Source organism: Paenibacillus campi (genome assembly GCF_034659835.1).
Classification (GTDB): Bacteria; Bacillota; Bacilli; order Paenibacillales; family Paenibacillaceae; genus Saccharibacillus; species Saccharibacillus campi.
The window spans coordinates 1-57,671 of record NZ_JAXSQZ010000015.1 but is presented as its reverse complement, the minus strand read 5'-3'; the positions used below and the strand labels follow the sequence as shown (position 1 = coordinate 57,671).

The following is a 57,671-nucleotide window of genomic DNA, read 5'->3' as shown; positions in this document are numbered from 1 at the left end:
CTGTCATGTGAATAATTTTCAAAAATTTCAAAAATTCGCTTTCGGGGCTTCCCGCATGAATGTTAGCCGGTCGTTCGAAAGCAGCGAAGATTCATACAAGATCGCAAAAAAGGTAATTGTACCGGGAAATCTCCCAGAAGCTATATCAAATCTAACCATTAGGGCATGTACTCAAACACATTAGCCAATTTAAGCTTTAATTTCGGCTTAAATTTGAATTGTTACGAAAACGATCAGCTCGGTTTCCGTAATCTGGCGGCTAATTGCGTCTTTTGCATACAAACCGTTGCTCAGGCAAATTTATACTGCAAAAGTATATGGGAATGATTATGAAATGTCAATAAAAAGGACCCCGCCTGGCGCTACTGCACCAAATGGGGTCTTGACGAAGCGAATAACCGCTACCAAACAACGTGTTTGCCCATCATACCTACCGACACTGTATCCAGCAACTATCGGCAGTAGAATTGCATATTTTGACTGACTATACCGATGCTGGCGCAGTAGTCGCACATTGTACTTGGACAAACGGTACTGCTTCATGGTCGGCAGCAGAGCCGATATGATCCGGTAAGTCTGCGAGGAACTTGTGCAAAATTCGTACCATTTCGTCACGTTTCGTTTCTTCCATAATAGAATCCTTGATGCTGGCGGAGCCTTTGACACCTTTTAAATACCAAGACAGATGTTTACGCATCTCGCGTACAGCGACAATTTCACCTTTTAATGCAATTAGACGATCCATATGCAAAATAGCAATGCGAATCTTCTCCTCAGCCGTCGGGTCTGGCGCCAGCTCACCGGTGTTCAAATATTGTACGGTGCGATACAGCATCCACGGATTGCCAAGTGCACCGCGTCCGATCATAACGCCGTCGCAGCCTGTCGTTTCCAGCATCCGTTTGGCATCTTCCGGTGTGACCACATCACCGTTGCCGATGATCGGAATAGAAACGGACTCTTTTGCCTGTTTAATATACGACCAATCCGCTTGACCGGTATAAAGTTGCTGACGTGTGCGTCCGTGCACACTGATCGCTTTGCCGCCAGCAGCTTCGACCGCTTGCGCATTATCGACGATATAAATATGATCATGATCCCAGCCGATGCGCATTTTGACCGTGACTGGCTTGCTCACATTGGCGACAACGGCAGCGACCATTTCGTTAATTTTGTTCGGATCAAGCAGCCAGCGTGCGCCTGCATCGATTTTGTTAATTTTCGGTGCAGGACAGCCCATATTAATATCGATAATATCGGCATTGGTATCCTGATCGACAACTTTCGCCGCTTCTACCAATGAATGACGATCTCCGCCAAAAATTTGCAAGCTTAGCGGTTTCTCGCGCTCATCCACAAACAACATCTCATAGGTACGTTTGTTGCCGCTCAAAATCGCTTTGTCACTAACCATTTCGGCACAGACTAAGCCGGTTCCAAACTCTTTGGCGATCAGGCGAAAGGCGGGATTGCATACGCCAGCCATCGGGGCGAGCACGACGCGGTTTTTCAGTTTAATATCACCGATTGTTAGCATCGGATGATTCACTCCTTTGGCTTCTGCTTCCGTCATACGATGATGCCCGCCATTATGCGGTTATCGTAGATAGCAGTTTGTTGCATAGCTTACTAATAAGATATACATTTGCATTTACCATTATCGTCAGTTTATAAAAATAGAGCTGTATCTGTTACATGTCTATTGCTCAGATGGCGGTACATCCATCCCAATGATGAAAAGGTGCACGCAAAATTAGATTACAGAGATCGATATCCAAATGATGCACGATACGCGCCGATTCAAACAAGCGACTGGTTCTATTGTTCATAACGTCGTTACAACGATGTTGTGTTGGTAGCAGTAACTACTATAACAAACGGCATAACATGCCGATTAATTCCATTTGGCAGGCAGTGATAATGAACAGGCATGTACATAATGAATAGGTTGATCTTGTACATGCTGAATGGCATCATTTACAAGCGTGTATAGCTCTGGTACTTCTGTTTGCCGGATCAGCTCATGTAGCGGCACGAGCACAAAGGCGCGCTCACACATACGCGGATGTGGCAACTGCAAGCGCTCCGTCTCTATATGCCTATGATCCATCCATAACAAATCCAGATCGACTGTACGCGGACCCCAACGAATAGTACGCACACGTCCAAGCTGACTTTCAATCTCAAGCATAATGTCCAACAGCTCTAACGGCTGTAGTGTTGTCGATATCCTAATCACCATATTGTAAAAAGCAGGCTGATCGGTATAACCAACCGGTGCGGTATCATACACACCGGAACAGCGTTGTACCGCAATCTGCGGATGGCTGTGCAACAGTTCAATTGCATCATATAATGTTTGCTCGCGATCGCCCAAATTGGCACCTAAAGCAATATAAGCCTCTGACGATCCAGAGGAATGAGAATAGTTTATCATGTGCATACGCTCACTTTCGTGTACGCCGCAACTCTACAGTTACCCCCTGAAAGTGAATATCAAACGGCGGATGCGGCTTAGTCACTCGAACGGTCAATCCATTTATCCCGGTATAAGCTTCCAACAAAACCGAGGCAATGCATTCCGCTAGCGCTTCGATCAATTGAAATGATTTTGTTTCAACGACCGTTTTTACTTTTTCATGAATCTCGGCATAGTTAATCGTCGCGTCCAACTGATCGGTGCGTCCAGCTTCAGACAGATCAAGCTCTAGCTCCAAATCAATATAGAAACGCTGACCGAGCTTACGCTCCTCCTCAAATACGCCATGATAGCCGTAATACTCCATCCGAGTTAGTATCATTTTATCCATAACGCTCATTCCCTTCATCATAGCTGACAGCAGGCGCTATCCGCCCTTATGCAGCATCGCATCACACATCATTGCCAGCTTTTTGTTTGCACGCACATCGTGCACACGGATCATGCCGCAGCCTTGTGCGATACCGAATGCTGTCGTTGCCAGCGTCCCTTCCACCACATCATCGGCATCCGCATCCAGTACGCCGCGAATAAATCGTTTGCGGGACGTGCCTAGCAGCAGCGGGTAACCGAGCGAATGCAGCTCATCAAGACGGCGCATTAACTGTAGATTGTGCGCCCCTGTTTTGGCAAAACCGATGCCTGGGTCCAAAATGATCTGCCCTGGATCAATACCTGTAGCAATTGCCTGCTCGATCCGCTGCTCCAGATCGCTGCGCACATTAACAGCGAGATCATCATAGTCCATATTGTGGCGATTATGCATTAAAATATACGGGCAGCCTAGCTGTGCTACCACTTCAAACATCCGTTCATCCGCCATCCCGCCCCATACATCGTTAACGATATGGGCACCGGCTTGAATCGACTGGCGGGCGACTTCGGCTTTATACGTATCGATCGAAAGCGGAAGTTGTGGCAACTGCTTATGCAGTGCTGCAATGACTGGCAGTACACGGCTTAATTCCTCCGCCTCCGATACGGGCGCATGGCCCGGACGCGTCGACTCACCGCCGATATCGATTACATCTGCCCCTTCTGCGACCATTTGCAGCGCATGTGCAACCGCACGCTCTACCGATGTATAATTACCACCATCGGAAAAAGAGTCCGGTGTAATATTTAAAATGCCCATAATTTTGGTCGTCCGATCCAGTGTGAGGCTGGCGGTACCAAATTGATATTCACGGACAGGATATAGTGGCTGTTTCACGTTCGGTAAGCCTCTCTTTCATAAGCGGTGCAAAGCATAGCGGTATACATACCTATCGCTCCGTTGCCGATCTGATGCTCACGCTCATCTTCAAGCAGACGGACGATTGGCACGATTTCCTGCACCGAATTGGTGACAAATATTTCGTCTGCATCGATCAGCTGCTCCCAAGTGTACAGCCCCTTTTCCAGGGGCAAGCCGATCCGTTGAGCCAGCTCCATCACAAATGCTCGTGTGATGCCAGGCAATATGCCGGTATCGACGGAAGGTGTATACAGACCGTTTGCTTGTACAAAAAATACATTGCTGACGATGCCTTCCGCCAGATGTCCTTCCGCAGTCAACATTAAGCCTTCGACCGCTGTGGCAGGTGCGTCGGCATACAATGCTAACTCACGCTTGCCGAGAATGCTGTTCATATAATGTAGTGATTTGAGGCGAATATCGCCCTCTGGTGTGTTGCGTACGGTGTGCAGACGACGCAGCGATTTCGTTGGACGCTGCACTGTGGGAATAGGAACAGATTTAATTGGAGTGCGCTCGCTATCATCTGTAAGTCGGTCTGTTCCATGATCAGCATTGAAGCCTTCGATCGCCGTATTCATTTGGCTTTGCTGCACACGTCCAGCCGTTGCCGTATTCTCGGCTGGACGGATAGATGCAGACGGCAATGCTTTGGCATAAATAATCGTGTTTGGTTTAGCATAGGCACCGGACGGCAAACCGAGTATGTCCTCGCCTGCCGATACGGTATAACGCAAATAGGCTTCCTGTAAACCATTGGCGTGCATGAGCTCTTGCAGTTGCCGTTCTGCCTGCTCCGTTGTGATCGACCAATGGATGCCGAGCGAATCGCAACTTGCCTGTAACCGCCGCAAATGCCGCTCTAGCAAAAACGGACGTCCATTGTACGTGCGCATCGTTTCAAATAAACCCATTCCATATAAGAAGCCGTGATCCATGACGGATACCACGGCTTGCTCGCTCGGTGTGATGACACCGTTTATGCTAACATAGTTCATACGTTGGCTGCTTTATCCACTTTACGGCTCAGGAAATTGCGCAAAATGGTATGACCGTGATCGGTCACAATCGATTCCGGATGAAATTGTACGCCTTCGATCGCATATTCCTTATGCCGCAAGCCCATAATTTCACCTTCGGCTGTCTCGGCTGTAATTTCCAAGCTATCCGGCAAGCTGCTGCGCTCGACGATTAAAGAATGGTAACGTGTAGCCGTAAATGGCGACGGCAGATTCTCGAATACCGAGGTCGCTTCGTGGATAATTGGCGATGTTTTCCCATGCATTAATCGCTCCGCCCGAATCACATTGCCGCCAAATGCTTGTCCGATCGCCTGATGTCCAAGACATACGCCAAAAATCGGAATTTCGCCTTTAAACGTCTGGATCACATCGATCGTAATGCCCGCTTCGGTCGGTGTGCATGGACCTGGTGACAGCAAAATATGGTCAGGATTCAATTCACGAATGCCGTCCATATCGATCTCATCATTGCGGCGTACGACAACTTCCTCACCTAGTTCACCGAGGTATTGCACCAAATTGTACGTAAAGGAATCATAGTTATCAATTACAAGTATCATCGTTGATCCTCCCTTTTCTGCCGAAGACACTCTTGCTGTTCACTCAGCATGACCGCTCTGGCTAAAGCTCTCGATTTGTTAAAGCATTCACGGTATTCCCGATAAGGGTCGGAATCGATGACGATGCCCGCCCCAGCCTGCATATAAGCGATATCATCTTTGACGGTTAATGTTCGGATAATAATATTTAATTCCATATTGCCGCTATAGTCAATCCAACCCATTGAACCGGTATAAGCACCGCGTCTCGTTTGCTCCAGTTCCTCAATAATTTCCATCGTGCGAATTTTAGGTGCTCCGGTAATCGTACCGCCTGGAAATACGGCTGCAATGACATCATACACATCTTTATCATCGGCAAGCTCGGCTTCAACGCCGGATACGAGATGCATCACATGCGAATAACGCTCAATCGTCATCAGCTCCGGTACACGGACACTACCATAACGAGCGATGCGTCCCAGATCGTTACGCTGCAAATCGACGAGCATAATATGCTCGGCACGTTCCTTTTCCGTATGCAACAGCTCTTGCTCCATCGCCACATCTTCCTGCTCGGTCGTGCCGCGCCGCCGTGTGCCTGCAATCGGACGCGCCGCTACCGCACCATCGCGTACAGACACGAGTAGCTCCGGTGAAGCGGATACCAATTGAAAGCCGGGTAAACGCAATAAGCCCATATAAGGAGACGGATTGGTCAGCCGCAGCCATTCGTAGATCGATTCCGGTGTACTTTCAATCGTACGCTGACTGCGCAGCGACAAATTCACCTGAAACACATCGCCCTGTCCGATATAACGCTGTACCGCACGAACCGCTTGCTGGAATGCTTCCTGCTGAAAACCGGTCGTAAAGCCATACCCTTCTGTACGGGAATCGGTCACCGCTGCCGGATGCTGGTGCAGCAGTTCACGGCGCTGTGCGTCTGCCATATGGACAGCAGACAACCACTGCTGCCATTGCTTTGCCATCTGCGCTGCAATCTGTGCCGCCTGCTCATAGTATAAAGAACAATTATCCGCTGCTGGCGCTTGTTGATGCTGTTCATCCATGATAGGCATGAGCGGCAAGTGTACACAGCAATACAGTACTTTTTCCAAATGATCTACGACCCATAAGCGATCAAAACGCAGCCATACATATTCCGGCAAACCGAGTTCATTGGACAACCGATCCGGTAAACGTTCCAGCGAACGGGCGATATCATAACTAAGAAAGCCTGCACAGCCGCCGGTAAATGGCGGCGCTGCTTCGACGCGTGGTGCACGGTAACGAGACATCCATTGCCGCAACACGTCCAGCGGCTTGCCGTTATGCTGCTTAACTTCATCTATTACCGGCGCTTCCGTTGTCTGCTGCCGGGATGCAGGTGCATCCGTTGTCGAACATACTGCCTTGTCCAGCAGCAGTTCTCTTTCCTCTGCACGTTCCAGATCGCCGCTCATGATACCGGAAGGCTGCAAGCCCAAATACGTATATCGTCCGCTCTTGCCATTTTCCAGCAATATGGAATGTGGAAAATGCTCACTCCACAGCACTTCCCAGCTATTCGGCAGCAATTGTTCATTTAGCGGCATGCGCAGCAAATACGGCAGATGCGTATAATCTTCCAGACTCCATTGTTCCCACTGCTGTAATGATATGCATACTTTGGTCAACCGTTGTTCCTCCAACCTAATCATGTTTAGTTTGTCGTTAGTATACTAAAGCACGGTGGAATTGAGAAGACTATTCGTTGCTTCTATACATAAAGAAGCCTATATACAATCAAAAAGCCTCTGTCACAAATCCGAAGACTTGAACAGAGGCTTAACGCATGGCATTAGCAGCAACAGCGATCATCATTAAGACGATGCGCGATTACGTAGCCATTCGATTTTAAGCTTCAAAATTGTACAGTGGTGTACTCAAGTAACGCTCACCATTACTTGGAATAATAACGACGATCCGTTTACCTTTGCCGAGTTCTTTGGCGACTTTCAGTGCAGCATGGATAGCCGCACCAGAGGAAATGCCGGACAATACGCCTTCTTCCTTCGCCACAAGACGTGCGACTTCAAATGCTTCATCATTCTCAACGTGAATGATCTTGTCATACACATCACGATTTAGAATTTCCGGAATAAAGTTGGCGCCGATCCCTTGAATTTTGTGGGGACCTGGTTGTCCGCCTGCCAAAATTGGCGATGCTGCTGGCTCAACGGCATAAATTTTAATGTCAGGGAAACGCTCTTTCAGCACTTCACCTGCACCTGTAATCGTACCACCTGTACCGATACCCGCGATAAACGCATCCAGCGTACCGCCGATCGAATCGATCGCTTCAACGATTTCCGGGCCTGTCGTTTCGCGGTGAATTTTAACGTTTGCTTTATTTTTAAATTGCTCAGCCATAAAATAGCCTGGGTTTTCTTGCAGGATACTTTCCGCCTTTTTGACCGCGCCGTTCATGCCTTCCGAACCCGGAGTCAGCACCAGTTCAGCACCGTAAGCACGCAGCAGGTTGCGACGCTCCAAACTCATCGTTTCCGGCATTACGATCACGCATTTGTAACCTTTGGCGGCAGCGACCATCGCCAGACCGATCCCGGTGTTGCCGCTCGTTGCTTCAACGATCGTTCCGCCCGGTTTCAGAATGCCTTGTTTTTCCGCTTCTTCCACGATGCTAATCGCAATCCGGTCTTTAACGCTGGAACCTGGATTTTGATATTCCAGCTTCAGATAAATTTCTGCGCTATCTTCCGGTACCACACGATTCAAACGAACGAGTGGAGTTCCTCCGATCAACTCTGTCACATTATTTACGACTTTTGCCATGCCTGTTGCCCTCCTTCAAATGATAGAACGTAGCGGTGATTACATGCTATATGTGTTGTCTATGCTAATCCGAGTAAAACAGTAGGTATTAATATAATTAATATTATCAATACGCTAAGGCATTGTCAATGTTACAGTGACACAATCCTACGGTTTGACCGATAAAATATAAGCACCGTACTTTTTGCGTAGTTCCTGCTCGATTTCAATTAGTGGTTTTGCTTGTTCAAGCGCGATTTTGCGGCGTGCTGTGTCTGCACTAATTTCCAAATGCGCCGATTGGGGCTGGCGAATATCAAGCACTTGCACGACCGCATAACCGCCGCTGGCAAGCATGATCGGACCTACGATATCGCCCGGTTGCATCGACTGAATCGCTCGCATCACTTCAGGCGGCTGAAACGGATCATCATTGTCAATCCAGCCTAACTTGCCGCCTTTGTCAGCGGAAAACTTGTCCGTCGACAACGCTTTGGCAATATCGGCAAATGTATCGCCTTTTTGCAGCCGCTGCACCGCTTCGCTGGCACTATCTGCATCATCCGTTTTGATCCATGCCAGTTCGTATTGGCGCTTTTCATCGCTTTTTTGTGCATTTTGCTTCATATACTGATTGACCTGTTCATCGCTTACCTCGATATGCACGGTAGCGATCTTTTCCAACTCGATCTGGTATTTGGATTCTTCGCGCAAGTCTTGACGACTAAGCCCAAACTGAGTGCTCATTTCTTTATAAAATGTATCTGGCGAGCTGTAGCCGCTCATCCGCTCTTGCAAATTATCGTCGATCTCCTGCTCGCTCACTCCGATATGGAGCGCCTGCGCTTCTTTTGCTACCACACGTCGGTTCATCATTTGGAGCAAAATCTCTTGCCCGTATCTTTTCTTCAATTCGGCGGTCCATTGGTCGTCACTGATCGTGTCGTCGCCTACGACAGCTACTGCGGAATGGCTGCTGCCGGAATGCTGAACTGCCCGGATGACCCAATAGGCTCCGAGCAGCATAATAATGACTATGATCAAGACCATGACGGCTGTCCATAAGGGTGATTTATGCTTCGTCATATGTCTTGGATTCCCTTAATTTTTCGCTTCAGCGAGCAGCTTTTCCAGATCAGCGTGCTGAAACTGGTACTTCTCATTACAGAAGTGACAGACGACTTCAGCCTGCCCTTCTTCTTCAATCAACTGGGTCAGTTCATACTCGCCCAGACTGACTAGCGTTTGTTCCACACGTTCACGTGAGCAGGAGCATTTAAACACGATGTCCATTTGATCCATAATCTCAACGTCCGGCAGCACACGTTTCAGCATATCTTCCAGCTCCAACCCTTGCTCCAGCAACGTCGTAACCGGTGGCAGCGAAGACAATGCCTGCTCGATCGCATCGATCTCGCTATCGGTCAGACCTGGCAATAGCTGCAAAATAAAGCCGCCCGCCACGATGACGGCATTGTCTGTATTGACGAGTACGCCTACACCGACCGCAGACGGCGTCTGCTCAGACGTCGCAAAATAATACGTAAAATCTTCGCCTAGCTCGCCTGAAACGATTGGCACACTGCCACGATAAGGCTCTTTCAGACCGAGGTCTTTGATCACATATACAAAACCTTCCGTCCCCACCGCACCGGCGACATCCAGTTTGCCCATCGCATTGCTTGGCAAATGAACATGCGGATTGTCCACATAACCGCGCACTTCCCCTTTGGCATTAGCATCGGCTACGATTTGACCGATCGGGCCATTGCCTTTCACTTGCAAAGTCAGCTTTTCTTCGCCTTTAAGCATCGCGCCCATCATCGCCGCTGTGCTCAGCGTCCGTCCCATTGCCGCTGTGGCGGTTGGCCACGTATCATGGCGCTGGCGCAGCTCCTCTACCAGCTCTGTAGAGCGCACGGCAAATGCGCGCACTTTGCCACCTAGTGCCATACCGCGAATCAAACGATCCGTTTTGTGATTATGTTGTTCCATCTATAATAAACCCCTCTCGATTGTACATCGCTTGATGCTTGGATAAATTGGCTTCTGTTATGCATACATAGTCTATTATATTGCACATTACCCGATAATTCGAATACGATTGCAAAATAAACGCCCATACTGTCCAGTTTCAGCAACTTCTATTGTAATTAGACGTTAAACTGTAGTCAAAAGTTTTGCAAATTATAGATGTTACTGCTCCGTACGCGGTAAATGACGATGGGACGTACGATTTCGTTCATAAATGAGACGCAGACCTTCCAGCGTAAGCAGCGGATTGACCTCGCTCACCGTTTCCGTTTCGTCTGCAATCAATGTCGCCAAACCTCCGGTTGCGACTACACGCGCTTCTTCACCTAACTCATTGCGAATACGCTTAACGATACCATCCACCTGTCCGGCATAACCATAAATAATACCCGCCTGCATCGCATGTACCGTATTGCGCCCGATAACACGGCGCGGCTTTTCCAGTTCGATATTCGGCAGCTTGGAGGCGCGCTGATACAATGCTTCAGTGGAAATAGCGATTCCCGGTACGATCGCACCGCCCAAATAGTTGGAACCGGCATCGATACAATCGAATGTCGTTGCCGTCCCAAAATCGACTACGATAACCGGGCTGCCGTAAATCGCAATCGCTGCTACCGCATTGGCAATCCGGTCAGCGCCCACTTCACGCGGATTCTCATAACGCAAATTCAGACCGGTGCGTATGCCCGGTCCGACAATTATAGGAGTATGATGCAAATATTTCTCACACATTTCCTCAAGCGTATGCATAATCGAAGGCACCACGGATGAAATGATAATGCCTTCCAGCTTCTCTGCTGCCACACCGGACATTTGAAACAGTTGGTGAATCGTCACGCCATATTCATCCGGTGTCGCCTGGCGATTGGTGCTGATACGAAAATGGTGCAGCAGGCTCTCTCCTCTATACATGCCAAATACGATATTCGTATTGCCAATATCAATCACCAGTATCAATACGGGTCACTCCTTCTTTTTCGCTCCCAGATCAAGGCTAATATCCAAGTTATCAAACGAATACGTCAGCCGTCCGACCGATATAATATCTATACCCGTTTCCGCCAGTCCACGAATAGTGTCCAGCGATACATTGCCAGATGCTTCAATGCGCACATGTGGGCTATAGCTACGAATGCGTGCGACCGCTTCGCTCATAAACGACGGCTCCATATTGTCCAGCATAATAATATCGGCACCACTGCTTAGCGCCTCATTCACCTGTTGCAATGATTCCGTTTCCACTTCGATCGTCATCGTATGCGGAATGACCGCACGCGCTGCTTGTACCGCTTCAGTAATGCCGCCAGCCGCTTTAATATGATTATCCTTGATCATGACCGCATCGTACAGACCGAAGCGATGATTCGCTCCGCCGCCCACACGGACGGCATACTTCTCCAGCATACGATGTCCAGGTGTCGTTTTGCGTGTATCGACTAGACGTACCGGCAAATCTTTAATTCGGCTCACATATTCAGCGGTACGAGTGGCGATGCCTGACATCCTTTGCAGCAAATTTAAAGCTAGTCTTTCTCCGGTCAGTAGCGAGTGAGTGCTACCTTCCACTTCTGCTATAATATCACCTTTTTCCAAAACCTGTCCTTCTGTAGCGACAGCATGAAATCGAAGCTCCGGGTCAACGGTGCGAAACACATGCTCCGCTACAGGCAAACCAGCTAGTACGCCCGCCTGCTTGGCATGGATGACGGCACGGCTCTGATGTCCTTGCGGCACCGTCACCGCTGTCGTCACATCACCTGAACCGACATCCTCCTGTAACCATAGCTTGATCCATGAAGTAAGCCCTTCCTGATATCCGTTAAACATGATCGATTGTCTCCTCCATTAGCCCGTTATGAATATGCTGAATCGTATGCTTATGCCAATCATTATCATCACGCTGTGGGAAATCATCCCGATAATGACCGCCCCGACTTTCTTGCCGATGCACTGCCGCCTGCAAAACAAGCAAACCGGTCGTCACCATATTGTCCAGTTCGCGATATTGACGTTTATGTTCAGCGTCTGCCTGACTAGTAGAATACCGATTGTGCAGTTGCTGTTGCAGCTCTGTGAGCTGCTGAATCCCTTGTAGCAACTGCTGCTTATTACGCCGAATGCCCGCGCACGTCGTCATGGAATGTTGCAGTTTTAGCCGAAGCTGCGACAAAGGCAAAGACGCTGCGCTCGCTAAAACTGGCTGCTCGGACAACTGTACGCCATGCTGCGCGATAAGCGGCTCATCCGTGCCAAGCGGAGCGGTAGCTGTTGCCTGAACCGATGGAGCCGTCGATAAACCGACACTAACAAACGGTAGCGATCCGTTCAATTGCAGAGCGGTTTCAGCAGAGGTTGTGAATTTATTTACATTTATATGCTCATTAAAATGAACCGACTTTCCTGCCTCACTTCTATCCAATGCATGGAATGACGCAGCTACCGGTTCCAGTTCCCGTACATAGTCAGCAATCCGGCTACCATATACGATCGCTTCTGACAGCGAATTGCTCGCCAATCGATTAGCGCCATGAATGCCAGTTGATGACACTTCACCACAGGCAAACAGACGTGCTACCGTACTCTCACCATGATGATCCGTACGGACACCACCCATCATATAATGCGCTGCCGGTGCTACCGGAATCCAATCCTGCGCCAAATTAATGCCATATTGCAAACATGTTCGATAAATAGTCGGAAAGCGCAGCGCCAGCTGTTGTTCCGGCTCATGCGTAATATCCAAATATACAAAAGCGCTCTGCTCTCGCTCCATCTCACTTACGATCGCACGCGCGACAATATCACGCGGTGCCAAATCGCGCAGCGGATGATACCGTTCCATAAATGCCTCACCGTGACGATTACGTAAAATCGCGCCTTCGCCACGTACAGCCTCAGAGACGAGGAAACGCGGCGCTCCTGGCTGGTAAAGCGCAGTCGGATGAAACTGTATAAACTCCATATCCCGTAGCTGCGCACCTGCACGGTAAGCGAGCGCGATGCCATCAGCAGTCGCTACTGCGGGGTTGGTCGTATGTTCATACAGTTGTCCGCTTCCACCGGTGCACAGTATAGTCGCATCGGCATAGACCGTCACCATTTCTCCATCCGGTCGCTGTACGATTGCACCGATACATTGACCATCTTCGGTCAACAGCTCGGTCGTAAAATGATGCTCCCATCGTTCAATCTGCGGCTGCTTCCGTACTCGTTGCGACAAAGCACGCACAATTTCATGTCCAGTCGAATCGCCGTTCGCATGCAAAATACGACGATGACTATGCGCACCTTCCCGGGTCAGCTCCAATTGTCCATCCCGGGCATCAAAGGCGGTGCCTAACCGAATCAGATCACGTACACGTATTGGTCCCTCCTGCACAAGCAGCTCTACCGCTGCACGATCACACAACCCTGCACCAGCAAGCAATGTGTCTTCCAAGTGAAATGCCGGAGCATCATCTTCCGCCATTACAGCAGCGATTCCCCCTTGTGCATAACGTGTATTACTTTCCATCAGCTTATCCTTTGTGATTAAGAGCACATTCTTGTATTCACTTGCTAAAATAGCGGTAAATAAACCGGCAATCCCCGTTCCAATCACCAACACATCGGTATGCACAACCGGGCTACGGTCTGTAGCGCGCTCTTGTCGCTCTGGCATCATAACGCCTGCCTTTCTTCCATCGAAATAACGACGATCCATCAGCATAATCGCTAGTATTACATTCATTTATCGTATATGCATATCGTTTAGGTACGATTACAAACAAGCTTGAATACGTACGTACTTTAGATTTGCTCCAAAGCATCGACCAGGCTTAGGACGAAGAAACTTCCAACATACGCTCCAGTGAAATGCGCGCGCGATCCGCTACAGCTGGCGGTACGTAAATTTGCGGCTTCATCGTTTCCAAGCAGTTCACTAGCTTTTTCAAATTGTTGACTTTCATATTCGGGCAGACGAGATATTTACTAGCAAAATGGAAACTTTTGTCTGGGCTATCTTTGCGTAGCTGGTAGCCGGTTCCATCCTCTGTACCGACGATAAATTCCTGACAATCAGATTGTTTGCAATATTTAATGATCGCAGTCGTACTGCCTACAAAATCCCCTAGTGCGACCACTTCAGGACGACATTCCGGATGAACGACAAATTGGGCGTTTGGATATTTAGCTCTCATTTCGAACACATCTTTAACTGTTAACATATCGTGAGTATTGCAATATCCTTCCCAGATGATCATCTTTTTGTCGGTATGCTGCTGTACATAATGACCGAGGTTTTTGTCCGGAACCCAAATAATTTCATCGGAATCAACAGACTGGATCACTTTAACCGCATTAGCGGATGTGCAGCAAATGTCTGTTTCTGCTTTCACGTCAGCAGAGGAGTTGATGTAGGTGACCACTTTTGCATTCGGATGCTGTTCTTTCAGACGACGCAAACCGTCCACATTGACCATATCTGCCATTGGACAGCCGGCACGTTCGTCGGGAATGATGACCGTTTTGTTAGGCGCGAGAATTTTGGCGCTCTCACCCATAAAATGCACACCGCAAAATACGATCGTATCCGCGTCGGTCTGGGCTGCCTTTTGAGCGAGCAAAAACGAATCGCCACGGAAATCAGCTACTTCTTGAATTTCGTCACGCTGATAATAATGCGCCAAAATAATGGCATTACGCTCTTTTTTTAGCTGTAGCAAACGTTCACGAAGCTCTGCATCACGCTCTGCTTTTTTTTCAAGTGCCAACGCTTCCATCATTTCATCTCCCTGTTGTTTGAGACACTTTTCACAATGTTGCTCGCCCACGTTTCTCGTCTGCCGTTAAAGTTAATCTATTGCCTTGCCGGTACATTGTCCATATGACAATCTGCTGTACTTGGCATTTATATCCAATGTACACGCTAATATCCGACATCTATAGTCACTCATACGTATAAAGTAATTTCATTTGACAGAACAAAGATTGTGAAAAAAATTGCTTACACCGCTGTAAAATGTGTCCAATTTGTGATAAACTTCCCCAATAATGTACACAATCCGACCCCTAATTGTCAATGTTCAAATCGTGGAAAATGATTGAAATTTTAACGAATCTGTATGATGACGCACAGATCAAAGCAGCGGATCATACGTTTGCTTAGCTATACTACCCAATCATTACATATCGCCTAGCGAATAAGCTGCCTACTGCTACGCGATCTATACATCAGCGATCTATACATTAGCTCTCTCTCCAATAAAACTTATTTTCTGCCTTAGCACTCCTCTTAACTATATGAATCTTCAGTAAAAACACAAAAAACCTCCAAAGGAGCCATTCCTTCGGAGGTTGATCATCTGTATTAAAATTATACTGTTATCGATCTGTTGATCGATCGCGTATTCATACAGCACGAGCTTAAATCGTCGGCGTGCCGCCACCTGGTCCACGGTTATCGCCGGAATTATCATTTGGATTGTTCGGGATCGTGCCACCCGCCTCAGGAGAAGAAGATGTTGTATCATCTTTTTCGAGACGAACTTTAGAATCACCGATGCTATCAAATGTTGGCTCACCCGCTTCGTTTGGTGTACCATCGTTGCCGCCGTCGGTACCTTCGCCAGTGCCATCGAGAGAACCTGTTTCGATCAGTTGTTTGATCTGTTCGAAGTCCAGTGTCTCCACTTCAAGCAGCGTTTGCGCGATCAGATGCATTTCGCGAGAATGCTTTTGTAGCAATTCGCGGCAACGCTCATACGAATCTGTAATGAAACGGTGCATTTCCTGATCGATCTCGTGCGCAATCGCATCACTGTAATTTTGCTCATGACCGAAATCACGGCCGAGGAACACTTGACCTTGCGAATTACCGAACTGCATTGGGCCGAGCTTTTCACTCATACCGTATTCGACGATCATACTGCGTACGATGCTGGTCGCTTGCTGGAAGTCGCTGTATGCACCGGTACCAATTTCCCCGATATACAGTTCTTCCGCCACACGTCCGCCGAGCAAACCGGTTACTTTATCCAGCAGCTCTTGCTTCGTTACGAGTGTACGATCTTCCTTCGGCATCATGATTACGTATCCGCCTGCACGACCACGCGGTACGATCGTTACTTTGTGCACCATATCCGCATGTTCCAGGAAGTAACCGACAACCGTATGACCGGCTTCGTGATACGCGACGATGCGTTTCTCGCGATCGCTGATTACGCGGCTGCGCTTCTCTGTACCTACGATTACGCGGTCAATCGCTTCGTCTACTTCAGTCATAGAAATATCACGACGGTTACGACGCGCTGCCAGCAGGGCAGCTTCGTTAAGCAGGTTCTCCAGATCGGCTCCGGTGAAACCTGTTGTACGTTTGGCGATAATATCGAGTTTGACGTCCTTCGTCAGCGGTTTATTGCGAGCATGTACTTTGAGTACCGCTTCACGACCTTTAACGTCTGGACGATCAACGGTAATTTGACGGTCAAAACGGCCTGGACGCAATAGCGCCGGGTCGAGAATGTCCGGACGGTTCGTTGCCGCAACGATAATAATGCCTTCATTGGCGCCAAAACCATCCATTTCAACGAGCAATTGGTTGAGCGTCTGCTCACGTTCGTCATGTCCGCCGCCAAGACCGGCACCGCGCTGACGACCTACCGCATCAATCTCGTCGATAAAAATAATACATGGGGCGTTTTTCTTCGCATTTTCAAACAGGTCACGCACACGAGATGCACCGACACCGACGAACATTTCGACGAAGTCAGAACCGGAAATGCTGAAGAACGGAACGCCAGCTTCCCCTGCTACCGCACGGGCAAGGAGCGTTTTACCAGTACCCGGAGGGCCTACGAGCAGAACACCTTTCGGAATACGCGCGCCGACGGTATTGAATTTACGCGGGTCTTTCAGGAAATCGACGACTTCCACAAGCTCCTGCTTTTCTTCATCCGCACCGGCTACGTCCTCAAATGTAATTTTTTTCTTTTCCTCATTGTACAGACGAGCACGGCTTTTGCCAAAGTTCATCACTTTGCCGCCGCCACCTTGTGCCTGATTGAACAGGAAGAAAAAGAGGATAAACATAATTACGAGCGGGATCATCGAAGTGATAAAGGACAGCCAAATACTGTCGCCCTCCATCGGCTTCACGGTTACTTGTGTTCCCGAGTTCGCCATCGCAGCGTCCACTTCGCTTAGCGCTGCATCAGTGGCAGGGATGTACGTAGTGAATTGCTTGGATTTAGCATCAGCAGGCTGTGTTTTGTACTCACCGGTCACCAGGTAAGCATAGTTGTCGAATTGAAGCGTCACCGACGCTACGTTACCGGCAGCCAGCGCTGCTTTGAGCTGGTCATATCTTGGATTATCGGTAGTTTCGCTTCCGTCACTAACGTAACGGACGATGCCCACCACGACTAAGAAAAGTATTAAATAGAAACCAGAATTTCGGATGAACCGATTCATCCCCTACCTCCTCTCAAGACACTTAAATTATTTTACCATAGCCCGTCTGACGTTCTCAATAGATGCCAGAGCACAATAACAGATATTGTCAGCTAAGACAGCAAAAAATGCGATCCTTACCGGCTGTCTGTCCTTGAGGTTCAGAATAACAAGTATTCTCAGGCAAGGTAATTAGCTCGAATAAATTTCCGGTTTTAAAATCCCGATGTAGGGGAGATTCCGGTAATGCTCGGCGTAATCCAAACCATAGCCTACGATGAATGCATCCGGAATGTTGAATCCGGTATAATCCGCTTCGAGGTTGACGGTACGGCCGGATGGCTTGTCAAACAAAGTTACAACACGTACACTCTTGGCGTTACGGCCATGCAGAATGTCGATGAGGTAGCTGAGTGTGAGCCCACTATCGATAATATCTTCAACGATGAGGACATCCCGATCTTCAACGGAAACATCCAGGTCCTTGACGATTTTGACCACACCGGACGATTTGGTGGAAGCACCATAGCTGGATACCGCCATAAAATCGATCTCAAGCGGCACTTCGATCCGTTTAACGAGATCAGCCATAAATACGAATGCGCCTTTGAGTACGCAGATGACGAGCGGGTTGCGGCCTTTGTAATCTTCACTGAGCGTAGCCCCCAGCTCCAAAATCTTCTGTTGAATTTCTTCTTCGCTGATGAGCACTTCTTTAATATCGTTGTGCAACTTGGATGAACCTCCTACATTATACTTATCAAGCTAAATCGATGAAAATCAAACATTAATCTTCAGACTTTACAATTTTCATATAAAGACAGCGATCGCTCTCGGCTGTTACGAGCGCCTCCCGTGCACGCCGCAAACCCGGAATCCACAATATGCGCCCACTGGCATCCGCCAGCAACGGTATATGATCGCGCTGAGACAATGGAATTTTGGCATCGATAAAAAGATTTTTTACTTTTTTCGTTCCGCCTCCAAGCAGTGATATGGCATCACCCGGACGGCGCGAACGCAAATAAAGCGGAAAATCCAATACATCCGCATCGAAAAACGCTTCGTCCGCAGTAAAGCATAGCGCATCGGAGGAACGATCCTTCCATTCCATTGTTTGCACTTCCACCTGTATGGAAGTGTCACGTATGGATATGACAGCATTAGCATACTGTACAGGAATGCAGAAAGGCTCCGCTTTTGGCTCGGAAGCTTCCAGAAAACGAATCTCATCGTACTCTCTAACACAGATGATCCCGCTTCCAACGTCCAAATTCCAGCTTGCCAGCTCACTTCGTTCAATCTGATAACGAATGATTTCAATTTTGTTAAAATCAAAGGTTTCGTTAGCCGATGACAGATAATTTAATATTAGTTTAATCAACCTCCGTTGTAAAGCGACATGCACTGCACAAAAGGAAGCTGCGGAAAATGAAAATGATCCTGCTTTCTCTTTAACCAGTTTGCCGTAGAGCGCCTCGGTCTGTTGCTGAACATAATCATTTTCCGTACTCGCAAGCTCAGCCAGTCGGGCAAGTGTAGGCACAAGCTGTCCGTTAAACTGCTCCAGAAAAGGCAAAGCATCCAAGCGGATGCGGTTGCGCGTGTACTTGCGCTGCATATTGCTGCTGTCCAGTCGATACGCCAAACCGCGCTCCTCGCACACATATACAAGGTCTGCCTTGTATATACGCAAAAATGGACGAATAAGTTCCAGATTTTTTTCGGAGCGACAGATTTTCATTCCGCCCAGTCCGTCCAGCCCTGTGCCACGTAAAATACGCATCAATACCGTCTCTGCCTGATCGTCCATATGATGGGCGAGCGCAAGCGTGTGTGCCCGATAATGCGCTGCCGTCCGCTGCAAAAAACGATAACGCAACTCGCGCGCCGCCTCTTGCGCTCCCTTGCCAGTGCGCTCCATATGAAGCGGCGTATCCACCGCCTCCAGCTCAAATGTGATGCCAAGCTCGGCAGCGGTCGCCCGTACAAATTCCGCCTCCTCTGCCGATTCCTGCGGACGAAATCCATGATTCATATGCGCACAGACAAGTGTCCAGTCATATTCGGCTGATAGCGCATGCAGCACATGCAGCAGCGCGATCGAATCCGGCCCACCAGATACCGCGACGACGATCGTACTGCCAGCGGCTGCAAAGCCAAACTCCCGGCGTATATGCCGCACATGCTCCAGCAAATCGTGCCATGTCTGTGATCCCATCTGCTACTCTCTCCTTCTATTACTGTGTGTTGCCTCGTATGTGTGCACAGCCTGTATGCAAACGGCGCATAAGTTGCCGCATCATATGCGCTTTATTTGCACCTAAAGCATCGTCATTGCGGCTCTAACACTAACTTGCCAATACATGCGCACCGCTACTTTAACCGCGCCAATAAATAGCGAGCAATACGATCCCAAGCCCGAATAGCGACCACAAAAAGGCACGGCGCAGTCGTACGGTCAGCATATCATGCCCGTGGCGGCTTGCTGGCAAGCCGAAGCGACTGATGCTTCGCCAGCTATAATACGCTTCACGCGTGCTGCGGAATTCACCGCGCACCGCCTTTTTCAACCATTCGCTGTACAATCTTAATCCAGGCGTGCTGTCGATTAATTGCACTAGATCGGCTTCGCCGCGCACCTGTGGCAATCGGGTAGCGATAATGCGCTGCAACCCGGGTTCATTGAACAGCTTAAGACAGATGACCGCAAAAGCAAACAGATCGTACGCATAATCCCCGACCCGATCGCCAGCATTCCAATATTTACGATCATACCATTCGGTAAACTGATGAATGCTCTGCCCTTGCAGACGAGCGCCGCCATAATCGATCAGATCGACCTGCCCATCATCGCTAACGATCACATGCTCTGCCTTCAAATCGCCAAACACCCAGCCCGATTCGTGCAACTCGGCGAGCAATTCCAATATGCCATTGCCTGCCATACCGATTCGATCGGCGCCGCGTGCACGCAAAAAGGCGCTTAATGGCTGACCTTTCACATACTTCATCACATAAAAGGGAATAAACTGCCCGTCCTGTTCATAATCATCCACATCGTACAAATAACGGTTGGCATCGTTCCGACCGGTTATTTTCCAATGTTTATGTAAAGAAAAAAGGAGCTTGATCTCCGGCTGCAGATTATGGTTGACGGTCGCCATCTTGAGTGCATATTGTTGCCCTTGCGCCGTGCTCACCAGATAAACGATCCCGTTGGTGCCTTTGCCTAGCGTACGTGCAATCACATACTGCTGCCCTCTTGATCTGCCCGTTACCGTTGTGCCTGCCGGCAATTCGGAATGTTCCATCGTCGACAACCGAGTCTCTCCTTCCTTCCAGGTTTACTTTCCCCAGTGTACCATATTCGATTACATTAGTTATGATTAGCATCGATTTTGCCTTAGCGCGTATGCCAACCCCTCTGTCCGTTCAAGCGAACCTACATTACACCACGAATCAAAAGCATTCCGGCAAACTGACAGTCGCATGTTGATATGCTTCAGCGAGGCGAAGCTTGTTGATGTGCCACAGATGCAAAAAACCGCAGACGCTACTGCGTCTACGGTCGTTATTTATATACTGTATGCCAGGTGAGGATTAGCTTCGCTTGGCACCACGGCCTCCACGCTTGGATTCCGTATTTTTTTTCAATGATGAAATGCGTTCTTCGCTATCCTTAAGGAAACGAGTCAATTTATCATCGAATGAAGCTTTAGGAGAAGAAGGCTTGTTAAAAGAACGTCCACCACGATCGCGATTGAAACTACCGCCACCGCCGCCAGGTCGATCTCCTCCATCTCTGCCACCGCCACGTGATTCCGGACGAGGTGGTCTGGAAGATGGTGGTCTCGAAGATGGTGCTGCTTCTGCCGGTTTGTCTACTGCTTGTTTAATTGAAAGTCCAATCTTTCCATCCTTGTCGACATTAATTACTTTGACTGTAACGACATCGCCCAGCTTGAGGTGGTCGTTAACATCCTTGACGTAATTGTCGGCAATTTCCGAGATGTGAACAAGACCAGTGACACCTCCAGACAGATCTACAAATGCTCCAAAGTGCGTAATGCCTGTCACTTTGCCTTCTAACTTGGTGCCCACTTCAATTGCCATAGAGTAAAATGATCCTCCCTTAAAATGTACAGTAAAATCCTACTTGGATTGATACCTGCGGTGATTAAATTATACCGGAAGCCCCTAGTAAGGTCAACCGATAAACCCCCGTCTTATGGATCATTTCGTGCTAATATTTACTTATTTGCTGACGGTTCGGTCGCCCAGATCGGTTTCTCGCCCGGCAAATACATTCCATATTGCTTACGCGCAATCTGACCGATATATTCCGGGTCTTCCAAACGTTTTAGCTCAAGCTGTGATTGATCGAGCGCCGCCTGCGTTTGTGCTTGCTGTTGCTGTTGCACGGCAAACTCCTGGTGCTTGGCGGATAATTGCAGCGATTGTTGTATAAATGAATACGTAGCCCAGCCCAGGAAAATCACCATGAACGCCATCCAAATCCGCAGACGCTTACGCGCACCGGGATTAGGGGACGGAGAAGGTGATGATGACTGCCTTCGCTGTGGTTGCGGGCGACTGTTATGTACGGATATCGGTTTAGGTATCATTTGTGTTCCTCCTTGAACAGTATAAACGAATGTACATGTTATATGATCATGCATCATTTGGGGAATCTGTGTAACCAACAATTGCACATAATAAAATGCGAATAGAATTGATTAACATAACTACCCAGCATATTGTTACATTACCACAAAACGAGAAAAAGTAACACTTTGCCCGTAAAGAAAATGACAAAAAGCTACTTTGATGTCGAATTGGACACCAAAGCAGCTTTTTGATATGTTATGGAGCAAATCCGTTATGGATATCGTACATCCTATACGAAGCGTTCAGACCGCATCGATCAGAACAGATCGTTGTTCCGCGGAATCGCTTCTTCTTTGATTAGGGTGTACATCGTAGCTGCTTCTTCTTTGCGTGTAGTTTCCGCTACACGTTCAATTCGAACGGTTACGAGCTTTTGACCGAATTGAACGGTAATCTCGTCGCCGACCTTAACCGTAGCGCTCGGTTTGGCTTCACGCCCGTTTAACAGGACTCGTCCCTGTTCAGACACATCTTTTGCCACGGTGCGGCGTTTGATCAGTCTGGACACTTTCAGGAATTTGTCCAGACGCATTAGTTTACTGCATCTTTCAGCTTGTTACCAGCTTTGAAAGCAGGTACGTTGGATTCAGGGATGTTGATTTCTGCGCCAGTTTGCGGGTTGCGTCCAGTACGAGCAGCACGCTTGCGAGTTTCGAATGTTCCGAAGCCGATCAGTTGCACTTTGTCGCCTTTGGACAGTGCACCGGAGATTTCATCCAGAAAACCGTTCAGTACAACTTCTACGTCTCTTTTAGTCAAACCGCTATTGTTCGAAATGTTGTTAATCAAATCTGTTTTGTTCATTATTAAAAGCCTCCCAAATTTTCAAAAAAATTCAACTGGGTCACTGTGCTGTCCCATGAACAGCATGTTAACACACAGCCGCTCTCTAAGTATAGTACATTCTTGGCTCAAGCCCAAATTCCTGCAAAATATTTACTTGTTTTGCGCTTTCGCTTCGTCCCACAGCCGATCCATCTCCTGCAAATCAGCATCAAGGAGCGTCAAACCGCGACTGCGCAGCGATTGCTCGATATAACCAAAGCGACGCTTGAACTTAAGATTAACGAGCGCCAGCGCCCGTTCGGGATCAGCGCTCATAAAGCGCGCCACATTGACCGTACAGAACAGCAGATCGCCCAGTTCCAGCAATTGCTCCTCAGCAGTCTGTCCGTCGCGAATCGCTTCCTTCAGCTCGGCAAGTTCTTCGTCCAGCTTGCCAAGTGCGCCTTCCACATCATCCCAGTCAAAACCGACTTTTGCCGCTTTCTTTTGCAGCTTATAGGCGGTCAGCAGTGCTGGCAGATCGCGTGGGATGCCGTCTAATGCGGACGCTTCGTCTACTGATTGACCTTTAAGGCGCTTTTCCTCCGCTTTCATCGCATCCCAGTTTTGCAGCGCCGCCTGTGCGTCACCGGCATGAATATTACCGAATACATGCGGATGGCGGAAAATAAGCTTCCGATTCAGCCCCTCAATCACATCGTATACGTTAAATGTACCGGTTTCTTCTTCGATTTGGGCATGCAGCATAATTTGTAGCAGCACATCGCCCAGTTCTTCTTGCATATGATCCGGATCATCCTCGTCGATCGTCTCCAGCACTTCATACGTTTCCTCAATAAAGTTCTGGCGCAGCGATGCATGCGTTTGCTCACGATCCCACGGGCAACCGCCCGGACTACGCAAAATGTCCACAATTTCATGCAAGCGATCAAATGTGCGATTACGCACCGCTTCGTCCTCGGTACGTGGCACATAAATTAGCGACAGATTACCGTAATCGTGCACATGATCCAGCTCATGCAGCGGCACCTGACAAATGCGCTCCTGTCCATGTACACCGAGCGCATGTGCTACGGTCACTTGATAGTTATCCGGATATAGCTCCATCAAGCTCAGCTTCACATCGGAAGCGGTAAACGTATCATATACTTGTCCGATCAGCGTATGCAAACCCGGTTGCAACAAACGCGCATTCAGCCCAGAAGCGTCCAGCAGCTGAAACCCTTCGATCGGATCAAAGCCGAGGCGTGTAAACGCTGCATCAAGAAAGCTTTCCCCGCCCAGCACCTGTACTGTAATGCCGTGTGACGCACTATTTTCCCGCAAAATTTGTACCGTCCGCTCCGCCACCATCGGGTGTCCCGGCACCGCGTAAACGATCTCTGCGCCCGCTTCTGCTTCCTTTGCCGCCTGCAGCAGGCGCTCTGCGATCTCCGCATACACTTCAGGGAACGAAGCACGGGATTCGTACACATCGTCAAAAGTGACAAAATCAGCCGTAATAGCAGACAATGCCGGATGATCGCTCGTACGTACATACAGTCGCTGCGCCGCTTGCAGCTTATTGAAAATGCCGACCGTCAACTGCTCGACATCGCCGGAACCGAGTCCGACAATTGTAATTCCAGCGCTCATCAATTGTTCCTCCAATCCATTATCCGTTTATAATTTTCAGCCGCTTCAACAAGGGTACCAGACGGCTGCCAATTTTGGGAAGTGCCGCCGCCTGCTGCTCGGTCATCAGTCCGGTGCGGAACAGTCCGATCAGGAACAATATACCGCCAATCAGCGCCCCGCCACCGGCAACAATGAGCGATTCCAACCGTTCATGCATACCGACTGCGTTCAGCAGCATCTGCATCAGCACAAGCCATGACAGTACACCGGCACACATAACGACGGTCACCAGTACCGGCTTCCAGATCATCTCACGCCATGAGATCGTAAAACGAGTCATACGCACCAGCAGCAACACATTCAGCAATGCTGCCAGGCTATACGCGACAATGCCTGCCATCGCGGCACCGTTAATGCCGTAATGCGGCACTAGTATAATATTAAGCACTGCTTTGACGACGGTAGACAACAGCAAATGAACCGCCGGTGCACGCACCGAACCAAGCCCTTGCAACAGCGCTGCCGTTACGATCGACAACGTTGCTCCTACACCGGTAAAAGCGAGCCAGCGAATCGTCTCACTGCCGATCGAATCTTGATATAACATAACGTCGATCGGCACCGCCAGCATGGCGATCCCTGCTGATGACGCAAGACCAAGCAACCAGAACCAGTTCACTGTCTGCTTCGTCTGATTGCGGATCAGTTCGTGCCGTCCGCGGATGCGTGCATCCGCCAGTGTCGGAATGAATAGAACCGACATGGAAGTTGCCAGCATCGCCATTAACTGCACTAACGGAATGCCTCGATTATAAATGCCGAAATTCACCATCGCCTCCGCTTCACTCCAGCCATCGGCTTTAAGCAGACGCGGAACGGTAAACGTATCGACCAAACTGATTAGCGGCGCAGACAGCGAGCCGAGGCAAATCGGCAGCGCATACAGCAGCAACGCCTTGAGCAGCGGCCATACAGGCTGCTGTGTCTCCTGTAACGGCGCTGACAGAGCGGCAAGCTCGCGATTGCGGCGCTGATGCAGCCACCAATAGATTAGCATCACTACCAGCCCAGCCGCACCGCCAGCCGCCGCACCAAATGTCGCCCCCGCCGCAATCCAGTCGTCCGCCGCACCGAGATGATGCAGCCAGAGCAGCAACACGACCATCGTCGCTACACGTATCGTCTGCTCTGCCACCTGCGATACTGCGGTTGGCATCATATCATGCATCCCCTGGAAATAGCCGCGTAAGCCCGCCATAATCGGCACGAGTGGCAATGCCAGCGCTGCGCTGCGAATCGCTGGCTCGGTATGCATATTATCGATCCATGCTGCCAATAGCGGTGCCGCTGCATACATTACCGCGCCGCAGACGATGCCTAACACAATGAGCATCCATGACGATACACGCAGCACACGCCGTGCGCCATGCGCGCGTCCAGCCGCCATCTCCTCAGCGACAAAACGCGATACCGCCGCCGGAAAGCCCGCTGTGGCGATTAGCAGCACGAGTGTATAAAACGGGTACACCGCATTATAAATGCCGAATACACCGTCACCACCAATATTTTGCAGCGGTATTTTCTGAACCGTTCCGATCAGTTTGGACAGTACCGCTGCCAGTACGAGAATGAATGCGCCACGTAACAGACGCGATGACGGTGATGCTGTTTCTTTCATTTATTCGGCCCTCCTTATGGCGGCATAGCCGTGTCGCCGTGTTGTTAGTGATGCGCTAAATTACACAAAAATAGCGCGGATATCCGCGCTATTTTCGGTCGTTCGCTAGTATCCAATATAGAACAGATACAAATTCGCTTATTTGCTGCTAGAGCTGCCTTCGGTTGCTGCACCTTCCGGTGCGGTACTGCCGTCAGTAGCGCCGCTGCCTGCACCGGCTCCACCTGTAGCACCATCTGCTGCACCTTCAACTTTTGGCAAGTTTTTGCTCTTGATCATTTTTGGAATATCGTTCGCCATATAGTTGCTGAAGTTTTGCGAAGCGAGCTGGGACTTGATGGTGTCTTTCTGTTCGGTCGTCAAATCAGCAAACGATTTTGCCGTACGGGATTCCACTTTAATAATGTGGTAGCCATAATCCGTTTTGACCGGATCACCGATCACACCGATTTTTTGCTTCAATGTCGCTTCTTTGAACTGCTCTACCCAGTTGCTGACAGGCTGGTTCTCATACAGACCGCCTTTGTCTTTGGAGCCTGGATCATCGGAGTATTTTTTCGCGATCGTAGCAAAGTCAGCACCAGCATCAAGCTTTGCTTTGATTTCTTTTGCCAATTTTAATGCTTGTGCATCGGTACGTGTTGTTTTGCCGTCTGCGCTTTTCAGACCGATCAGCACATGACGTACATTAGCTGTTGTGTAATCGTCTTTGTGAGCGTCAAAATATTTCTGTACGTCTGCATCGGTCACTTTTTCCTTCATCACTTCGGAAGCGGTCAGCGCGCGTGTCATATAGTCTTTTACATCCTGTTCGGTCAGGTTGGAAGCTTTCAGCATTTCCTGAAGTTGCTCCGGATCAACGCTTGATTCAAGCTGCTTGATCTGCTCATCCGCCTGCTTGGCACCTGCCGCTTTGGCAGTCTGGCTCGCTTGAGCCGCCAGCGATTTATAAGCGACTTCCTGTTGTAACAGAAGGTCTCTATATTGATCCTGATCGAATGCTTGTGCATATTGTGGGGTCAAAAATTTCATCATGCTGACTTCTTTGTTGAACTCGTTCTCAGTGATGGTGCCACCATCGTATTGCGCAACAACCGGGCTGTTATCCTTTGACTGTTCTGCGGTGTCTGTCGCCTTACCGTTGTTGCAAGCTGCTAACAGACTGATGCTAAGTACAGCTCCTGCTGTCAAAACCGCTGTTTTGCGAGCAGCTTTTTTAATTGGCCACATTCTGTAGTTCCCCCTTTAATTTGTATGATTCCATCACGGCTTCAAGAAAACTGCATAGCAGCTCAAGCAGCTCGCGGTCGGTCAAGCCTTTACCTTTGACTTGAATGACCATCGTGGAACCCTGATTAAATTGTACACGCCTTTCGAAGCGATTGCCAACATCGGATAATGACGGCATATCGAACGCCTTCTCTTGCCCTTCATGGAACCGCAGCTTCACATCGTCCCCTTGACGTGAAATTTGCTCGATTCCGTAACGTTTACCATACAGTTTCAGACGTGCCACCTGCATTAACTGAATGACCGCTTCCGGCAATTCGCCAAAGCGATCCAGCAGCTCGTCTTCCAGCTCCGCGATATCGTCAAAGGACGAAACAGCAGCGACCTTTTTGTAAATTTCTATTTTTTGGATACTATCATAAATATAATCCGATGGCAAATACGCGTCAATCGACAGATCAATCGTCGTATTCCAATCATTTGCCTTCAGGTCTTGCTCGCCCAGCATCGTCACTTTACGCTTCTGAATTTCCTCCGCCAGCATCTGTGAATATAGATCGAATCCGACTGAAGCGATAAAACCGGATTGCTCGGCACCGAGCAAATTACCGGCACCGCGAATCGACAGATCGCGCATAGCGATTTTGAAGCCGGAACCAAGCTCGGTAAATTCCTTAATCGATTGCAAACGCTTCTCCGCTACCTCGGTCAGCACTTTATCACGCTGATACGTAAAATAGGCATATGCGATCCGGTTCGAGCGTCCCACCCGTCCTCTTAGCTGATACAGCTGGGATAGTCCCATTTTGTCGGCATCGTGCACGATTAGCGTATTGACGTTCGGAATATCGACACCGGTCTCGATAATACTCGTGCTGACGAGCACATCCGATTCCCCATCGAGAAAATCAAGAATCGTCTTTTCCAGCTCCTGCTCGGACATTTGCCCGTGTCCAACCGCAACACGCGCCTCTGGCACCAACTCCGAAATATGCGCTGCCATCTCATGAATGCCTTGCACTTTATTGTACAAATAATACACCTGACCGCCGCGATTTAGCTCGCGCTCCACCGCTTCACGCACAAGCGTCGGGCTATGCTCCACCACATACGTTTGCACCGGGAAACGATTTTCCGGCGGCGTCTCGATCACGGACAAATCGCGCACGCCGAGCATGGACATATGCAGTGTGCGTGGAATCGGAGTTGCCGTCAGCGTTAGCACGTCCACATTCGTTTTCAGCCGTTTTAGCTTCTCTTTGTGCGATACGCCAAAGCGCTGTTCCTCATCGACGATCAGCAAGCCGAGGTCTTTAAAAATCAAATCTTGTGACAGCAGACGATGCGTACCGATCACCACATCGATCGTACCTTGCTTCAGCCCTTTGATTGTATCATTTTGCTCTTTGCGGGTACGGAAGCGACTGAGCACACCGATATTAAACGGATAATCGGCAAAACGCTCGCGGAACGTCTCATAATGCTGCTGCGCCAAAATCGTCGTCGGCACAAGCACGGCAACCTGCTTGCCTTCAATCGCCGCTTTAAATGCAGCGCGGATGGCGACTTCGGTTTTACCGTAGCCAACATCACCGCACAGCAGCCGATCCATCGGGCGATTTTTCTCCATATCGCCTTTGATCTCGTCGATTGCACGCAACTGGTCGCGTGTTTCATCATACGGGAACGTATTTTCAAATTCATGCTGTTCACTTGTATCTTTATCAAACGCATAACCTGGCGCCGCTTGACGCTCGGCATACAGCTTGATCAGATCGTCGGCAATATCTTGCACGGACGAACGGACTTTATTTTTGACCCGTATCCATTCATTGCCACCGAGCTTGTATACTTTTGGTTCCTTTTCCTCGGAACCGACATATTTTTGAATTAGATCGATCTGTTCGATCGGCACGGACAGTTTGTCGCCACCAGCATACATAATGTGCATATAGTCTTTATGAATGCCACCGACTTCAAGTGTGCCGATGCCCATATACTTACCGATCCCGTGATTCTGGTGGACAACATAGTCGCCAACTTTTAGTTCGGTATAGCTGCGAATACGTTCGGCATTATCGACATTTTTGCTCACTTTGCGCACTTTGCGCTGCTTTTTCGAGAACATTTCGCCTTCGGTAATGACGGCGAGATGAATCGACGGCAGCTCAAAGCCAGATTGCAAATTGCCATCCATCATCATCGGTGTTTCGATATCATAATCATCGAGCACACGGCGTACACGCTCCATGCGCTCCTCGCCGCTGGCGACCATAATTACAGTCGTACCGGACTTTTTCCAACGTTCCATTTCCGACTTAAGCACATTCATCTGCCCGTGGAAATCCTGCATCGTGCGGCTGACTACATTGACGATATTGCCTGGCTGCACATGCGGCACCTGACGCAAAAATACCGACATCCAAATCGTCTGGCGACCGCTGCGATACATGACATCATCCGTATGTGCCGCCAGTTCCAAATTCGGCAAGCTTTTGCCATTTTGCAGCAAATGCATATCCCATTCGCTCTCATCGCGCTCCAGCTGCTTCGCCGTTTCTAACAAACGCGCCGGCTCCTCCATCATAATGACGGTATCTGCTGGCAAATAATCGTACAATGTCGCCTTTTCCGGATACAGCAGCGCAATATACTTATACATTTCCGGAAAATACACATGCTGACGCAGCAGCTCCATCTCGCGCCCAATCTCCTCACGCAATCTTGCTTTTGCCTGCCGATCACTCATCTTGTCGATCTGCATTTCAAGGCGTGCCGCTACCAGATCAGCGGCTTGACGCATCCGCTCACTGTCCGCAATAATTTCGCGGCACGGCATGATCGTGATCGATTTCACTTTGTCGATAGAACGCTGATCGTCCGGATCAAACGTACGGATCGAATCGATCTCATTATCAAATAGCTCCACCCGATACGCCAACGGCGTCATGATCGGATAAAAGTCAATAATTCCGCCACGCACGCTCATCTCACCGCGCGATTCGACGCGTTCCACACGCTCATAACCAAGCTCAATCATACGCTTGAGAAATGGCTCCAACTCCAATGTGCCACCATCTTCCAACACGATCTTCGCTTCGGCAATCGTATCGCGTGCAGGCAAATAACGCCGTACCCCCGAAAACGGTACGACAATAACGCCACGAAAGCCCGCCGCGCATTGCGTCAATACATCCAAACGCTGTGCGAGCGTCTCCGGGCTAGAGATCGCACTTTCCGCCGCCACCAGCTCATTGGCAGGATAAAGCAATACTTGTTCAGGCGTAAGCGCTTCCTGCAAATCTTCTGCAATCTTATGGGCATGAAACATATTATGGGTAACGACCAATACCGGTCGCTGTGTCTCATGAAAAAGGCTTGCAATGAGCAAATGTCGAGCGGAGCCGGACAGACCGGACACAAGCTGCTCCTTCATCCCCGCCAAAATACCTTCTTTTACAGAGCCAAAGTCCTGATCTTTAGCTAATGTCTCAATCAAATTGTGTAACAAAGCGGCACCTCACTTATCCTCAGGTCAAAATCAAATCTATGCTGTATTCCGCCACTGCACGGAAGCTGTAGCAAATTGACAGTAATATGCGCAAACGACACAACGGTAAAACGACAAACCGGTCGAATTTTCGGTTTGCCTACAAACAACCGCCTTCTCCACCTGCTTAAACATGGCGTGGAAGGCGGTATATATGGAGTTATCGTGTAAAATTTACAATTGTTATGACACTTCTTATTATATCATTACCCATTAAACTTAGCCATCGTCTGTTCAAACGTATGTTTTAAACTAAACTCGATTGCATCGCATGTCGTTTCGATCATGCCGTCCAGCAATTCCTTTTCCTTTTTCGGGAATGGGGTGAGCACATAATCGACGATCGCGTGCCCTGGATCAGGTCTGGAAATGCCCATACGAATACGGTTAAATTCCTGTGTGCCGGTATGTTGAATGATCGACTTGATGCCGTTATGACCGCCCGCACTGCCTTTGTAACGCAGCCGAATTTTACCGGTCTCCGTGTCCATATCATCATATACAACGATCAAATCGTCCAATGCAACTTTGTAATAGTCCATATACGCACGTACCGCTTCACCGGACAAATTCATATACGTCATCGGCTTAATTAGTACTATTTTCACTCCGCCGATATGGCCTTCACCGATCAGCGATTTGCTTTTGCTTTGGCTAATCGAAATACCGTGGCGATCCGCCAGCCGATCCAGCGCCATAAAACCGACATTGTGGCGCGTTTTGGCATACTCGGAACCCGGATTTCCTAGCCCAACAATCCATTTCATCGTCGTATGTTCCTCTTTTCCGTAAAATATCAATCTTACCTTGCTTGCAAGCTAACGCTTCATACACATTTTGTCCTTACACCGTCAGCGCCCATCTGAAAAGGGATCACTCGCTTATGCATACAATGAACTGTGCATGAACGTTTATTTTTTGTTAAAATTGGTTTACATTGTTCAACAGGTACACCCGCGCGATGGATGCCTCATCCCGGTCTGCATTCCAGCACAAGGAGGACATCAGCATGTATACCTTCGGGCAGCAATTGCTGAAAAATCGCCATTTCTATGATCATTTCCGGCAAGAGGTGCCTGTCCAGGTTTACCGCCACGGCATTCCGATAGATATCGGGCTAATTACCGCGTATGATCACCAGTTTATCGAGATGAATCGTGTGCTGTATCATCGTCAACGTCACACTTTTATCTCTAGACCCGGCTATTGATCGTGCCGGACATTCTAACAGATACGCCGATAAGGGTTACTTGCCTCACATAAGAGGAAGTAACCCTTCTTGCATAACCGGGTAATTATTCGATTTCGAACAGCTTACTGATGGACAACTCCTCGTGTACACGAATGATGGCTTCGCCCATCAGCGGCGCTACCGATAGCACTTTCAGCTTGCTGGTCGGATTTGGATGTGTGATCGGAATCGTATCCGTTACGATCACTTCTTTGAGCGGCGAGTTTTCGAGACGATCCATCGCTGGGCCGGACAGTACAGGATGTGTACAACAAGCGTACACTTCTTTGACGCCGCCTTCGATCAGTGCGTTCGCACCGAGTACGATCGTACCGGCTGTATCGATAATATCGTCTACCAAAATCGCCGTTTTGCCTTCAATGTTACCGATAATGTTCATCACTTCGCTCACATTCGGTTCTGGACGACGTTTGTCGATAATTGCCAATGGTGCGCTGAGCAGATCAGCCAGTTTACGCGCACGAACAACACCACCGTGGTCAGGTGATACAACGACCGGATTCTCGATTTGTTTGGAGCGGAAATATTGTGCCAAAATCGGTACGCCGAGCAGATGATCCACCGGAATATCGAAAAATCCCTGAATTTGCATGGCATGCAAATCCATAGCGATCACGCGATGAGCGCCTGCTTTTTCGATCAGGTTCGCCACCAGCTTTGCCGTAATCGGATCACGGGAACGTGCTTTACGGTCTTGACGCGCATAACCGTAGTACGGAATAACAACGTTAATGCTTTTCGCTGAAGCGCGCTTCAGCGCATCGACCATAACGAGCAGCTCCATCAAATTATCATTGACTGGAGCACAGGTGGACTGAATCACATACACATGACAGCCGCGCACACTCTCGGACAGCTTCACCTGAATTTCGCCATCGCTAAAACTAGTTGTGTGCGATTCGCCCATCGGAATACCGATATAATCGGCAATTTGTCCCGCCAGCTTGGGGTTGGAATTACAAGTGAAAATCTTTAGTTTGGAATCACAATAAGTCATAATGGTTAAAACCCTCCGTGGTGGTTCATTGGAATGCTCATCAGCTCGGCTTATGTCTCTATATTCGCTCTTGATTTGTGATTGGCATTAGCTTGGATATGATCGTTCAACAAGCATTTTACACTACATATTATATAATAATTTGTCAGCGAATAGGGTAATTTGTTCGCGATTCAGCAATTATTTGTTTTGTTCTTTCAATGCTTTCGCTTTGGCACGGATTTTGTCAGCATAACCGGCTTTATTTTCCTGACGTGCGCGTGCGATCGCCAGATCGTTTTCGTTCACATCGCCAGTAATCGTCGAGCCAGCAACGACATAGGCGCCTTTACCGATTCGTACCGGTGCGATCAGGTTGGAATTGCTGCCGATAAACACATCGTCTTCGATGATCGTTTTGAATTTGTTGTAGCCGTCATAGTTCGCCGTAATCGCGCCGCAACCGATATTGACGCCTGCACCGATTTCAGCATCACCGACATAGCTTAGATGCGGCACTTTGGAACCGTGACCGATCTTCGCATTTTTCAGCTCTACAAAGTCACCGACTTTTACTTCATCAGCCAGCTCGGTACCAGGACGCAAATAAGCAAATGGGCCCACATTAACGGAGTTGCCCACTTTGGCTTCAGCAGCGAGCGATTGGCGGATCGTTGTGCCGTTGCCGACGACCGAATTGTCGATCTCCGTGTTCGGCCCGATAATACAATCTTCACCGATTACCGTATTGCCTTTCAAAATTGTGCCTGGATACAGCACGGTATCCGAACCGATCTCCACATCCGCACCGATATAAGTGGATGCTTTGTCGATAATCGTTACGCCGTTCAGCATATGCTTTTTCGCCAGACGCTCACGCATAAAGCCTTCTGCCTCAGATAGCGCTACCCGATCGTTAACGCCGATCGATTCCGCCAGATCAAGCGTCTCATAGGCAGCGATACGCTCGCCATCCGCACGCAAAATACGAATGCAATCGGTCAAATAATATTCACCCTGTGCATTGTTGTTGTCCACTTTGGACAGCGCCGCAAACAGCAGCTTGTTATCAAAGCAATACGTACCGGTGTTGATCTCTTTGGCGGCAAGTTCTTCCGCTGTGCCATCCTTTTGCTCTACGATTTTGGTTACGCCGCCGTCTGCGCCACGGATAATGCGGCCATAACCGGTCGGGTCTTCCAGCGAAGCCGTCAAAATACTTACCGCTGCGCCCTCGCTTTGATGATGTGCGATCAATTGCTCTAGCGTCTCCGGCGTCACTAGCGGCGTATCCCCGCAGATTACGATCGTAATACCATCTTCGCTGCCGATCATCGGCTCTGCCTGGCTTACCGCATGACCGGTGCCCAGCTGTTCGCTTTGCAGCGCATATTCCGCGCGCTCGCCCAGATAGCCTTTAACCGCTTCTGCACCATGACCGACGATGACGACGCTGCGCTCACAGCCGATACGCTGAATCGCATCCAGCACATGACCAACCATCGGCTTGCCGCATACCGGATGAAGAACTTTGTACAGCTTCGACTTCATGCGCTTTCCTTTGCCTGCCGCCAGTATAACCGCTAATCTTTTCAAAATAATATTCCCTCCATCGATAAAATCTATAGTAATGATAACAAGACTGTATATCGTATACATACTGAATGCTACTGGAACCGCTCGTCCAGCGTAACATACGATTCGTTTAACTTTATAATTGATCTTCCGCAAAAAAACTCCATACTGAATATATCTTATTCCAGGCAAAAAGAAAAGAGAGCCACAGCGCTCGCTCCCGTGGCTCTCTTTTCTTTTAAACCCCAATAAGTATAAAGAACTTGCTTATGCGCCTTCTTCGATAACGTCTTCTTCCAGTCCGGCACGTTCGTACTCAGCTAATACAGCCGACTGAATTTTCTCCCGTGTGCTCGAAGAAATAGGATGCGCGATATCGCGAAACTCGCCATCCGGTGTCCGCTTGCTCGGCATCGCAACAAACATCCCATTGTTTCCATCGATCACTCGAATATCGTGAACGACGAATTCACTATCGATTGTGATAGAGGCGATGGCTTTCATCCGGCCTTCGGAATTTACGCGGCGGAGTCTTACATCCGTGATTTCCATGTGTGTTCACCACCTTTTTGCATAAAGACTTGGTTGTGTATTTCCACACCTGAAAGCCAAACACCTTCTTTTTAACGAAAAGAAATTGAGTATTTTTTTGTTAGATCGCTGTTTATTGCCGTTTCCTGCTGATTTCAAAAAAATTGACTGATACAAATTCTCAATTAGAGCACACTAATTATAGGTTAAAAAGTTTAAATAATGACATTTTCAAAGTAATTTCCCGGTTGAACCGTAATTTTCTTACTTTTCGCATCGACTTCTGTTAATTTGGCGAGCGATACATAATCCGCCCATAACCGATCTTCTACATCGACCGTTCCAGATTCCAGCAACACACCAACACCGGCAACGGTCGCGTTAAATTCACCGAGCAAATCGACCATCCCTTGAATCGTACCGCCTGCCTTCATAAAATCATCGATAATGAGCACACGCGACTTTTCTTTTAACGCACGTCTGGACAATGTCATCGTATGCAAACTTTTATGTGAACCGGATACATAATTGATGCTCACCGCCGAACCTTCAGTCATCTGATGATCACGACGCACGAGTACGACCGGCAGATTAAGCTGCGTACCGGTTGCATGGGCAAGTGGAATCCCTTTTGTCTCTACCGTCATAATGACGTCGATCGGCGTATCCGCAAACACAGACGCAAAAATTTTGCCGACTTCATTCAAAATAGCCGGCTGACCGAGCAAATCAGACATATAAATATAATTACCTGGCAGCAAACGATCCGGCTGCTCCAACTGCTCACACAGCTCACTCATAAACGAGAAAGCTTTTTCTCTAGACAAGCGTGGAATATATTTAACGCCTCCGGCGGCACCGGCAAGCGTCTGTAATTCGCCAACGCCTTCCTCCTCGAATACCTCTTTAATAATAGTCAAATCTTCACTGATCGATGATTTGGCCGCTCCGTAGCGATCAGCAAAGGTCGTTAATGGAATAAGCGTGTGTGGTCTCGAAGTCAAATACTGTGTCAGTTCAACCAGACGCGCACTCCGTTTTAATTTTTTCACTTTAACTCCTCACCATCTATGAAAATTTACATTTATATCCTTAAAAATTCCCAAACCCGAATAATTAAAGTGAATATAACATTTTTGTACGTGTTTGTAAAAGAAAATCGCAATCTTTTTCCAAATACCCCTGCGATCATTCTCGATCATTGAAGGCTTTTGGAACAAGATTGCGACCTAATCTGCTCAAGTTAACATACGCACCGCATACACTTCATGGCAAAATCCGCGCAGCCCGTTATAGATGCGAGCGACTTTGGATTCTTTGGAGACGAGTCCGAACACGGTCGGCCCGCTGCCTGACATAAGCACACCGTCCGCACCAAGCTGCTGCATCGCCTGCTTGAGCTGCTGTACTTCCGGGTGATGACTAAGCGTCACATCCTCTAACACATTGCCCAGCTCGCTGCAGATGCTTTCAAACGATTGCTGTTCAATCGCCTGCCGCATCGCCACTGACGATGGATGATGGGCAATTCGATCCGCTCGTAGCCGCCCGTATATGCCTGCTGTCGAGACATTGATCGGCGGCTTAGCAAGAATGACCCAGCAATCCGGCGGGCTAGGCAGCGGTGTTAACAGCTCACCACGCCCAGTCGCAAGCGCTGTGCCTCCGGTAATGCAAAAAGGCACATCCGACCCGATCGAAGCGCCTAGCTCCATCATTTCCTCATGAGGGATATCCAGCTGCCATAGACGGTTCAGCCCGCGTAATGCTGCTGCTGCATCACTGCTGCCGCCAGCCAGACCGGCAGCTACCGGAATCTGCTTGTCGATATGAATATGCACGCCCTGGCGGATGCCGTAACGTTCCTTAATCTTACTTGCCGCCTGGTAGGCGAGATTTTTATCATCCAGAGGGATGTATCCCGCCTGACTCGATATGTTGATCGTATTGCTGGACAGCTCGGTAATCGTTAACCGATCAGCAAGATCGACCATCGTCATGATCATCTCCACCTCGTGGTAACCATCCGGGCGCTTGTGCAGCACATCCAGCATCAGATTTATTTTTGCGGGCGCTTTTTCATATAGCTTCATGAGGTTCCTCCACCTTCAACATTCCGTCCGTTCTGATTGTTACTGCATCGACCAACACGCCAAACGCCGTTCCTATTCCGCCTGGCGAAGCCAATTCATTGCAGGCAGCTATGTATAGCCACGAATAATCCAATTATAGAAAAAATGAATTGTAAAGTCTATTCACAAAGCAAAACAGTCTCTACCCCCGCAGGAGATAAAGACTGCCTTATCATAAAACAGTTATTTAATTCCCTACATATTCGATGCGTGTATGGGAATCATCTTCGCAAACTGTAATTTCAACCGAATCGGTTAACACGTCTGCGTAGCTGTAAGACACTCGTTCAAAAGTTTGATGTTCATCATCAAGCTTTACTGTAAAAACAGAAGGGTAGGTTTCTTCCAAAATTCCGGTACGTTCAATGGTCTTCTTCCGACCACCGTGTGCGCGCAATGTGATTTTGTGCCCTACATAAGCATCAAGATTGCGTTTGATTTCGGTAAGCGCATTGTTAGCCATGCTCACAACCACCTCTTTTCCTACTCCCTATTGTAACAAAAAGGAAAAGAAATGTCAATTAAATATTAAATTATGCTATACAAAATTTATTTTGTCAATGATTTTTTTACGGAGTGCTAATAAACTAGCTTTAGCGAATGCCTGCCGCCACAAATATATCGCTTAAACGTCCATATTCCTCAATGCTAAGCGTCTCGCCACGACGCGAAGGCTCGATGTCTGCTTCCGCTAGCAGCTGCTCCAGTTGCTCGCGATCACCGCCGCCAAAATAGCGTGTTTTCAAGTTGTTGGCAATCGTTTTGCGGCGCTGTACAAAACATGCTTGCATCAGCTCGAAGAAATGCTGTTCGTCCTGTACAAGCACAGGCGGCTGCTCACGCAGCTTCAAACGGATGACCGCCGATTCCACATTAGGCTGCGGAATAAATACCGTCTTCGGCACGATACAGACCAATTCCGGTACACAGTAATATTGCACGGCGATGCTAAGACTGCCATAGTCTTTACCGCCCGGTGCCGCTGCCATCCGCTGCGCCACTTCCTTCTGAATCATCACGACGATATTGTCAAGCGGCAGCTTTTCCTCCAGCAACTTCATCAAAATCGGTGTCGTAACATAATACGGCAAATTCGCAACGACACTCACCTTTTCCACATCGGCAAAATCCTCACGGAACAGCTCTTGCAAATCGACCTTTAGCACATCGCCATGACGAACGCGCACATTGTCATACCCGCCTAGCGAATCTTGCAAAATCGGCAGCAGACGCTGATCGATCTCCACTGCGGTCACATGATGTGCCTGACGCGCCAGACGCTCGGTCAATGCGCCGATACCAGGCCCGATCTCAAGCGCCCCACGCTGCTCGTTCAAATCCGCAGCATCGACAATTTTATTCAAAATATTGCTGTCGATCAAAAAGTTTTGCCCCAGGCTCTTTTTAAACGAAAATCCGTGTTTGTTAATAATTTCCTTCGTCCGTCCAGGCGTAGCGATATCGTGTCTATCAGTCATTAGATTGCTGTTCCTCCGCTTCAAGTTGTGAAAGTGCTGCCGCGAATTCCTCGCGGGTAATGCCAAATATACGCAATCGTTTATGAAATTGTTTACCATTACCGTAACCGATGCCGAGCAGATTGCCCATTTTCATCCGGCGTGCTGCCGCTTGTTTGTGCATGACTAGCCCGGTCATAATCAAATCGTCCCAATCGATCAGCGTCTGTGCCTCCGGCATTTCGGTATGCAAACGCTCCAGCGCTGCGCGTATCGCCTGTGGTGACGCATTTTCTACCCCGATATCGCCTTTAAGCGTCGCTTCGCTTTCCGGTATAAAAGCATGCTTGCAGCCTGGCACCTTTTGCGACACGATTTTGCGTATCCGCTCTCCAGCATGATCGGGATCGGTCAAAATAATAACCCCTCTGCGCTCCTGAGCAAGCCGCACACGACGAATGACCTGCGCGCCGATGGCTGAACCACCGGTTTCAATCGTATCCGCGTCGACTGCACGCTTGATCGCTACAGTATCATCCCGTCCTTCTACAACAATGACCTCTTTAATCACCTGATGATACGCTTCCCTTCCGGATCGGGACACTGGAACGACTATGTTTTTCCATTGTCCGCGATCATGTTCATATTGTTCTCAGTATAACAAAACAACAAACAAAAAGAAGGGGAATGATCCCCTTCTCTGTTGGTTCCATATACGCTCGTGGTTAATAATACTTATATCATATAACAGTTGTGCCAGCACAGGCAACCGATTTACACCGTCAAATTAAGGTTTGACCGGGCCGATCACATAAACCGTATAGCCGGTTTTGCGTCCGAATTCTCTTGCCTGCGTCAGACTATCAATATATACGTCAATCTTTTTGCCATTAATGGCGCTGCCGGTATCTTCCGCACGGCGGTAACCGATGCCTTCGATATAGACCCACCATCCCATCGGGATCACGTCTGTATCGACAGCGATTGTCCGTCCTTCCGTCACGCGTGTGCCGGATGCGGTACGTGTACCAAGACCCGGTTCTTGAGAGGAATAGGCGGTCAGCGTCACATTGTTTAATACTTTGGCATAAGAGAAGTCTTTGTTTGAACGTGAATCCGAGCCAGACGAATCGGATGATTCAGAACGAGACGAGTCAGAGCTAGCCGATTCGCTGACGACTACAGGCTTTGGCTCTTCTTTTTTCGTACCGATCGCTACGATTTTGTCTTTCACTTCAGATACGGTTTTTTTGTTAACCATTTGTTTGGAGACGAATTCTCCGTCTTCAAACACTTTTTCGATATATTGGACGACTTTACCATTTTGACCTTCTTGAACGACTTTGGTTTTGCCTTTCAGCAAATCGCCATCTTTCTTTTCGATCGTTTGGTACGGTGTTTCGACAACTTGTTCGCTCGTAACCGAAGTCGTTCTCGTCACACGAATGTCCATATCCGGTTTAATGGCTGCTTCGATTGGCGGGTCCAGTTTATCTTTGGGACCGAGTTTAATGCCCAGTTGATCGAGTGCACTGCCCACCGTATCGGCTGTTGTGTACACCTGCTTAATGTAACCATCTGCACGAAGATTTACAGCTACCGCATGGTTGATAAATACTTTATCACCATTCTGGATTGCTCCGTTCATCGGCATTGATACTTTATCCTGGGGCGCTACGTTAATGTTCTGTTCCGCCAGCAGATCGGAAAGTTGCAGCTTATGGGTTTCCACCATATGTGCTTTACCATCGATCACGACGTAAATATTTTTGCTTGACTGCGTGTACATAAGCCACAGTGCCATGGCAATGACCACAACGACTGCCAGCGAAGTGAGCAGTACAGAGCGTAGATTTTTTTGCTTCCAACGCAGCGCGTAAGACATGCTGGATGAGCGTGAACCATGGGTTTCTTTGAAAGGAGCAATTCCCACTTCTTCCGTCCTCCTTACATAGTCTCGCCGTCTTGCTGTAAAGAAAGTGTATTATAGACGCGACTATATCAGAATTTTCACAGGCGTGATACGACTGAAGTTTAAATACCGGCGTATGGCGGTATTTTGTTCTGGCTGAAAATGCCTGCGCCATGGTCAGTCCAAGCGGCATACCGATCCCGGATAGTGAAAACCGGGTCTTCTCTTTTTCGATGACTTCCTTTTGCACAAAACAAAAAAGCCTAGGGAAAAGTACAAGAGCAACTCTTCCTTGGCTTCCCGACGATGTGTCTTCCGGAAACTTAGAAAATGAGAGGTTGCCTCTGCATCGCTTACGAGGTTAGCTGTCGGGTTCGGATAATTACTACCTGCATGTAGATGGTACCCTGTGAGACGTCCTTCGCTCATGGCGCAAGTAGCCTCAATTCACCCCAAAGACCCTGTGTCAGGAATCATACAATCTGCCTTCCGGTATTGCCGGTTTAAAGTGAATGAAGACAGCTGTTGGTTCCCCCGTTCTCCTATGTAGGAAACTCAGCGAGACCGAATCATGGAATCTCGTGTATAAACAACAAGATTAAATCACTGATGAAATGATATCTCGAACACAACCTCACTGTAAAGCAGGAGGCAACTCCATTTTTCTTAAAAAGTGGTTAAAAACTTGTAACATTTCAGCATTTTTTCGTTAAAATTCATTCATATATCCGGATAGCTCGTTTTCTCAGTGGTTTTTCTCCCGTTTTCATTGAATGCCAAATAATGCCAACGCATTTTTTGTAGTAATTTCACTAATTTCTTCCAGAGATACTCCTTTTAGCTCGGCAGCTGTCTCAGCGACTAAACGCACATATCCGGATTCATTTCTTTTTCCGCGATAGGGATGTGGAGTCAAATAAGGGGAGTCTGTTTCGAGTAATAAACGATCCATCGGCACCTGTTTGAGCACCTCTTTGGGCTGCTTGGCATTTTTGAACGTAATCGGCCCACCAAACGAAATATGAAAGCCCATATCAAGGCACATTTGCGCCGTTTCCCAGCTGCCGGAAAACGCATGCATAATGCCGCCGACCTCGCTCGCTTTTTCTTCGCGTAAAATCCGCACGATATCTTCATGCGCCTCACGATTGTGAATGACGATCGGCATGTTCAGCTCGCGTGCCAGCCCGATTTGTTCGCGCAGCACACGGTGCTGTATGTCTTTGGGTGATTTATCCCAATGATAATCAAGTCCGATTTCGCCGATTGCGACCACTTTTTCGTGACTGCATAAAGATGCAATCCATTCCAGATCGCCCGGCTGCATCGTGATCGCTTCCACCGGATGCCAGCCTACCGCTGCATAAATAAAATCATACTGTTCTACCAACTGCATCGTCGTCGGAATCGTTTCACGGTCAAATCCGATATTGACCATTCGGGTTACCCCGTTATTGTAAGCACGTTCGATCACTTGCTCGCGATCTTCATCAAAATCTTTGGAATCCAAATGGGTATGTGTATCAAACAACATCGGTTGTACGCTCCTTTATAGTTGGTTTTATAAGTGTATTCCTGCCACTTTTTCATCGCCTTCATACATTTTTTATATTTCAAACTCCATCTGTGCTGGGCCCAGTTTATCCTCAAAAATGTCCGCCACTTCCCGTGACAGTTTATGTTTTACCCTTTCCAACTTCTCCTGTGGAAAATACAAATGATAGCGTCCGCGATGGATACCGCTGATTGAGCGTACGATATCAGACACCTCGGATATTTCCTGCACTTTGTTTTGGCGATCCAGTAGCAAAATCTGCTTTTCCTTTTTCGGATCACCCGGACGGAACACATCATATGGCAAATCGGTCGGAAAATCGATCTCCAGATCGTATTGCGGATGCAAACCGGCTTGCTGAAATTCACGGCGAATCTGGTCGATCGTATCGAGATCGATCAATTCGGTTTCTACATATTTGTATAACCGTCGCTGCATAAAACGCGTACATACATCCGCGAGAATTTCATCCTTTTCAAGCGTCCATTGCATAAATGCCGTCTGCACAAGCGCTTCATCTAGCAACAAATACTCATTTACATTTAATTCGCCACGAAACAGCGCAGGTAGCGGATGTGGTAAAAATGTGAAATTGTAGCCGTTATGGAACAGTTCTTTGGCACGGTGGAAAATATGCCGTAATACGATATCCGAACTGCGTGTCACCGGATGAAAATATACTTGCCAGTACATCTGATATCTGGACATCAAATAGTCTTCGATCGCATGCATCCCTGTTTCTTTTACAACTACACGTCCATTATGCGGACGAAGCACACGAATGATGCGATCCATATCGATCGTACCGTAATTGACACCGGTAAAATACGCATCACGTAACAAATAATCCATCCGATCCGCATCAAGCGGACTTGATACCAGATTAACGACGACCGCTTTGTCGTAATCTTTACGAATGACAGCAGCTACCTTTTCCGAAAAACCAGGCTCCACATCTTCAAGCACACGATGAATTTCCGTATCCTCTAGCAAAATCCGGCACGTCCATTCCTCATGATTCATCTCGAACGCTTCCTCAATCGAATGCGAAAACGGACCATGCCCAAGATCATGCAGCAAAGCCGCACAGAGTGCAACGATGCGCTCCTCGCTCGGCCAATCTTCATACCCGCTGCGCTCAAACTGCGAAATGATGCGACGCGTAATTTCATATACCCCAAGCGAATGTGAAAACCGGCTATGCTCAGCACCATGAAACGTCAAATACGATGTGCCCAGTTGCCGAATACGACGCAAACGCTGAAATTCTGGCGTATTGATTAACGTCCAGATTAACCGGTCTTGCACGTGAATATAATTATGAACAGGGTCCTTGAACACTTTTTCTTCATCCAAAGGCTGTATCGGTTTCATACCTAACGCTCCTTTACGAAACTTGATTGTAGCTATTATTTTTAATTTGATGAATATGCGAGCGTAAGCGATATCAATAGTGTCGAACAGTGTCGTTATATGATCGATAGTGATTTCCAAATCGACAAATGCCATATATGCCCATCATATCGTAGAAATATAACATAAAACGTCTTAATCGCGAAAAAATTTTGTGATTTTATGCTGAAATAGACAATTTCGTGTAATTTCTATGTTGACTGATTTGGGAAACGTTGGTATTATGAATATCATAAAAGATAGAACTTTGTCGAAAGATGACATGTCAAACATGAATGCTTGTTCAATAATTGCATCCTGGCGTTAACCAGCTGGAGAAGTATTGTAGCTGCTATCATAGCTTACTTCATTTCTGTTTGACGGGAACAGCCGTTACGAACCCTATTTAACAAGCGAACTTACGCCTATTATACAAACACATTTGAGAGGATTGATTATCATGATGAAATCGACAGGTATTGTAAGAAAAGTAGATGAGCTGGGCCGTGTTGTTATTCCAATCGAACTGCGCCGTACACTCGGTATCGGTGAAAAAGACGCACTGGAAATTTACGTTGATGGCGAGCGCATTATGCTCAAAAAATACGAGCCAGCTTGCATTTTCTGCGGTAATGCTGAAAATGTAACTTACTTCAAAGGCAAAATCGTCTGCAATGAATGTATCTCCGAAATTCCAGTTCCTGTGACAAAATAATCAAAATAAGTTATACTAAAGTTAGAACGATAAATTTTGTTAATTCTAACCTTTTAATATCTCCTTTGTGCCTTTATCCGACTTGTTCGGGTAAAGGTATTTTTTTGCTGTCTGTAATTGTTTTCCTCTATCTGACATTATACCGATTTTCACATAGTAGTCCAATCTGGCACGCAAAAAGGAACCTGGACGATCCCAGATTCCTTTTTATTGCTCAAAATTGACCGTTGCATAGGAACGATCTGATCGAGTTTCTTCTATTAATATATAGGTCGCTTTGCAGCAACAATTATCAGCACAGTCTAAACTGTAAATCAGAGCTTATACGCCCTGATTTATCCAAACGACTATTCCTCCAACAACACTTGATAAATGTCACGCTTGGACAATTGACGATCTTTCGCCGTGCGCTTCATCGCATCTTTGCGTGACAATTGCTCTGTCTGCTCATAATGCGCCACATGCTCGACAATCGATAATGTTTGCCACCACTCATTTGCCTCTGCTAGCGCTTCGCTTGCTGATTGCCCTTCCAATACGATGCAGTATTCACCTAATGGCGGATGTTGCTCTAACCAAGCGAGCGCTTCTTCAATTGTAGCGCGCAACCATTCCTCATGGCGCTTCGTTAACTCACGTGCAAGCACAATTTGGCGGTTACCGACATGCTCCAACATCGATTGTAGCGTTTTGCGCACACGATGCGGTGACTCGTAAAATAACAATGTGCCTTCTGCCGCACGCGCTCCTTTTAAAATCTCCGCCTGTCCGCGCTGATCTCGTGGCAAAAAGCCGATAAACGTAAATCGCTCCGTCGATAGACCGGAGGCGATCAGCGCAGACAATGCTGCATTCGCTCCGGGGATCGGAATAACGCGAATCCCTTGCGCTAACGCAAGCTGTACAAGCTCTTGCCCTGGATCAGAAATCGCCGGTAAGCCGGCATCGCTTACGAGTGCAAGCGTCTGCCCTTCCACCATTAGCCGCACTAACTCCGGGCCGCTAGCTTGTTTGTTATGCTCGTGATAACTAACGAGCTTATTCGGTGTAATTTCAAAATGATTGAGTAATTTGCGTGTTTGCCGTGTATCTTCAGCAGCGATTATATCGCATTCCTGCAGCGTGCGTACCGCTCGATACGTCATATCTTCCAGATTGCCGATCGGCGTCGCTACGAGATACAATGCGCCAGGCTGCCGCTCTCCTTCCGCATGCTCAAAACTTTTGTGCACCTGTATGCTCATAATGACTCCTTTTGCCCGTAATAAATATCCATAATTTCGGGCACGTATTCGTTATGCTCATTATATACAATCAATGGGGGTAAAATACGCAAATCCGGTTTCCCCCCGCGTATACCTTCCACCAATATCATATTCGCTTCCATATGCTGACGCGGATGCACAAAGCGAATCCGTTTCGGTTCCACGCCGAGACTGCGCATTAACGTCACAATGTCGACCAGTCGCTGCGGGCGGTGAACCATCGCCAGCTTGCCGCCATTTTTAAGCAAAGAGGCTGCGGTACGAATGACATCTTCCAGCGTACAGCCGATTTCATGGCGCGCCATCGCTTGATGATGATTTAGCTTCATGTCATTGCCGTTCATTGGCATATACGGCGGATTGACTGTTACTAGCTCATATACACCATGCTCGCCTTCAAGCGGCAACTCTTTCAAATCATGTAGTCGAATCGTAATCTGCTGCTGCAATTGATTGATCTCCACACTGCGCTGAGCCATATGCGCCAGCCGCTCCTGAATCTCTACCCCTTCAATCGCTGCTTTTGTGCGTGTGCTTAGCAATAGCGGAATGACGCCATTGCCTGTGCACAGATCGATAATCCGTCCGCGTGGCGGTACAGCCGCAAAGCGGGCAAGCAATACCGCGTCCATCGAAAAGCTAAACACCTCGCGGCTTTGAATAATATGCAGTTGATGGGTGAGCAGATCGTCCAATCGCTCGCCCTCCTGTAGCCATGTTTCTTTTATCGGTTGTTGTTCCACGTTTGCTGCTTCCTTTCAACATCGCTAAAGCCGCAGACATAATCTGCGGCTTTGGTTCGCATTATTCGGATTTGTTCAAAAATGACAGACAGAACAGACAGTCGCCTTCTGTACGCAGATGGCCATAATATACATTGCAAATATGAAATCCTTCATGATATAGCCGGGCAAGATTGTCATAACCTTCACCGACCACTTCCGGATACGGATGATTGTGCAAATGCGCGTCAGCCAGTATTTCTACAGTCTGAGTCTGTAGCGGCTCCGGCTCGCCGGGCACTTCTTTTTTTAATACACGACGTAGCTGTTCATTTTCAATCGTCAGGCGCTGGTTTTCTTCCAGTAATTCTTTAACTGCCAGCTTAAGCCTGCCCATATCCCCGTGCATATGGTTCATCCGTGTCTCCAGTTCATGAATATACTCAAAAAGATTTTTCTTTTCCAAATTTCCACCTCAAACGCAGCCTTTGACGGTTTACTTCACTACGACCTCATCAAACGGCAGTTCCTTGACCTTACTAATTTCAAAGATCTGAACATGAACCGTTCGTGAACCCGCATTAATGCCTACAACCTTGCCTTCACCAAGCGAGGTTACGACAAATTTACCGACAGCCGGGAGTTCTTCCTTTATACTTTCGTAATTGTCATGCTCAAATTTAAGACAACACATCAAACGTCCACACAAACCTGAAATTTTAGTCGGGTTAAGCGATAGACTTTGATCTTTTGCCATTTTGATCGATACAGGCTCAAAATCGCCAAGCCAGGATGAACAGCACAAAATCCGTCCACATGGGCCGATACCGCCTAGCATTTTCGCTTCATCCCGTACGCCGATTTGACGTAACTCGATACGGGTACGGAAAATGCTTGCCAAGTCTTTAACTAGCTCACGGAAATCGACACGTCCCTCTGCCGTAAAATAGAAAATAATTTTATTACGGTCAAACGTATACTCCACATCGACCAGCTTCATTTTGAGCTGATGATCCCTGATCTTTTTGAGACAAGTGGCAAATGCATTTTTGGCAGCACTCCGGTTTTCCTCTACTACACGCGCGTCTTCTTGACCGGCGATACGGATTACCTTTTTGAGCGGCAGCACCACATCATCTTCCTTGACTTGCTTGCGTCCGATCACTACCTTACCATACTCGATCCCTCTTGCCGTCTCGACAATAACATGTTCTTCGCTCTCAATTGCAAAATCGAGCGGATCAAAATAATATATTTTACCCGCCTTTTTAAAGCGGACACCTACTACGTTATACAAAAGAAAAGCCTCCTCATTTGTCAATACTACTTCTACAGATGCAAAAGCAATATAACAATAACTTCTACGGCGTGTAAGCAAACTGGGAGTGAGCCGCTAATATCGCCGCTACTCTGCTATCGTTCGTTTAAAACCCTCTATGCGAGCTGTAAGCGGGCTTCAGTCGAACAGGCGAATTACGTTTGCATACACACATTAGCTTGCACGGACACGGCGTATTTCGAAAAAGTCATGGCTCTTTCATCAGATGTAATTCCGCATGATGTATACGGTCCGTCCTATATAGAAGTTTCTTCTATACCTTAGCCGCTTACCCCGATCAGAAATTGCTCCATACATAGCTGCCCGTTCACGTTCGAGCGAAGCATTTTCTTACATTCGGCAGCAAGCGCCATACAGGAAATCCAATGCTGCATGCTGCGGGTGTGAGCCACCTTGGTGAGAGACTCTAACTGATCTATAAAAACAATACTTTCGTGCTGACCAATCTGGATATGAATCAAGTCTTTGAACCATAAATGGAACAGATCAAATACCCGGTCGATATGATCGCCCAGCCCGCCTTTGAATAGTTTCTGTTGTGCAGTAATCAGGCTCATACTCCCTCTGGAGGCAGATTCCTTCCCTAATTGTAACACTACGTTTCTTATTTCTGCAAACCAATTCTCGGCAAGCAAGTTTCGACATTGTTCAGGATCGGATACGAGCTGAACCGCACAGCGAACGAGCGGTAACGGGTAGTTTTCATCCGCCAGTAGTTGCATCATCTGCTTCGGATCAACCGCCGTAAACAATACCGGCTGTGTGCGCGAACGAATCGTTGGCAAGATCGACTGTACATTGTCGGTTAGCAGCATCGCGACCGCCGGTGCAGGTGGCTCCTCCAAAAATTTCAGTAAACTATTGGCAGCTTGCACCGTCATTTTGTCGGCAGCTTGAATAATGTAAATTTTACGATTGCCCGCTTCCGAACGGTATGAAAAAATCCGCTGCAATTCGCGGATTTGATCGATTTTGATCGAGTTGCCATCCGGCTCCACCAGCAGAAAGTCAGGATGATTGCCATGCTCCATTTTGCGGCATTCGATGCAATGCCCGCACGCATCGTCACTCTTTTCCAGACAGACTAGCGCTTTGGCAAACTGAAGCGCCATCTTCAATTGTCCACTGCCTGCCGGGCCGTGAAACAGATATGCATGCGATATTTTTTGCTGACGTAGCCCATTTTGCAACACTTTTTTGGCGGTTTCCTGCCCGATAATTTCTTGAAAAGACATACTGCCTCCTTATCCTACAACCATGACTCAATACAGCAAATTGACCAGCATGCCGCGAATTTCGCCCATACGCTGCAATAACTCAATCCGGCCTTCTTCGCTGCTAAGCAGCTCCTCCGCCATACTAAGCAAGGTGGAATCGACTTCATCGAGCAATTTATATTTGCGGCTGCGTCCACGGCGGTCAAAGCTCTGCGTATCTTTGAGCTTTACACCACGACGTACCGTATCTTCCAAAAAGCGTTTGACCAGCATCTGGTACGCTTTCAGCTCACGCAATGTCATCGACTTGGCGAGCCGATCACCTTGTAGCTGAATCGCCTTGAACTGGCGCTGAATTTCATCATTTGTTGCATGTGTACCATGATTTTGCAGCACATCTGAGAAGTTTTTTTGCTGCACGGTCTTCGTTGGCGTCTCCGATAAGACCGAATTGCTTTTTAACGGAGGATAACCGGGATTAATTTTCATTATGATCTTCCTCTCCATATACCGATCTATATATTCATACACGCATCAATCTGTCTATCAAACCGGATAGGCAGACAAGCCGAATGTTATGCAAGTCATAGTAGCAACCGTTATAGGCTCTTATAATCAGTATCGTTCAAAATGAATGTTTTGCGAATAGGAAAATGAAAAAATCCGCTCTGATTCGCAATTTTTCGTTTATTTTGCCACTTGATACATCGCTTTATAATAAAGATGGATCGGTTCCATAATGGTACCCGATCCTTCTCCTCGTTTTATTATACTATTAAACACGCACTTTGATTCATCAAATTGCAAACAAGTGTTATTTTTTCGCCAGGGCATATGCTGTGTATGCGCTCGATAGCGATTGCATCGCTTACCGCATACGACAGCATCTGTCCTTAATCAGCGAATACATTACACGGAAACCGTGAACGTCGGCTTAGAAGTGCTCAAATCGTTCAACAGGCAGTACAAACACGGTCGCTCCACCGACTTGCACTTCGACCGGCAATGGCAAATACGAATCGGTCGTTCCGCTCATTGGTGTAACTGGCGTAACCAATTGTTCGCGAATTTTACAGCTATTACGGATTACGTCCAGCACCGCTTCAATCTGGCTATCGTCCACACCGATCATGAACGTGGTATTACCCGCACGCAAAAATCCGCCTGTACTCGCCAGCTTGGTCGCACGGAAATTGGCTTTTACCAGTTCTCCGGACAGACGATTGCTGTCTTTATCCTGCACGATCGCTATAATCAGTTTCATCGTTATAGCCTCCTTTAGCAAAATTCAACCAATACGTCTATTTCTTATTTGACATAACCGTCACAATATCCTTTAATTGCTGCGGCTTTCATGGAACAATGTTGAAATTATACCGTTTCCAGCCTTGCTGGCTTTTCCGTAGGAGTTGCATTTTAGGGCAGCAAACTAGAGCGTGTCTTCAAACTGCTTCTTAAGCAGTGCGATGCTTTTTTTTCATTAGATTACGCTTGTATACGTATACGCAGCTCCACTCACTTAAAACGCGATCAACTTGAACAATAAAATGAGACGTAGCATCGTTTGAAGACACCACCTAGTACCTTGACCAAGTTAAATGTTAATTTTGACCATGCACTGGAATCCTGATAAATAATAGCTTGTTCCAGCTTCAACACTTACATTAATCTCGGTCAGAGTACTAGTAGCTTGTATCAAATACATTTACGGTTTGTCGATCTAACCATTGCTTGATGATGAATAGGTTAAGGTACGTTTAAACACCATTTCCATTTGAGACAATCTACTATTAGGCTGACCGTGCTAATACTGAGAGTATAGCCTAGAGAAATTCATGGTGTGATACAGGTAGGTATAGGTTCATACAATGGCGTCGATCAGACAGTACATTTAAGCTGGTCAGCGTACTGTGCATATACGCAAACCTGGCGCGTTAGTGCAGCCGCCACTACGGTATACAATAAGGAGACGGATTCCCGTCTCGCATCGGAATCTACCGCGTAGGAGGAAATTATAGATTTCTATGCGGGAGACGCACAGTCTTTTGCTACATAAAAACCTTTTTTGATTGCACCTCATGTTTCGGAACCGTAAATACTAAAGTCGCCTTTATCCCTTAATTACCCTGTTTCAGTCTGCTAACTCACTCTGTTGTCGATGTCGAAGATAACCAGCCATCGATCAGACGATCAAGCTGTTCACGCAGATCGACAAAGACCGCTTCCGGCGATTGTTCTCCATCTATGACTGCAAAACGCTCCGGGTAATCGGCAATCAACTGCTGATAACCGCCATAGACACGATGATGGAAATCGATCGCTTCCAGATCAAGACGGTTAATTTCACGATCGGTCGTTTTTGCCATAATACGCTGTAAGCCGACCTCTGGTTTGACTTCGATATACAGATTCATATCCGCCCAGTATTCGTTGCCATCCACTTCAATCGCCATCCGGTTAATATCAAGCACCGCTTTGCCCAACTGCCGTCCATAGCCCTGATAAGCGAGCGATGACATCACATACCGATCGCAAATGACAAGCTGGCCCGCCTCAAGCGCAGGCAACACCTTTTGCAGCAGATGTTCCCGCCTTGCGCTAGCGTATAACAAACACTCCGTTAGCCCGCTCATCTCATTATCCACATTCAAAATTACACTGCGAATCTGCTCCGACACCGGAATCCCACCCGGTTCCCTAGTCGATAAAAATGGAATCTGACGCTCTGTTAAATACTGTACGATATGAGCAAGCTGACTCGTCTTGCCGCTTCCATCCATCCCTTCAATCGCAATAAATAATCCTTTTGCTGTCATACGTTTATTCCTGCTTTCTGCAATTAATCGATTGTAGATGTTATGCTGTATAGCAATATGTTTTTATACAATTATATTTGGATGCGTAAGATCGTTTGAAGACACCGCCTAGTATCGTTTCCAACTTTCATTCATAGCATGTCTAGCTCTTATCCGCCTTAGTTAATAAACCAGAGTTTAGGCAAACGAATTTCCTAAATCAAGCTACCGCTAGAATAGCACTGAAGATTACACGTATCCATTGTTCATTTCACATTCATACTTATACTCACACTGCAAACTGACTTGTTGCCGATTCGTTTTTACTACGTACTCCATTCAATTATTACACATCTTATTTACCCGCGCGATCCAAATCTACACGATATACCCGAATCGTTGCCAGCGAAGCATCAGCAGCCCCTTGTATTTTTAAATTATGCTGGCGCAATTGCAGTAGCCGCTGGTGCAGTGACACACTGATCGTTTCCCCTGCATACAATACAGGAATACCTGGCGGATACGGAATAATCATTTCCGCACATTTACGCTCTGACGCCTGCTCCAATGGGATCGTTTCTATGTGCTGCTCCGATGTTGGTTTCAAATGAAAATGTACCGGCTCTGACAACGATGATACCCATACCTTATTGGCATCTAAAAATGATGAAGACAACACTCGCTTGGACGGAGTGGACACGAGATCATCCGAGCGCGATGTTTGCGATAATGATAAACTTTGCGGCTCTCCATAGTTTTCCCTTTCAACCGCCGTATCCGCAGCGATACAGACGAGTGCATCGAGCAAACGGGTCGCATCTTCCATTTGCGAGCCGACGCTAAACACAAGCACCACATAACGCTCATCGCTCATTTCCGGTATACAACCATGCCGTTCCAGTTGCTTTTGCAGCTGTTGACCAGATAATTGACCGGTACGATCATACAAAACAAGCTTAAACGGGTCTTGCTCAATGTGTATGCCGTTTGGATCAATATAAGATTCGGTAACAGTTTCTCCATTGCAATGCTGCAAACGATCCATATGCAAATAAGGTAGTTGGGCAGACTGTTCTGACTCCAACTGTTGAGATGATCGATCTTGTGCGGATAGCGACTGTTTCGACTGTTTGGATGAATACATATGACCGACAGCCGATGAACCAACATCAACAATAGCAAAGCGGCTCAAATGACTATTTTCTCGCCCCGCATCAACCGGCTTATCCCCTACCGTCCGTTCACTTCCCACTTCGCTATACCGTCCGCTTGTTGCCAGCTGTTCTACTACATGATCACGTGCAGCCAACCCCGCTTCAAACCAATTACTGCCTGCATAGTCCAACCAATAGCGGCTCAGATCAAGCGAAGCCATAATCGGGTACGATGGGCTAGAGCTTTGAATCATTGTCAGCCGCTGGCGCAGCAGTTCCCGATCAAGCAGCTTTCCTTGCACATGTAACATCGCTCCCATTGTCATGGCGGATAGCATTTTGTGTGTCGACTGTACAACACCGTCTGCTCCTGCCGCCAATGCACTTTGCGGAAAACGTGGATGATGCCCATAATGCGCACCATGTGCTTCATCCACGAGCAATGGAATATGCCGTTCATGACAATGGCGAGCAATCGCAGTCAGATCAATACCGATGCCATAATAATTCGGTGAAGTCAAAAGTACAGCCCGTGCATTCGGATATCGCTCCAATGCCTGCCCAACCGTCTCTGCAGAAGGAACGACAGCAAGCCCACTGGTAATCTCGATTTCCGGTGCCAAAAATACAGCCTGCGCGCCTGCCAACATCAAACCATGAATGACCGATTTGTGCACATTACGCTGTACGATAATCAGATCGCCCGGCTGCTGACAGACCGATAACAGTAAAGCCAAATTGCCGGAAGTGCTGCCGCCAACAAGCCAGTACGTCTCCTCTGCTCCAAAACAGCGCGCAGCAAGCTGCTGTCCCTCCTGAATAACCCCTTCTGGATGATGCAGATCATCCGTACCCTCGATTTCAGTCACATCCAGACGTAACGACTGACGTACATAATCAAGCGAAAACGCCGCATCCGATTGCTCGGCGAGCTGAGTAAATGCCGCTCCATTTTTATGTCCAGGCACATGATAACTTCGATTGCCGGATCGGGCATACTGAATTAACCGTTCATACAAAGGGGCACGAACGCCAGCATGTATGTCAGCACTAGACTGTTGATGTTGAAAATGAGGTTGAGAAAAAAGTTCCTGTTTGTTGAACTTGTTATTATTCATAATACTCCTGCTATCTGTTTATATAAATTTATTGTGGATTTCCCTTGAACCTTATTATAATTATAGCAGAGCCAAACTTGAACAATCGCTTTCATCATAAAGTTACTATTCTTTACAAAGCACCCTCTAGTACCTTGACTGTTTTCAATATTAGCTTTGAATCCACTATATATCCTTATTTGTAGCAGTAATCTGCACCGTTTTAAACGATATATTTAAAACGGTCAGAGTACTAGTAGGCTGTCTCAAATGAAAACTGTGTTTAAACGTCCTAAATCGATTCAGCACCAAGCGCTGGCTAGATCAACAAAATGTAAATGTATTTAAGACAAGTTACTAGTAGGTTGTCTCAAATGAAAATTGTGTTTAAACGTCCCTAAATCGATTCAGCACCAAGCCATTGTTGGATCGACAAACTGTAAATTTAATTGATACAAACTACTAGTAGCTTGTATCAATTAAATTTAGGGTATAGATGCTTCAATCGAATGCGTGCATCTTTCGCCGTAAATTGCCAATTCATCGTTTTCTCGTTGTGGTTTCGTTGGCGCGCCCAAGCCGAGACCGCTTGGTGCAGTTCATCTAGCGATCCGATTCGTCGATCTAAACAGCGCAATGTTAACGCACTTAGCTCCACCTCAGCCATGTTGAGCCAACTCCCATGCTTTGGTGTGTAGCAAATGTCCAACCGACGCGCCAACGCATACGCGGTTTCGGGATCAAACGCTTCATACAGCGAACCCAGCGTATGGGTGTTCAAATTATCCATCACTAAACAAACACGACTCGCATTCGGATAGTCGTCGTCCAGCAACGTTTGAATTTCCAAAGCCCAGTCCTTTTTCGTTCGTTGCTTGCGTGCCTGCACCCGCCGCCAACCGGCTAGGGGTTCCGTGAACAGAAAGAGACGACACGTTCCTTGACGTTCGTATTCGTAGTCTTCTCGCCGTACCTGCCCCGATTTCATCGGCAAGGCGGGACGCGAATCGCTGCGCAATTGAAACGGTTTTTCATCCATGCAGATGAGCGGAATGTCTGGGTTGCACGGTCGAGTATACACGCCCAGTACCCGTTCCATGCACGCAACAAATTCACTGGAATACCGTGGCGGAATACACCATTGTTTCTTTAAATGAGGTTGAAGTTCCGTTTTTTTAACACCCGGCGCACCAAATCTTTGCTCGCCATCGGCAAAATCTCCAGTTCTACGATCCGCTGGGAGAGCAGACGAAGGGTCCAGCGCGCAAACCCTTCTGGTGGCGTATCGCACGCTAACGCAACTATTCGCGCTTCGATCTCGCCGGTCACTTTGGGCTTGCGTCCTGGTGTTTGGGGATAGTTGTAGCGCAGCGTAGCCGCCAATCCGTCCTGTGCGAATTGGCGAACGACGTTCCCTACGGTTGTTTCCGTCGTTTGACAGCGCTTGGCAATTTCCGCTTGGGTCGCCGGTACGCCTTGCGTTTCATCCGCTTGAATTAAGATGAGACAACGTTTACGCAAACCTGCACAGGTTTTGGGATGTTCCAATATCTTTTGAATTTTCTTGCGGTGTTCGTCCGATAAACGCACTTCGAATTTTTTATTCATCGTGGCTCTCTCCTTTATTTCTGAATAGAAGATAAGCAGAGTATAAACCTAAAATGTATTTGAGACAAGCTACTAGCGTTAAATAAGTAGTTTGCTATTGCAAAGCAGCGATGTTCTCCTACTACGATTCCAGTGTTTTTTCATTAAGATATAGTCAATCAGACATTGAATGTAAGCTGGTCAGTCCACTAGCATATGAAATGAACATCGTATAGACGACGAACAGTTTCATTTCGACAATCCGATTCTGGAAAAGAAATGATTCTAAAGTTCCTTATGTAGATCAAGCCAAAAGCCGATATACATATTGAATACTGCTCGATATAGAACATATTTTCTTATCATTTTTATGCATAGTGGAAGCAGCGACTTTATCATAAAATGGATAGATAGACATCACGCTTGCTTCATTAATGCTTACTTTTACGCATATATTTTGTACATATGTCCTCACTTTATTTATGGCTCACTGCAATGCTGAACATATGCCATATGCATTTTACATTTACCGGAAAGGTGGACTATCCTCTATGGCAGTAGAGCCGCAACCAAACGCAACTTTTTATCAATATAAACTTATCAAAAAATGGAATATCACTCGGCTATGGTTTTGGACGTATCTGCTTTTGCCTATACTCGCATTAGTAGCAGAAATCTACTTTTTTTCTTGGGAAAGTATCAGTTTCTGGCTACTATCGTTCCCGCTCGTACTCTGGATTCAATTTGTTATTTCACGCTCTGTATTAATTATGACCGTTAATCATCTGCGCAAAAAATGGCGGTTCCAATTCCACTACCCGTGGATCGGTTACTTGCCTGATCAATATATGAGCTATTCAACATTCCGCCGCGTATTGCTACATACTACCTGGATAGGACTCTGTTTTACCGCCGTTCTGTTTATGTGGCTGCCTGTCTCTTTTTCCATCTCATTAGTCGTATGGCATATATGGCTTTGTCTGCCTCGTCTGCTCATCCTGCTCCGCCTATCCAGACAACGCAAAGATGGCATGATCAAACTAAATAAAGATGACGTATCCTATTATATTAGTTAATATTCAACTTACTATGTAAAGCGATAAGCTACTCGAATAAGCTAGTAGGCTGTCTCGGATAAATTCACGGTATGCCTAGTTCATAATTGCTTGACAATGAACACGTTTAGGTATGTGTGAACCTGATTTTTATTTGAGACAGCCTACTAGATGGTGTCTTCAAACGATCTTACGCATCATTTTATTGTTCACAAATGTCAGAAATAAGCCCTGTACAGCCTAATCTGACGCAAATCACCCGTATCGAACGATCTGTAAAGCAGTTTGAAGACACGCCCCAGTAAACATAAGCTCACTATAATAAGCTATAGATGAATATAATACTAACTATATTATCAGCCAAATCGTTCTGAATTGCCTTTTTTCATGACTATTTCAAAAGTTATTATGTATTAATGAGTATACGCTTTTTTCTACTCTCTATATACATCTTACAGTTCATACTAATGACATCATACGTAAAACACAATGTCCAAATAACAACATGCTTTAAATCTCCCAAAGTTCCATCGGTTATGAGAATACAAAAAAAGACATCATCCAAAATGGATCATGTCTTTTCATTCGCTTGGCGACGTCCTACTCTCCCAGGACCCTGCGGTCCAAGTACCATTGGCGCTGGAGGGCTTAACGGTCGTGTTCGGGATGGGTACGTGTGGAACCCCTCCGCCATCATCACCAAACCTTAGTTGTCGAAGCCTAGGCTTCGTCGTACCTTGTACAAGAAAATGAATTCCTTGGTACAAGCTACCCCTGACAGGTGTCAATCACCTGAAAACTGAATCCGAAACGAATCATCGCGTATAGAAGATAGGATAAGCCCTCGAC

Annotated in this window: 52 protein-coding genes, 1 rRNA gene and 1 riboswitch; of the genes, 3 read left to right on the top strand and 50 right to left on the bottom strand. The window is 47.5% G+C overall.

Annotated elements, in window-relative coordinates; genetic code table 11:
• Positions 1-484: 484 nt before the first annotated feature.
• From dusB to pth, 27 genes are all read right to left on the bottom strand, one after another.
• The gene (dusB, locus tag U1I11_RS21225) at positions 485-1,537 is read right to left on the bottom strand and encodes a tRNA dihydrouridine synthase DusB (protein WP_322908088.1); all 1,053 of its coding nucleotides are present in this window, start codon (positions 1,535-1,537) and stop codon (positions 485-487) included.
• A 357-nt stretch (positions 1,538-1,894) separates the two neighbouring features.
• Positions 1,895-2,437 (bottom strand): 2-amino-4-hydroxy-6-hydroxymethyldihydropteridine diphosphokinase, encoded by a 543-nt coding sequence (folK, locus tag U1I11_RS21220; RefSeq protein ID WP_322908080.1) that lies wholly within the window; start codon positions 2,435-2,437, stop codon positions 1,895-1,897.
• Positions 2,438-2,447: 10 nt separating this feature from the next.
• On the bottom strand, positions 2,448-2,810 hold the full coding sequence (gene folB / locus U1I11_RS21215; protein WP_322908079.1) for a dihydroneopterin aldolase: 363 nt from the start codon (positions 2,808-2,810) through the stop codon (positions 2,448-2,450).
• 36 nt (positions 2,811-2,846) lie between these two features.
• Positions 2,847-3,692: a dihydropteroate synthase gene (folP, locus tag U1I11_RS21210; RefSeq protein WP_322908078.1), complete on the bottom strand. Its 846-nt coding sequence runs from the start codon at positions 3,690-3,692 to the stop codon at positions 2,847-2,849.
• On the bottom strand, positions 3,689-4,714 hold the full coding sequence (locus U1I11_RS21205; protein WP_322908077.1) for an aminotransferase class IV: 1,026 nt from the start codon (positions 4,712-4,714) through the stop codon (positions 3,689-3,691). Before U1I11_RS21205 ends, folP begins: the two co-directional genes overlap by 4 nt.
• Entirely contained in the window at positions 4,711-5,298 is a 588-nt protein-coding gene (locus tag U1I11_RS21200) for an anthranilate synthase component II (RefSeq protein ID WP_322908076.1), read from the bottom strand. Before U1I11_RS21200 ends, U1I11_RS21205 begins: the two co-directional genes overlap by 4 nt.
• The gene (locus tag U1I11_RS21195; RefSeq protein ID WP_322908075.1) at positions 5,295-6,956 is read right to left on the bottom strand and encodes an anthranilate synthase component I family protein; all 1,662 of its coding nucleotides are present in this window, start codon (positions 6,954-6,956) and stop codon (positions 5,295-5,297) included. The genes U1I11_RS21200 and U1I11_RS21195 overlap by 4 nt, the downstream gene beginning before the upstream one ends.
• Positions 6,957-7,176: 220 nt before the next feature.
• Complete coding sequence (gene cysK, locus U1I11_RS21190) at positions 7,177-8,115, bottom strand: cysteine synthase A (protein ID WP_322908074.1); 939 nt, start codon at positions 8,113-8,115, stop codon at positions 7,177-7,179.
• A gap of 147 nt (positions 8,116-8,262) precedes the next feature.
• Positions 8,263-9,180 (bottom strand): peptidylprolyl isomerase, encoded by a 918-nt coding sequence (locus U1I11_RS21185; protein ID WP_322908073.1) that lies wholly within the window; start codon positions 9,178-9,180, stop codon positions 8,263-8,265.
• Between the two features lie 15 nt (positions 9,181-9,195).
• A complete protein-coding gene (hslO, locus tag U1I11_RS21180; RefSeq protein WP_322908072.1) occupies positions 9,196-10,089 on the bottom strand; it encodes an Hsp33 family molecular chaperone HslO in 894 nt (297 codons plus the stop codon).
• Between the two features lie 201 nt (positions 10,090-10,290).
• On the bottom strand, positions 10,291-11,088 hold the full coding sequence (locus tag U1I11_RS21175) for a type III pantothenate kinase (protein WP_322908071.1): 798 nt from the start codon (positions 11,086-11,088) through the stop codon (positions 10,291-10,293).
• Between the two features lie 6 nt (positions 11,089-11,094).
• Positions 11,095-11,961, bottom strand: a complete 867-nt coding sequence (nadC, locus tag U1I11_RS21170) for a carboxylating nicotinate-nucleotide diphosphorylase (RefSeq protein ID WP_322908087.1) — start codon at positions 11,959-11,961, stop codon at positions 11,095-11,097.
• Positions 11,951-13,795: an L-aspartate oxidase gene (nadB, locus tag U1I11_RS21165; RefSeq protein ID WP_322908086.1), complete on the bottom strand. Its 1,845-nt coding sequence runs from the start codon at positions 13,793-13,795 to the stop codon at positions 11,951-11,953. Before nadB ends, nadC begins: the two co-directional genes overlap by 11 nt.
• Positions 13,796-13,949: 154 nt before the next feature.
• Positions 13,950-14,894, bottom strand: coding sequence for a quinolinate synthase NadA (nadA, locus tag U1I11_RS21160; protein WP_322908085.1), 945 nt, complete (start codon positions 14,892-14,894; stop codon positions 13,950-13,952).
• 643 nt (positions 14,895-15,537) lie between these two features.
• The gene (ftsH, locus tag U1I11_RS21155; protein WP_322908070.1) at positions 15,538-17,583 is read right to left on the bottom strand and encodes an ATP-dependent zinc metalloprotease FtsH; all 2,046 of its coding nucleotides are present in this window, start codon (positions 17,581-17,583) and stop codon (positions 15,538-15,540) included.
• Between the two features lie 171 nt (positions 17,584-17,754).
• A complete protein-coding gene (hpt, locus tag U1I11_RS21150) occupies positions 17,755-18,294 on the bottom strand; it encodes a hypoxanthine phosphoribosyltransferase (RefSeq protein ID WP_322908069.1) in 540 nt (179 codons plus the stop codon).
• Positions 18,295-18,349: 55 nt separating this feature from the next.
• Positions 18,350-19,783, bottom strand: coding sequence for a tRNA lysidine(34) synthetase TilS (gene tilS / locus U1I11_RS21145; RefSeq protein WP_322908068.1), 1,434 nt, complete (start codon positions 19,781-19,783; stop codon positions 18,350-18,352).
• 160 nt (positions 19,784-19,943) lie between these two features.
• Positions 19,944-20,876 carry a protein kinase domain-containing protein gene (locus U1I11_RS21140; protein WP_322908084.1) on the bottom strand — a complete coding sequence of 311 codons (933 nt, stop codon included), beginning with the start codon at positions 20,874-20,876 and terminating at the stop codon, positions 19,944-19,946.
• Positions 20,877-21,165: 289 nt separating this feature from the next.
• Positions 21,166-21,678, bottom strand: coding sequence for a S1 domain-containing RNA-binding protein (locus U1I11_RS21135; RefSeq protein WP_322908067.1), 513 nt, complete (start codon positions 21,676-21,678; stop codon positions 21,166-21,168).
• Between the two features lie 137 nt (positions 21,679-21,815).
• On the bottom strand, positions 21,816-22,190 hold the full coding sequence (locus U1I11_RS21130) for a septum formation initiator family protein (protein WP_322908066.1): 375 nt from the start codon (positions 22,188-22,190) through the stop codon (positions 21,816-21,818).
• Between the two features lie 299 nt (positions 22,191-22,489).
• Positions 22,490-22,765 carry an RNA-binding S4 domain-containing protein gene (locus U1I11_RS21125; RefSeq protein WP_322908065.1) on the bottom strand — a complete coding sequence of 92 codons (276 nt, stop codon included), beginning with the start codon at positions 22,763-22,765 and terminating at the stop codon, positions 22,490-22,492.
• The gene (locus U1I11_RS21120) at positions 22,765-23,037 is read right to left on the bottom strand and encodes an HU family DNA-binding protein (protein WP_322908064.1); all 273 of its coding nucleotides are present in this window, start codon (positions 23,035-23,037) and stop codon (positions 22,765-22,767) included. Before U1I11_RS21120 ends, U1I11_RS21125 begins: the two co-directional genes overlap by 1 nt.
• A 132-nt stretch (positions 23,038-23,169) precedes the next feature.
• On the bottom strand, positions 23,170-24,654 hold the full coding sequence (yabN, locus tag U1I11_RS21115) for a bifunctional methyltransferase/pyrophosphohydrolase YabN (RefSeq protein ID WP_322908063.1): 1,485 nt from the start codon (positions 24,652-24,654) through the stop codon (positions 23,170-23,172).
• Between the two features lie 19 nt (positions 24,655-24,673).
• Positions 24,674-26,314: a putative polysaccharide biosynthesis protein gene (locus tag U1I11_RS21110; protein ID WP_322908062.1), complete on the bottom strand. Its 1,641-nt coding sequence runs from the start codon at positions 26,312-26,314 to the stop codon at positions 24,674-24,676.
• A 138-nt stretch (positions 26,315-26,452) separates the two neighbouring features.
• Complete coding sequence (locus U1I11_RS21105; RefSeq protein ID WP_322908061.1) at positions 26,453-27,544, bottom strand: peptidylprolyl isomerase; 1,092 nt, start codon at positions 27,542-27,544, stop codon at positions 26,453-26,455.
• Complete coding sequence (mfd, locus tag U1I11_RS21100; protein ID WP_322908060.1) at positions 27,531-31,055, bottom strand: transcription-repair coupling factor; 3,525 nt, start codon at positions 31,053-31,055, stop codon at positions 27,531-27,533. The genes U1I11_RS21105 and mfd overlap by 14 nt, the downstream gene beginning before the upstream one ends.
• Before the next feature lie 245 nt (positions 31,056-31,300).
• Complete coding sequence (gene pth, locus U1I11_RS21095; RefSeq protein ID WP_322908059.1) at positions 31,301-31,861, bottom strand: aminoacyl-tRNA hydrolase; 561 nt, start codon at positions 31,859-31,861, stop codon at positions 31,301-31,303.
• Positions 31,862-32,103: 242 nt separating this feature from the next.
• Between pth and U1I11_RS21090 the strand changes: the two genes are divergently transcribed.
• Positions 32,104-32,304, top strand: a complete 201-nt coding sequence (locus tag U1I11_RS21090; protein WP_322908058.1) for a hypothetical protein — start codon at positions 32,104-32,106, stop codon at positions 32,302-32,304.
• A gap of 85 nt (positions 32,305-32,389) precedes the next feature.
• On the opposite strand, the gene U1I11_RS21085 is transcribed toward U1I11_RS21090, so the two are convergent.
• From U1I11_RS21085 to U1I11_RS21035, 11 genes are all read right to left on the bottom strand, one after another.
• Positions 32,390-33,343, bottom strand: a complete 954-nt coding sequence (locus U1I11_RS21085; protein ID WP_188778134.1) for a ribose-phosphate diphosphokinase — start codon at positions 33,341-33,343, stop codon at positions 32,390-32,392.
• 180 nt (positions 33,344-33,523) lie between these two features.
• Positions 33,524-34,918, bottom strand: coding sequence for a bifunctional UDP-N-acetylglucosamine diphosphorylase/glucosamine-1-phosphate N-acetyltransferase GlmU (gene glmU / locus U1I11_RS21080; RefSeq protein WP_322908057.1), 1,395 nt, complete (start codon positions 34,916-34,918; stop codon positions 33,524-33,526).
• A 246-nt stretch (positions 34,919-35,164) separates the two neighbouring features.
• The gene (spoVG, locus tag U1I11_RS21075) at positions 35,165-35,449 is read right to left on the bottom strand and encodes a septation regulator SpoVG (RefSeq protein WP_322908056.1); all 285 of its coding nucleotides are present in this window, start codon (positions 35,447-35,449) and stop codon (positions 35,165-35,167) included.
• A 194-nt stretch (positions 35,450-35,643) separates the two neighbouring features.
• Complete coding sequence (purR, locus tag U1I11_RS21070; RefSeq protein WP_322908055.1) at positions 35,644-36,480, bottom strand: pur operon repressor; 837 nt, start codon at positions 36,478-36,480, stop codon at positions 35,644-35,646.
• Between the two features lie 186 nt (positions 36,481-36,666).
• Positions 36,667-37,521: a 4-(cytidine 5'-diphospho)-2-C-methyl-D-erythritol kinase gene (ispE, locus tag U1I11_RS21065; protein WP_322908054.1), complete on the bottom strand. Its 855-nt coding sequence runs from the start codon at positions 37,519-37,521 to the stop codon at positions 36,667-36,669.
• A gap of 226 nt (positions 37,522-37,747) precedes the next feature.
• On the bottom strand, positions 37,748-38,023 hold the full coding sequence (gene veg, locus U1I11_RS21060) for a biofilm formation stimulator Veg (RefSeq protein WP_322908053.1): 276 nt from the start codon (positions 38,021-38,023) through the stop codon (positions 37,748-37,750).
• 130 nt (positions 38,024-38,153) lie between these two features.
• Entirely contained in the window at positions 38,154-39,038 is an 885-nt protein-coding gene (gene rsmA / locus U1I11_RS21055; RefSeq protein WP_322908052.1) for a 16S rRNA (adenine(1518)-N(6)/adenine(1519)-N(6))-dimethyltransferase RsmA, read from the bottom strand.
• Complete coding sequence (gene rnmV / locus U1I11_RS21050) at positions 39,031-39,588, bottom strand: ribonuclease M5 (protein ID WP_322908051.1); 558 nt, start codon at positions 39,586-39,588, stop codon at positions 39,031-39,033. The genes rsmA and rnmV overlap by 8 nt, the downstream gene beginning before the upstream one ends.
• Positions 39,589-39,804: 216 nt before the next feature.
• Positions 39,805-40,950 (bottom strand): ubiquitin-like domain-containing protein, encoded by a 1,146-nt coding sequence (locus U1I11_RS21045; RefSeq protein ID WP_322908050.1) that lies wholly within the window; start codon positions 40,948-40,950, stop codon positions 39,805-39,807.
• A gap of 314 nt (positions 40,951-41,264) precedes the next feature.
• Positions 41,265-41,500: riboswitch (cyclic di-AMP (ydaO/yuaA leader) on the bottom strand.
• Between the two features lie 195 nt (positions 41,501-41,695).
• Positions 41,696-42,463, bottom strand: coding sequence for a TatD family hydrolase (locus tag U1I11_RS21040; RefSeq protein ID WP_322908049.1), 768 nt, complete (start codon positions 42,461-42,463; stop codon positions 41,696-41,698).
• A 72-nt stretch (positions 42,464-42,535) separates the two neighbouring features.
• Positions 42,536-43,858: an HD domain-containing protein gene (locus tag U1I11_RS21035; protein ID WP_322908048.1), complete on the bottom strand. Its 1,323-nt coding sequence runs from the start codon at positions 43,856-43,858 to the stop codon at positions 42,536-42,538.
• A gap of 478 nt (positions 43,859-44,336) precedes the next feature.
• Between U1I11_RS21035 and U1I11_RS21030 the strand changes: the two genes are divergently transcribed.
• A complete protein-coding gene (locus U1I11_RS21030) occupies positions 44,337-44,591 on the top strand; it encodes an AbrB/MazE/SpoVT family DNA-binding domain-containing protein (RefSeq protein WP_017815545.1) in 255 nt (84 codons plus the stop codon).
• Between the two features lie 347 nt (positions 44,592-44,938).
• Here the strand turns inward: U1I11_RS21030 and rsmI are convergent, their stop codons facing one another.
• The 11 genes from rsmI to U1I11_RS20975 all read right to left on the bottom strand — a co-directional run bounded on the left by rsmI (position 44,939) and on the right by U1I11_RS20975 (position 55,788).
• Positions 44,939-45,835, bottom strand: a complete 897-nt coding sequence (rsmI, locus tag U1I11_RS21025; protein WP_322908047.1) for a 16S rRNA (cytidine(1402)-2'-O)-methyltransferase — start codon at positions 45,833-45,835, stop codon at positions 44,939-44,941.
• Positions 45,832-46,599, bottom strand: coding sequence for a tRNA1(Val) (adenine(37)-N6)-methyltransferase (locus tag U1I11_RS21020; protein ID WP_322908046.1), 768 nt, complete (start codon positions 46,597-46,599; stop codon positions 45,832-45,834). Before U1I11_RS21020 ends, rsmI begins: the two co-directional genes overlap by 4 nt.
• 61 nt (positions 46,600-46,660) lie before the next feature.
• Positions 46,661-47,044 carry an initiation-control protein YabA gene (locus U1I11_RS21015; RefSeq protein WP_322908045.1) on the bottom strand — a complete coding sequence of 128 codons (384 nt, stop codon included), beginning with the start codon at positions 47,042-47,044 and terminating at the stop codon, positions 46,661-46,663.
• A gap of 30 nt (positions 47,045-47,074) precedes the next feature.
• Positions 47,075-47,875 carry a PSP1 domain-containing protein gene (locus tag U1I11_RS21010; RefSeq protein WP_322908044.1) on the bottom strand — a complete coding sequence of 267 codons (801 nt, stop codon included), beginning with the start codon at positions 47,873-47,875 and terminating at the stop codon, positions 47,075-47,077.
• Positions 47,876-48,177: 302 nt separating this feature from the next.
• A complete protein-coding gene (holB, locus tag U1I11_RS21005) occupies positions 48,178-49,152 on the bottom strand; it encodes a DNA polymerase III subunit delta' (RefSeq protein WP_322908043.1) in 975 nt (324 codons plus the stop codon).
• Positions 49,153-49,179: 27 nt separating this feature from the next.
• Positions 49,180-49,623: a YaaR family protein gene (locus tag U1I11_RS21000; protein WP_322908042.1), complete on the bottom strand. Its 444-nt coding sequence runs from the start codon at positions 49,621-49,623 to the stop codon at positions 49,180-49,182.
• Between the two features lie 445 nt (positions 49,624-50,068).
• Entirely contained in the window at positions 50,069-50,398 is a 330-nt protein-coding gene (locus tag U1I11_RS20995; protein WP_322908041.1) for a cyclic-di-AMP receptor, read from the bottom strand.
• 880 nt (positions 50,399-51,278) lie between these two features.
• Entirely contained in the window at positions 51,279-51,950 is a 672-nt protein-coding gene (tmk, locus tag U1I11_RS20990) for a dTMP kinase (protein ID WP_322908040.1), read from the bottom strand.
• A 334-nt stretch (positions 51,951-52,284) separates the two neighbouring features.
• Entirely contained in the window at positions 52,285-54,201 is a 1,917-nt protein-coding gene (locus tag U1I11_RS20985; RefSeq protein WP_322908039.1) for an aminotransferase class I/II-fold pyridoxal phosphate-dependent enzyme, read from the bottom strand.
• 454 nt (positions 54,202-54,655) lie between these two features.
• Complete coding sequence (locus U1I11_RS20980; RefSeq protein WP_322908083.1) at positions 54,656-55,315, bottom strand: IS630 family transposase; 660 nt, start codon at positions 55,313-55,315, stop codon at positions 54,656-54,658.
• Between the two features lie 14 nt (positions 55,316-55,329).
• A complete protein-coding gene (locus U1I11_RS20975) occupies positions 55,330-55,788 on the bottom strand; it encodes a helix-turn-helix domain-containing protein (RefSeq protein ID WP_322908038.1) in 459 nt (152 codons plus the stop codon).
• A gap of 530 nt (positions 55,789-56,318) precedes the next feature.
• Between U1I11_RS20975 and U1I11_RS20970 the strand changes: the two genes are divergently transcribed.
• A complete protein-coding gene (locus U1I11_RS20970; RefSeq protein ID WP_322908037.1) occupies positions 56,319-56,843 on the top strand; it encodes a hypothetical protein in 525 nt (174 codons plus the stop codon).
• Between the two features lie 566 nt (positions 56,844-57,409).
• Here U1I11_RS20970 and rrf read toward each other — a convergent pair.
• Positions 57,410-57,526 (bottom strand): 5S ribosomal RNA (rrf, locus tag U1I11_RS20965).
• Positions 57,527-57,671: the final 145 nt, after the last annotated feature.

What these genes read in the sequence shown, in the direction of transcription:
- spoVG (WP_322908056.1), bottom strand. Translation starts at nt 35,449, where the DNA reads ATGGAAATCACGGATGTAAGACTCCGCCGCGTAAATTCCGAAGGCCGG.
- U1I11_RS21140 (WP_322908084.1), bottom strand. Translation starts at nt 20,876, where the DNA reads ATGGAACATTCCGAATTGCCGGCAGGCACAACGGTAACGGGCAGATCA.
- rsmI (WP_322908047.1), bottom strand. Translation starts at nt 45,835, where the DNA reads ATGAGCATACAGGTGCACAAAAGTTTTGAGCATGCGGAAGGAGAGCGG.
- U1I11_RS21035 (WP_322908048.1), bottom strand. Translation starts at nt 43,858, where the DNA reads ATGAAACCGATACAGCCTTTGGATGAAGAAAAAGTGTTCAAGGACCCT.
- yabN (WP_322908063.1), bottom strand. Translation starts at nt 24,654, where the DNA reads ATGAGCGCTGGAATTACAATTGTCGGACTCGGTTCCGGCGATGTCGAG.
- tilS (WP_322908068.1), bottom strand. Translation starts at nt 19,783, where the DNA reads ATGGGATCACAGACATGGCACGATTTGCTGGAGCATGTGCGGCATATA.
- U1I11_RS20985 (WP_322908039.1), bottom strand. Translation starts at nt 54,201, where the DNA reads ATGAATAATAACAAGTTCAACAAACAGGAACTTTTTTCTCAACCTCAT.
- ftsH (WP_322908070.1), bottom strand. Translation starts at nt 17,583, where the DNA reads ATGAATCGGTTCATCCGAAATTCTGGTTTCTATTTAATACTTTTCTTA.
- holB (WP_322908043.1), bottom strand. Translation starts at nt 49,152, where the DNA reads ATGTCTTTTCAAGAAATTATCGGGCAGGAAACCGCCAAAAAAGTGTTG.
- dusB (WP_322908088.1), bottom strand. Translation starts at nt 1,537, where the DNA reads ATGCTAACAATCGGTGATATTAAACTGAAAAACCGCGTCGTGCTCGCC.
- U1I11_RS21200 (WP_322908076.1), bottom strand. Translation starts at nt 5,298, where the DNA reads ATGATACTTGTAATTGATAACTATGATTCCTTTACGTACAATTTGGTG.
- U1I11_RS21090 (WP_322908058.1), top strand. Translation starts at nt 32,104, where the DNA reads ATGTATACCTTCGGGCAGCAATTGCTGAAAAATCGCCATTTCTATGAT.
- folB (WP_322908079.1), bottom strand. Translation starts at nt 2,810, where the DNA reads ATGGATAAAATGATACTAACTCGGATGGAGTATTACGGCTATCATGGC.
- veg (WP_322908053.1), bottom strand. Translation starts at nt 38,023, where the DNA reads ATGGCTAACAATGCGCTTACCGAAATCAAACGCAATCTTGATGCTTAT.
- U1I11_RS21030 (WP_017815545.1), top strand. Translation starts at nt 44,337, where the DNA reads ATGATGAAATCGACAGGTATTGTAAGAAAAGTAGATGAGCTGGGCCGT.
- hslO (WP_322908072.1), bottom strand. Translation starts at nt 10,089, where the DNA reads ATGGAACAACATAATCACAAAACGGATCGTTTGATTCGCGGTATGGCA.
- U1I11_RS21135 (WP_322908067.1), bottom strand. Translation starts at nt 21,678, where the DNA reads ATGGCAATTGAAGTGGGCACCAAGTTAGAAGGCAAAGTGACAGGCATT.
- U1I11_RS21125 (WP_322908065.1), bottom strand. Translation starts at nt 22,765, where the DNA reads ATGCGTCTGGACAAATTCCTGAAAGTGTCCAGACTGATCAAACGCCGC.
- folK (WP_322908080.1), bottom strand. Translation starts at nt 2,437, where the DNA reads ATGATAAACTATTCTCATTCCTCTGGATCGTCAGAGGCTTATATTGCT.
- nadB (WP_322908086.1), bottom strand. Translation starts at nt 13,795, where the DNA reads ATGATGCCAGAGCGACAAGAGCGCGCTACAGACCGTAGCCCGGTTGTG.
- U1I11_RS21205 (WP_322908077.1), bottom strand. Translation starts at nt 4,714, where the DNA reads ATGAACTATGTTAGCATAAACGGTGTCATCACACCGAGCGAGCAAGCC.
- cysK (WP_322908074.1), bottom strand. Translation starts at nt 8,115, where the DNA reads ATGGCAAAAGTCGTAAATAATGTGACAGAGTTGATCGGAGGAACTCCA.
- pth (WP_322908059.1), bottom strand. Translation starts at nt 31,861, where the DNA reads ATGAAATGGATTGTTGGGCTAGGAAATCCGGGTTCCGAGTATGCCAAA.
- U1I11_RS20975 (WP_322908038.1), bottom strand. Translation starts at nt 55,788, where the DNA reads ATGAATAAAAAATTCGAAGTGCGTTTATCGGACGAACACCGCAAGAAA.
- rsmA (WP_322908052.1), bottom strand. Translation starts at nt 39,038, where the DNA reads ATGACTGATAGACACGATATCGCTACGCCTGGACGGACGAAGGAAATT.
- U1I11_RS21000 (WP_322908042.1), bottom strand. Translation starts at nt 49,623, where the DNA reads ATGAAAATTAATCCCGGTTATCCTCCGTTAAAAAGCAATTCGGTCTTA.
- U1I11_RS21105 (WP_322908061.1), bottom strand. Translation starts at nt 27,544, where the DNA reads ATGTGGCCAATTAAAAAAGCTGCTCGCAAAACAGCGGTTTTGACAGCA.
- U1I11_RS21110 (WP_322908062.1), bottom strand. Translation starts at nt 26,314, where the DNA reads ATGAAAGAAACAGCATCACCGTCATCGCGTCTGTTACGTGGCGCATTC.
- U1I11_RS21085 (WP_188778134.1), bottom strand. Translation starts at nt 33,343, where the DNA reads ATGACTTATTGTGATTCCAAACTAAAGATTTTCACTTGTAATTCCAAC.
- nadA (WP_322908085.1), bottom strand. Translation starts at nt 14,894, where the DNA reads ATGGAAGCGTTGGCACTTGAAAAAAAAGCAGAGCGTGATGCAGAGCTT.
- U1I11_RS21040 (WP_322908049.1), bottom strand. Translation starts at nt 42,463, where the DNA reads ATGTTGTTTGATACACATACCCATTTGGATTCCAAAGATTTTGATGAA.
- U1I11_RS21185 (WP_322908073.1), bottom strand. Translation starts at nt 9,180, where the DNA reads ATGACGAAGCATAAATCACCCTTATGGACAGCCGTCATGGTCTTGATC.
- U1I11_RS20970 (WP_322908037.1), top strand. Translation starts at nt 56,319, where the DNA reads ATGGCAGTAGAGCCGCAACCAAACGCAACTTTTTATCAATATAAACTT.
- U1I11_RS20995 (WP_322908041.1), bottom strand. Translation starts at nt 50,398, where the DNA reads ATGAAACTGATTATAGCGATCGTGCAGGATAAAGACAGCAATCGTCTG.
- U1I11_RS21130 (WP_322908066.1), bottom strand. Translation starts at nt 22,190, where the DNA reads ATGATACCTAAACCGATATCCGTACATAACAGTCGCCCGCAACCACAG.
- tmk (WP_322908040.1), bottom strand. Translation starts at nt 51,950, where the DNA reads ATGACAGCAAAAGGATTATTTATTGCGATTGAAGGGATGGATGGAAGC.
- ispE (WP_322908054.1), bottom strand. Translation starts at nt 37,521, where the DNA reads ATGAAGCTATATGAAAAAGCGCCCGCAAAAATAAATCTGATGCTGGAT.
- U1I11_RS21120 (WP_322908064.1), bottom strand. Translation starts at nt 23,037, where the DNA reads ATGAACAAAACAGATTTGATTAACAACATTTCGAACAATAGCGGTTTG.